Origin of the sequence: Gabonia massiliensis (genome assembly GCF_001403595.1) — a bacterium.
Taxonomy (GTDB): domain Bacteria; phylum Bacteroidota; class Bacteroidia; order Bacteroidales; family Coprobacteraceae; genus Coprobacter; species Coprobacter secundus.
This window is the reverse complement of sequence record NZ_LN877940.1, coordinates 1,396,810-1,454,480: the sequence shown is the minus strand read 5'-3', so window position 1 is coordinate 1,454,480 and position 57,671 is coordinate 1,396,810. Positions and strand designations below refer to the sequence as shown.

At 38.4% G+C, this 57,671-nt stretch carries 39 protein-coding genes, 1 tRNA gene and 1 pseudogene (1 of these 41 running past the window's edge); 12 read left to right on the top strand and 29 right to left on the bottom strand.

Annotated features, from left to right (window positions below; genetic code table 11):
• From BN2628_RS15530 to BN2628_RS15485, 10 genes are all read left to right on the top strand, one after another.
• Positions 1-76 carry the end of a T9SS type A sorting domain-containing protein gene (locus BN2628_RS15530; protein ID WP_055099705.1) on the top strand. Its footprint begins 1,499 nt before the window's first position, so the window shows 76 of its 1,575 coding nt (coding positions 1,500-1,575); the start codon falls outside the window, past its left edge; the stop codon is at positions 74-76.
• A gap of 106 nt (positions 77-182) precedes the next feature.
• Positions 183-1,760: a beta-N-acetylhexosaminidase gene (locus BN2628_RS15525; RefSeq protein WP_055099699.1), complete on the top strand. Its 1,578-nt coding sequence runs from the start codon at positions 183-185 to the stop codon at positions 1,758-1,760.
• Between the two features lie 30 nt (positions 1,761-1,790).
• Positions 1,791-3,122 carry a sugar MFS transporter gene (locus BN2628_RS15520; RefSeq protein ID WP_055099694.1) on the top strand — a complete coding sequence of 444 codons (1,332 nt, stop codon included), beginning with the start codon at positions 1,791-1,793 and terminating at the stop codon, positions 3,120-3,122.
• Positions 3,123-3,128: 6 nt separating this feature from the next.
• On the top strand, positions 3,129-4,319 hold the full coding sequence (gene nagA, locus BN2628_RS15515) for an N-acetylglucosamine-6-phosphate deacetylase (protein WP_055099685.1): 1,191 nt from the start codon (positions 3,129-3,131) through the stop codon (positions 4,317-4,319).
• Positions 4,316-5,095, top strand: coding sequence for a glucosamine-6-phosphate deaminase (locus BN2628_RS15510; protein ID WP_055099677.1), 780 nt, complete (start codon positions 4,316-4,318; stop codon positions 5,093-5,095). Before nagA ends, BN2628_RS15510 begins: the two co-directional genes overlap by 4 nt.
• Before the next feature lie 2 nt (positions 5,096-5,097).
• Positions 5,098-7,455 carry a glycoside hydrolase family 20 protein gene (locus tag BN2628_RS15505; RefSeq protein WP_074024208.1) on the top strand — a complete coding sequence of 786 codons (2,358 nt, stop codon included), beginning with the start codon at positions 5,098-5,100 and terminating at the stop codon, positions 7,453-7,455.
• 22 nt (positions 7,456-7,477) lie between these two features.
• Positions 7,478-8,530, top strand: coding sequence for a hypothetical protein (locus tag BN2628_RS15500; RefSeq protein ID WP_055099635.1), 1,053 nt, complete (start codon positions 7,478-7,480; stop codon positions 8,528-8,530).
• 5 nt (positions 8,531-8,535) lie between these two features.
• On the top strand, positions 8,536-9,711 hold the full coding sequence (locus BN2628_RS15495) for a hypothetical protein (RefSeq protein WP_055099612.1): 1,176 nt from the start codon (positions 8,536-8,538) through the stop codon (positions 9,709-9,711).
• Between the two features lie 315 nt (positions 9,712-10,026).
• Entirely contained in the window at positions 10,027-14,097 is a 4,071-nt protein-coding gene (locus tag BN2628_RS15490) for a hybrid sensor histidine kinase/response regulator transcription factor (RefSeq protein ID WP_257606515.1), read from the top strand.
• A 70-nt stretch (positions 14,098-14,167) separates the two neighbouring features.
• Entirely contained in the window at positions 14,168-15,274 is a 1,107-nt protein-coding gene (locus tag BN2628_RS15485; protein WP_044227226.1) for an SIR2 family protein, read from the top strand.
• Between the two features lie 153 nt (positions 15,275-15,427).
• Here the strand turns inward: BN2628_RS15485 and BN2628_RS15480 are convergent, their stop codons facing one another.
• Positions 15,428-15,928 carry an RNA polymerase sigma factor gene (locus BN2628_RS15480; protein ID WP_044227229.1) on the bottom strand — a complete coding sequence of 167 codons (501 nt, stop codon included), beginning with the start codon at positions 15,926-15,928 and terminating at the stop codon, positions 15,428-15,430.
• 299 nt (positions 15,929-16,227) lie between these two features.
• Here BN2628_RS15480 and BN2628_RS16920 point away from each other — a divergent pair, with 299 nt between their 5' ends.
• A complete protein-coding gene (locus tag BN2628_RS16920; RefSeq protein WP_082430199.1) occupies positions 16,228-16,461 on the top strand; it encodes a GNAT family N-acetyltransferase in 234 nt (77 codons plus the stop codon).
• 24 nt (positions 16,462-16,485) lie between these two features.
• Here BN2628_RS16920 and BN2628_RS15475 read toward each other — a convergent pair whose 3' ends face one another.
• From BN2628_RS15475 to pckA, 15 genes and pseudogenes are all read right to left on the bottom strand, one after another.
• Complete coding sequence (locus BN2628_RS15475; protein WP_055099576.1) at positions 16,486-18,951, bottom strand: DUF262 domain-containing protein; 2,466 nt, start codon at positions 18,949-18,951, stop codon at positions 16,486-16,488.
• A 3-nt stretch (positions 18,952-18,954) separates the two neighbouring features.
• Entirely contained in the window at positions 18,955-20,820 is a 1,866-nt protein-coding gene (locus BN2628_RS15470) for a DUF262 domain-containing protein (RefSeq protein ID WP_055099566.1), read from the bottom strand.
• Positions 20,821-20,841: 21 nt separating this feature from the next.
• Positions 20,842-21,393, bottom strand: a complete 552-nt coding sequence (locus BN2628_RS15465) for a 3'-5' exonuclease (protein WP_021930068.1) — start codon at positions 21,391-21,393, stop codon at positions 20,842-20,844.
• 11 nt (positions 21,394-21,404) lie between these two features.
• The gene (locus BN2628_RS15460) at positions 21,405-22,262 is read right to left on the bottom strand and encodes a helix-turn-helix transcriptional regulator (RefSeq protein WP_317614745.1); all 858 of its coding nucleotides are present in this window, start codon (positions 22,260-22,262) and stop codon (positions 21,405-21,407) included.
• A gap of 226 nt (positions 22,263-22,488) precedes the next feature.
• Positions 22,489-23,025, bottom strand: a complete 537-nt coding sequence (locus BN2628_RS15455; RefSeq protein WP_154668485.1) for a hypothetical protein — start codon at positions 23,023-23,025, stop codon at positions 22,489-22,491.
• A gap of 285 nt (positions 23,026-23,310) precedes the next feature.
• Positions 23,311-23,383 (bottom strand) — tRNA-Lys (locus BN2628_RS15450).
• A 489-nt stretch (positions 23,384-23,872) separates the two neighbouring features.
• Positions 23,873-24,190, bottom strand: a complete 318-nt coding sequence (locus BN2628_RS17670; protein ID WP_257606539.1) for a helix-turn-helix domain-containing protein — start codon at positions 24,188-24,190, stop codon at positions 23,873-23,875.
• Positions 24,191-24,199: 9 nt separating this feature from the next.
• A pseudogene (gene recQ / locus BN2628_RS15445) lies at positions 24,200-26,011 on the bottom strand (DNA helicase RecQ); the annotation flags it as partial.
• Positions 26,008-27,336: a UDP-glucose dehydrogenase family protein gene (locus tag BN2628_RS15440; protein ID WP_021930073.1), complete on the bottom strand. Its 1,329-nt coding sequence runs from the start codon at positions 27,334-27,336 to the stop codon at positions 26,008-26,010. The gene BN2628_RS15440 and the pseudogene recQ, both read right to left, overlap by 4 nt.
• A gap of 30 nt (positions 27,337-27,366) precedes the next feature.
• On the bottom strand, positions 27,367-28,770 hold the full coding sequence (locus BN2628_RS15435) for an undecaprenyl-phosphate glucose phosphotransferase (protein ID WP_021930074.1): 1,404 nt from the start codon (positions 28,768-28,770) through the stop codon (positions 27,367-27,369).
• Positions 28,771-28,979: 209 nt separating this feature from the next.
• Entirely contained in the window at positions 28,980-30,800 is a 1,821-nt protein-coding gene (locus BN2628_RS15430; RefSeq protein ID WP_055099550.1) for a DUF349 domain-containing protein, read from the bottom strand.
• A gap of 220 nt (positions 30,801-31,020) precedes the next feature.
• A complete protein-coding gene (gene cas6, locus BN2628_RS15425) occupies positions 31,021-31,794 on the bottom strand; it encodes a CRISPR-associated endoribonuclease Cas6 (protein ID WP_055099545.1) in 774 nt (257 codons plus the stop codon).
• Between the two features lie 177 nt (positions 31,795-31,971).
• Positions 31,972-33,204, bottom strand: a complete 1,233-nt coding sequence (locus tag BN2628_RS15420; RefSeq protein ID WP_257606538.1) for a M16 family metallopeptidase — start codon at positions 33,202-33,204, stop codon at positions 31,972-31,974.
• The gene (locus tag BN2628_RS15415; protein ID WP_257606514.1) at positions 33,204-33,983 is read right to left on the bottom strand and encodes a peptidylprolyl isomerase; all 780 of its coding nucleotides are present in this window, start codon (positions 33,981-33,983) and stop codon (positions 33,204-33,206) included. Before BN2628_RS15415 ends, BN2628_RS15420 begins: the two co-directional genes overlap by 1 nt.
• A 353-nt stretch (positions 33,984-34,336) precedes the next feature.
• On the bottom strand, positions 34,337-35,935 hold the full coding sequence (gene pckA, locus BN2628_RS15410) for a phosphoenolpyruvate carboxykinase (ATP) (RefSeq protein WP_055099532.1): 1,599 nt from the start codon (positions 35,933-35,935) through the stop codon (positions 34,337-34,339).
• Positions 35,936-36,406: 471 nt separating this feature from the next.
• On the opposite strand from pckA, the gene BN2628_RS15405 reads away from it, so the two are divergent.
• Positions 36,407-37,705 carry an alpha-L-fucosidase gene (locus BN2628_RS15405; RefSeq protein WP_055099526.1) on the top strand — a complete coding sequence of 433 codons (1,299 nt, stop codon included), beginning with the start codon at positions 36,407-36,409 and terminating at the stop codon, positions 37,703-37,705.
• A gap of 126 nt (positions 37,706-37,831) precedes the next feature.
• Here the strand turns inward: BN2628_RS15405 and BN2628_RS15400 are convergent, their stop codons facing one another.
• The 13 genes from BN2628_RS15400 to BN2628_RS15340 all read right to left on the bottom strand — a co-directional run bounded on the left by BN2628_RS15400 (position 37,832) and on the right by BN2628_RS15340 (position 57,587).
• Positions 37,832-39,049: a sialidase family protein gene (locus tag BN2628_RS15400; RefSeq protein WP_055099520.1), complete on the bottom strand. Its 1,218-nt coding sequence runs from the start codon at positions 39,047-39,049 to the stop codon at positions 37,832-37,834.
• A 50-nt stretch (positions 39,050-39,099) separates the two neighbouring features.
• Positions 39,100-40,794, bottom strand: a complete 1,695-nt coding sequence (locus tag BN2628_RS15395) for a sialidase family protein (protein ID WP_055099513.1) — start codon at positions 40,792-40,794, stop codon at positions 39,100-39,102.
• Positions 40,795-41,122: 328 nt separating this feature from the next.
• Positions 41,123-42,670 carry a PKD domain-containing protein gene (locus BN2628_RS15390; RefSeq protein WP_055100478.1) on the bottom strand — a complete coding sequence of 516 codons (1,548 nt, stop codon included), beginning with the start codon at positions 42,668-42,670 and terminating at the stop codon, positions 41,123-41,125.
• Between the two features lie 37 nt (positions 42,671-42,707).
• Entirely contained in the window at positions 42,708-43,829 is a 1,122-nt protein-coding gene (locus BN2628_RS15385; RefSeq protein ID WP_055100472.1) for a sialidase family protein, read from the bottom strand.
• Between the two features lie 11 nt (positions 43,830-43,840).
• Complete coding sequence (locus BN2628_RS15380) at positions 43,841-45,295, bottom strand: RagB/SusD family nutrient uptake outer membrane protein (RefSeq protein WP_055099507.1); 1,455 nt, start codon at positions 45,293-45,295, stop codon at positions 43,841-43,843.
• Between the two features lie 20 nt (positions 45,296-45,315).
• The gene (locus tag BN2628_RS15375; protein ID WP_257606513.1) at positions 45,316-48,558 is read right to left on the bottom strand and encodes a SusC/RagA family TonB-linked outer membrane protein; all 3,243 of its coding nucleotides are present in this window, start codon (positions 48,556-48,558) and stop codon (positions 45,316-45,318) included.
• A 102-nt stretch (positions 48,559-48,660) separates the two neighbouring features.
• A complete protein-coding gene (locus BN2628_RS15370) occupies positions 48,661-50,088 on the bottom strand; it encodes a sialate O-acetylesterase (RefSeq protein ID WP_055099493.1) in 1,428 nt (475 codons plus the stop codon).
• Between the two features lie 26 nt (positions 50,089-50,114).
• Complete coding sequence (locus tag BN2628_RS15365; protein WP_055100468.1) at positions 50,115-51,350, bottom strand: MFS transporter; 1,236 nt, start codon at positions 51,348-51,350, stop codon at positions 50,115-50,117.
• 5 nt (positions 51,351-51,355) lie between these two features.
• Positions 51,356-52,999, bottom strand: a complete 1,644-nt coding sequence (locus BN2628_RS15360) for a sialidase family protein (protein WP_055099485.1) — start codon at positions 52,997-52,999, stop codon at positions 51,356-51,358.
• A 201-nt stretch (positions 53,000-53,200) separates the two neighbouring features.
• Entirely contained in the window at positions 53,201-54,112 is a 912-nt protein-coding gene (locus BN2628_RS15355; RefSeq protein ID WP_055099478.1) for a dihydrodipicolinate synthase family protein, read from the bottom strand.
• Positions 54,113-54,176: 64 nt separating this feature from the next.
• Positions 54,177-54,920, bottom strand: coding sequence for a FadR/GntR family transcriptional regulator (locus BN2628_RS15350; protein WP_055099473.1), 744 nt, complete (start codon positions 54,918-54,920; stop codon positions 54,177-54,179).
• Between the two features lie 415 nt (positions 54,921-55,335).
• Positions 55,336-56,277 (bottom strand): dihydrodipicolinate synthase family protein, encoded by a 942-nt coding sequence (locus BN2628_RS15345; protein ID WP_055099467.1) that lies wholly within the window; start codon positions 56,275-56,277, stop codon positions 55,336-55,338.
• A gap of 230 nt (positions 56,278-56,507) precedes the next feature.
• Complete coding sequence (locus BN2628_RS15340; RefSeq protein ID WP_055099409.1) at positions 56,508-57,587, bottom strand: hypothetical protein; 1,080 nt, start codon at positions 57,585-57,587, stop codon at positions 56,508-56,510.
• Positions 57,588-57,671 lie beyond the last annotated feature (84 nt).

The following is a 57,671-nucleotide window of genomic DNA, read 5'->3' as shown; positions in this document are numbered from 1 at the left end:
CGATACAGCCGGAATGTATATTGTTTCTCTGCAAAACGCCAATGGCAAATCGGTACACAAAATAATCATACCATAATGAAGCCCGACAAGTACACCTCTTGAAACAAGAGGTGTACTGCTCCAATCCCAAAAAGAAAAAAACAGTATAAATACAATTACTATAATCTTTTGATACCATCGACATGAGCCGAATATTATATACCTTCATCACATTGCTTTTCACTCTCGAAACAATAGCCGAAATCTCTGTTATTCCGGCTCCGCTTTCGATAAAAGAAACACAAAACGAATATCGTTCAGGAACTAAAATAGAAATCTGCTACAACCCGTTACTGAAAAACGAAGCTGAATATCTGCAATCGATATTCACAAAAGAAGGACTGCAATGCGCTTTGGCCACCGGTATCAAAACAAAAAACAGTATCGTTTTAGATCTCTCATCCAAAATAAAAGGAAAAGAAGCCTATTCGCTGGAGACTTCTTCCCAAACCATACATATTTCAGCCTCATCACCTACCGGGATTTTTTACGGAATACAAACTCTTCGGCAACTCATCCGTATCGACAACAAACAAATAGTTGTACCGGGGGTATCGATACAAGATAGACCGTCTTTTCCCTGGCGTGCTTTCATGCTTGACGAATGCCGACACTTCAAAGGAAAAGAATGTGTAAAACAACTGTTAGACGAAATGGCCTTTCTGAAAATGAATACTTTTCATTGGCATCTGACCGATGACCAAGGCTGGCGCATAGAAATAAAAAAATATCCGCTCCTGACCCAAATCGGAGCATTCAGAGACTCCACTCAACTCGAAAACTCCCGTAGTAATAAATATCTGCAAAAACCTCATGGCGGATTTTATACTCAAGAAGAGATTAAAGAAATCATCCGTTATGCCGACCGGCTGCATATACGTATCATCCCGGAAATAGAAATGCCGGGGCATGCCGGAGCAGCTATCGCCTCATATTCCTGGCTCGGTTGTACAGACAAGCCAATACCCGTTCCCTGTAAATTCGGAGTAAACTACGACATTCTGGATGTTACTAATCCCGAAGTTTACTCCTTCATCGAAGGCGTATTGGATGAGGTTATCAACCTGTTCCCTTCACCTATCATTCACATTGGCGGTGACGAAGTTAAATATGACCATTGGAAAGCATCCTCGGCCATCACGCAATATATGGAAAAAAACAAAATCAAAAATCCGGCTGAACTTCAAATTGACTTCACCAACAAGATATCTCGTATGCTTAGCCAAAAAGGTAAACGAATGATTGGCTGGAACGATATAACCGGAGACAAAATTCACAATTTTCAAGCAGAAGACGAAACCGGAAGCAGTGCACAACTGGCACCGGGAACCATCGTTCAATTCTGGAAAGGAGACAGTACCCTTATAAGAAAAACATTAGAAAAAGGATTCGATATCGTAAATTCTTACCATATCTACACCTATCTCGACTATACTTACAAGAAAACCCCGCTTGAAAAAGCATATTCCTTCTCTCCCATTCCGGAAAATATTCCGGCCGAACTCAAAAAACACATACTCGGTTTAGGTTGCCAAATGTGGACCGAATGGCTACCCACCTGTGAAAGCGCACAAAAAATGATATTTCCTCGAATTGCAGCACATGCCGAAACTGGATGGACAGCTCCGGAAAGCAAAAACTTCACCCGATTCTCCAATGCATTGCAAGGACTCCTGAAACACTGGGACAAAGTCGGAATAAAATACGGAGATTTCAAATAAACCTGTACTGATAACCTCACAAACATTAGCATGACAACACAGAACGAAACACACGCCCCCATAATGAACAAGAAAAACTTTATCATCTCCATAGCCATTATGGGAGGATTATTTTTCACATTTGGCTTCGTATCTTGGGTAAATGCCATACTCATTCCATATTTCCGTATCTCATGTGAACTGACACACTTCCAATCTTATCTGGTGACTTTTGCTTTTTACATTGCATACTTTGTGATGGCTATTCCGGCATCTATACTGCTCAATAAATTCGGATTCAAAAAAGGAATGATGTATGGGCTCTGGGCCATGGCTTTAGGAGCCTTACTATTTGTCCCTGCAGCTTCTACACGTACATACGGCCTGTTCCTTACCGGTCTTTTTACTCTCGGCACCGGACTGGCCATTCTACAAACGGCAGCTAATCCCTATGTAACAATCATAGGCCCCATCGAAAGTGCTGCCCGACGTATCAGCATCATGGGGCTTTGTAACAAATTTGCCGGAATCATATCTCCACTTATCTTTGCAGCACTGGTCTTACGTACCACCGACAACGAGCTATTTGCCCAACTGAATCAAAATCTGATTGTCGGCCCCGAACGGGAAGCGATATTGGACGAACTCATCCGAAGAGTCATGCTCCCATACACCGGGCTGGCTATCCTGCTATTCCTTTTCGGAATAGGAATCTATCGTTCGCCTCTGCCCGAAATCAATACCCGGCAAGTAAATAACGAAGAAGACAGTACTGTAACCGAAAAAAACAGCATCTTGCAATATCCGCATCTTATTTTAGGAGCATTGGCCATATTCCTGCATGTCGGGACTCAAGTTATTGCCATAGATACAATTATCGGTTATGCCGAAAGTATGGGCATAGGGCTTGTCGAAGCCAAAGTATTCCCTTCCTATACTCTTACTTGCACCCTAATCGGGTACTTCTTGGGTGTACTATTCATTCCCAAAGTTATATCCCAGACCAGGGCCCTAATTCTATGCACGACATTAGGGCTTATATTTTCTTTAGGTGTAATATTCGCTTCAGGCGACATCACCTTATTCGGACATCGAACCGACCTGTCCATCTGGTTTCTCGTACTGATGGGATTGCCCAATGCTCTGATTTATGCAGGTATCTGGCCATTGGCCATCAACGGGTTAGGGCGCTTTACCAACTTAGGGTCCTCCTTACTCGTAATGGGACTTTGTGGAAATGCATTCTTACCTATGATATACGGCATACTGGCCGACCATTACGATGTACGCACCGGATATTGGGTACTCATCCCCTGTTTCCTCTATCTCATCTTCTTTGCAATATGGGGACATAAAATCAAAAACTGGAAAAGCATAAAATAAAACAATATGAAACGCATCAAGATATTTAACGGTAATATCATCACTCCGTACCGAACCATTACCGATGGTACGATAATTATCGAAAACGGTATTATACAAGAAGTTAGCGAATCTCCTGTCGAAATAACTGATGCCGAAACAATAGATGCCAATGGCGCATGGATAGCACCCGGATTCATCGACTTGCATACTCATGGAGCCGGTAACTACGATTTCATGGATGGTACGGTAGAAGCATACCTCCAAGCTGCCCGCATGCATGCCACCCACGGTACTACTCTGCTTTTTCCCACAACCCTCACCAGCACCAAAGAACTGCTGTTCGAATCTTTCGATATTTACCGGAAGGCAAAGGTACTCAATCGGGAAGGTGCAGCATTCGGAGGCCTCCATTTGGAAGGCCCCTATTTCGCCATGAGCCAGAGAGGAGCACAAGACTCGCGCTATATACTTTCTCCCGACCCGAAAGATTATATGGAAATTCTCGAACGCTCAACCGATATTGTACGTTGGAGTGCCGCCCCGGAACTGCCGGGAGCTCTTCCATTTGCCAATGAACTATCTCGACGGCACATACTGCCTTCCATTGCCCATACCGACGCCATATACGAAGAAGTTTTAAAAGCCTTTGAATACGGATTTACACACATAACCCACTTTTATTCATGTATGCCCGGCATTACTCGGAGAAATGCTTTCCGTTATGCCGGAGTCATCGAAGCAGGATATTTGATAGAAGGCATGACGGTAGAAATTATTGCCGACGGAATACACGTCCCGGAAAGCCTTCTCAAACTCGTATACAAAATAAAGGGTCCGGATAATATAGCCCTGATTACCGACTCGATGCGGGCAGCCGGGATGCCAGAAGGAAAAAGCATATTAGGAAGCCTGTCGGATGGACAGGAAGTAATTGTCGAAGACGGAGTAGCTAAATTGCCTGACAGGACAGCCTTTGCCGGAAGTGTAGCGACAACCGACCGTCTGGTACACACCGTGACTACCCTCGCCGGAATACCTTTGACCGAAGCTGTACGCATGGCTTCATCAACCCCGGCACGTATAGCCGGAATACAGGAGCGGAAGGGCAGTCTCATCCCGGGAAAAGATGCCGACATCGTCATATTCGATGATTGCATAGATATAAAAATGACTATCATAAACGGAAACATAATATATAAAAAACAAGATATATGAATACCGAATTAAAAAAAGATAATCTGAACGTAAAAATATACGACACACGTAAGCAGATGGGTGAAAAAGCGGCAGAAGAAGCTGCGGCATACCTCAAAAGTCTACTTTCCAAACAAGAACAGGTAAATATCATATTTGCAGCAGCACCTTCTCAGAATGAGTTCTTGGAATCCTTATCCGTCACCCCGGGCATAGAGTGGAACCGGATAAATGCCCTTCACATGGACGAGTACATCGGACTTGATAAAGATGCACCACAAGGATTCGGTAATTTCCTGAAAGGAAGAATTTTCGACAAAGTTCCTTTCAAATCGGTACACTATCTCAACGGGCAAGACCCCGACCCGATACATGCTTGTCAAGTATATGAAAAAGTATTGTCCGAATTCCCGGTAGATATTGTCTTCATGGGCATTGGCGAAAATGGTCATATTGCTTTCAATGATCCTCATGTTGCCAACTTTAACGATACAAAAAGAGTAAAAATTGTCGACCTCGACGACAGATGTCGTCACCAACAAGTAAACGACGGCTGTTTCAAACATATCAACGAAGTGCCGACCCATGCACTTACACTTACTGTCCCAGCACTTTTAAAAGCTGCACGCATATTCTGTATAGTTCCGGCGCAGACCAAAGCCTGGGCCGTAAAAGAAACGTTAACAGGAAAAATTTCAGAACACTGTCCGGCTTCTGTACTTCGTACTCATCCCCATGCTACATTGTATGTAGACAATGACAGTGCAACCCTCTTCCTCCAATCTTCAAATCGATAATTATGAAAAAAATAAAACCGATACTTATCCTTTGTATGATACTGCTCACCGGTTTGCCTGTGAGTGCTCATACCTATTCTATCATCCCATATCCGAAATCGCTGATTCCTCAAGAAGGAAAATATATCTTTAAAAACGGGCAAAAAATTTCGTTCCCTACTGAAATATCAGAAGTGGCAAAAGAATTTATCTGCCGTATAAAAACCGTAACCGGTATAAATCTGGTCACAATATCGGAAAGCAAAAAAGCAGACATATCCTTCACCTTGCAAAAAAATATGGCAAATGAGGCTTATAAACTACACATAACCCCCACACATATTACCATTCAAGCATCTACTCCGGCAGGATTTTTCTATGCTATACAGAGCTTATACCAACTCATGCCTCCCGAAATAAGCGTTAACAAACGTACAGAGAGTGTAAATGTATGGAATGCTCCTTGCGTACAAATCGATGATGAACCGAGATTTGCTTATCGGGGCATGATGCTCGACGTAGCACGATATTTCATGCCCAAAGAATACGTATTGGAATTTATCGACCGACTGGCTGCCCAAAAAATCAACACATTCCACTTTCATCTGACCGAAGACCAAGGCTGGCGCATAGAAATAAAAAAATATCCGAAACTGACCTCTGTCGGAGCTACACGGCCTTACACGATGGTCGGATACAAAACATTCCATGCACCGATTATCCCCGATAATACAGTGCACCAAGGATATTATACACAAGATGACATTCGCGAAATTGTCGCTTATGCACAAAAACGCTTCGTCACCATTATTCCCGAAATAGAATTACCGGGACACAGTTCCGCTGCAGTTGCAGCTTATCCCGAACTGTCTTGTGGTATAAAAAACCGGTATGAAGTAGTAAAAACATTCGGTATATTCGACAATGTATTCTGCCCAAATGAAAAGACTTTCCGTTTCTTAGAAGATGTATTCTCCGAGGTGGCTGCACTCTTCCCTGGAACCTATATACACATTGGTGGAGACGAATGTCCCAAAACAGCATGGAAACAATGTTCTCATTGTCAAGGGCTGATGAAAAAATTAAATCTAAGGGATGAAAACCAGTTACAAAGCTACTTTATTCACGAAGTAGAAAAAATAGTCAACCGACAAGGTAAACAAATAATCGGTTGGGACGAAATACTTGATGGAGGATTGGCCCCCAATGCTACAGTAATGTCATGGCGAGGAGAAAAAGGTGGAATCGAAGCTGCAAAATCTGGGCATTCAGTAATCATGATGCCGAATGCCGACACCTACTTGAACTATTATCAGGAAGACCCGGAATACGCCCCCATAGGTTCAGGAAGTTTTCTACCGATAGAACAAGTATACAGCTATGAACCTATCCCGGCTCAAATGAACGATAGAGACAAAAAATATGTATTGGGAATGGAAGCCGCATTATGGACTCCATATATGAAAAATCCGGATGTGGTAGATTATTACATGTATCCCCGATTTTATGCCGTTGCCGAGGTTGCCTGGACTCCTGCAGAAGCAAAAAATTATACGGATTTCCTTGCCCGCATACGCAAACAATACGCCCGGCTCGATTTACAACAGGTAAAAGCTTGCCGCAACTATTTCGACGCTTACATCGACGGAGCATTCAACAAACGCACCCGAAAGTTCGAAGTACGTATTACCGGAATGATACCCGGTTCGGAAATAAGATACACGACTGACGGGCACATTCCGACTCTTGCATCAAACGTATACTCTAACCCGATAGTACTCCATAAAAATACGACCATTAAAGCTGCAATATTTACTCCTGACGGCAATATAACCGGAAAAATAACAGAGAAAAATTTTGTCGTAAATAAAGCCACCGGTAAAAGCTATATATGCAATGTACCCTACCGATTCAAACCGGACAATCCCGGAGCCAAAGATTACTCTAAATTCAATTTCTGCGGCCTCACCAACGGAATCAAAGGTTACCTCAACCATGTACATCCTTGGGTAGCCATACGCCCGACAACCATAACCGAAATCACTATCGACCTCGAAAAGCAGGAACAATTCAGCTCGATAAGATACTCCGTGCTCAACGGTTATGGCCAAGAAGCCGTAGCTCCACAAGAGACGTGGATAGAAATATCCGATGACAACAATAATTTCAAAGAAATAGCACACCGGAACTTTACATACCATATCGAAAACAAATGGCAAATATTCGAGCATAATTTTACATTCGCGCCCCAGAAAGCCCGTTATGTAAAAATAAAGCTTAAAAACGGGTATCTGCCACACAAGCTGGGAGGATTTCCTGTACCCGAAGAGAAGGAAGGTTCTCTCGGAATGATATTTATTGATGAAGTAGAAATAAACTGATAACTTTGTAAAAATCATATATATGAGAAACTCCATAAAATACGGACTGATAGCCTTGGTACTGAGTATCTCGTGTATCGGGCACGCAACGGAAAATCCGATAGAAAAAGCAGACCTGACTCCAGAACAAATACAGCGAGCCAAAACATTCAAACAAGTACTCGGAACAGACAAAGGATACCGGAGTGGCGCATATGTTTATACCAAACGAAGCATAGATGACTATATGAAAGAACCGGAAAAACTGGCTGCCCGACTGGCAGTACTGGGATTTACCGATGTATATTTAGGTTCGGAAAAAGCATTATCCGGAGAAGCTGACGACTACATGAAATGGCAGAAAACATTCATACGAGAAGCACACAAATACAATCTTAAAGTCCATGCTTTACGCTTGAGCAGCGCCAAACTGTATGTCAGTGATATGAAAATACTCGAAGACTGTAATTCGGTCATCAATTATAACTACTCCGTGAAAAAAAGTGACCGTTTCGATGGCGTATCGGCCGATCTCGAACCTCATATTCTGAAAAAAGGATTCATAGACTACCCCAAAGAACTGACCTTAGTCTGGGACTCCAAAAACAATTTCGGTAAGGGGAAAGACAATGACCTGTTACTAAAACGTACTGTAGAGGTGATGAAACTTGCCCAAAAGGAACTCAGGCCACTCCCCCTTAGCCAAGCATTAGGTTTCTTCTTCCAACCTCGTGTAAACAACGGATTGCTCGAACACGGAGGTGCCGATGAGTTTTTACAATATTGTGACCAGCTCATCGTCATGGCATATAACTATAAACCAAGCCGAGTATTCGAAATGGCCGAACCGATATTGAAATCAGCCGAAAAAAGCAAAAATCATCCCAAGAGCGTAAGCGTCTGTGTAAAAACCAGTCTCGGAACCGTAGGAGACGAAGGTCCTGTCACCTCATTCCAAACTCATGGATGGGACTATATGATAGAAGCTATAAAATATTTGGTAGAAAAAGGTAGTACGTATCCAGCATTTCGAGGAGTAGACATTTTTGAATTTCAGGGATTTGAAATGATGTGGAACAATAAGGTAAAACAATAATCCAAATGAAAAAAATACGATTTTACCTAAAAGCCTGTCTAAATTTTGCCCGGACATATAACCCATGTATCGGGACATTCAGACAGGTTCTTACTCTTCTACTACTTTCCGGTTGCTTGTTTAGTTGCGGAAATGACGACAAAATTTCTGACAGTCCGGCATTTATAGAAGTACCGGAAGAACCGACAGAACACGAAAAAGAATTGTCCGAAACCGCAGAAGCAACTTCCCTGATGCTCTCCAAAGCAATTCGGTTCAGAAGCCTGATACAAGAAAAAGAAACATATAGCAGCAGTGTATATGTCTACTCCAGAACAATATCCAAATATCAGGACAATCCGCAAAAATTAATTGCCCGCATCGCCTTATTAGGATTCACAGAAGTATATCTCTCTACCCCTCAAAAATCATTACAGGGAACCGACCCCAAAGGCTATCAATGGCTGAAAACATTTATTGCTGCTGCTCATCGATATGAAATAACCGTCTACGCATTGCGATTAAGCGACACTCGTCTATATGTCGATAGTAACCTGCTATATAACGAAACTGGCTGGGTAGACCAATATAACCGCTCAGTAGCTGCAAATGAAAAAATAGACGGCATATCAGCCGATTTAGAACCTCATGTATTGAAAAAAGATGGAGAATCGACCCCCATAGGGCTAGATATTTTTTGGGACAGTACATCGAACTATGGAATAGGAAAAGAAAATGACCAGCTCCTTGAACGGACCCTGAACCTGCTACATATTGCTCGGGAAGAAATAGCACCCTTACGACTCAACGAAGCCATTTCATTTCTATATCAACCTAAAATAAACGAAAAGAAACTGTCATTTGGAAGCACTCCGCAATTTTTACAGTATTGCCATTCGGTTATCGTCATGGCTTATTATTATAAGAAAGAGACTATTTGGAACCGAAGCAAACCCATACTTACAGCAGCCGGAAATACTTCAAACCAGAGTGTCAGTATATGTGTCAAAACAAGCCTCAACACCTATGGGGATAATGGAGATACCAATACTTCCCTACAACCACAAGGTTGGGATTATTTGCTCGAAACCATAAAATACATTTACGACAATGGTAAGTCTTATTCCTGTTTCCGAGGGATGGATTTCTTCGAATACGAAGGTTTGGAAACCATGTGGGAATGGATAAACGACAAAAATTGACATTTTACAAGACTCTTTAAATAGAAATAAGGCTCACTAAAAGCCCGTTACTTTTTTACTATAATTAAGAATTTATCGAATATGAAATGGATAACGGGTATTTAACGAATGACAACAGGATTACTTCCAAAAGACAATATACAAGCTTCCTCGGAAAAAACAATATCTCCTTTTTCCGAAAAGAGCCGGATATATGTAACGACAAAATACACGCCAAAACAAAAAATTTCTTCTATCCGGAAATTTAGACAACTGGTCCTTAAAGTATTTGGAGATAACAAATTAAATTATTTTATTTGCATATACCTTTTTTCTATGAAATATATGCTTATTCACCATTGTGGCTTATTGAAATACCTAATATTATTTTTTCTCTTTATTACAAACATCAGTTTCACTCAGGCCAATAAAGAAAATGTCCTGTTCGAATCATTAACCGTAAAAGACGGATTACCTCAAATGAGTGTCCTTGACATCACACAAGACACTCAGGGATACATCTGGATGGCAACACGCGATGGACTGGCTCGATACGATGGCTATTCGTTCGACATATTCAGAAATGACGAAAACGACACACTATCGATAAGTAACAATTATGTTGTCTCCGTACAGGAAGACAAAAACAAAAACTTATGGATAGGAACCTTATACGGACTGAATCGATACAATGCTAACACAGAAACATTTACTCGTTTTTACCATTCACCAATAAACGACAACACTCTCAGTTCTAACGAAATACGGAAAATATATATAGATGATGATAACAACGTATGGATAGGCACAACTAACGGACTGAATCTGTATTTACCGAAAGAAAACAAATTTCTTCGCTACTGTGTCAATCCCGGCATCGACCACAGGGTCAGCGCAATCTTACGTATAGGACAAACCATACTTACCGGAACAGATTCAGGACTCTATACCTTATCATTACAGACAAACAAAATAAAGCAATTATCTATCGGAAATTTCAAAGAACTATCCGTAAAAGCCCTTTATAAGGGAAAAAATGAAGATATATATATCGGTACATTTAACCAAGGGCTTCTTATAATCGATAAAAATTTCAAACTAAAGGAACAGCACCTCAACACTCCATTAAAAGATAACTCATTAAGCAACAATTCCATACGATGCATAACAGCGAACAAACACGGACAATTGCTAATCGGGACCTTCAATGGACTGAATATCTTTGACCCTGAAACCGGCAATTTCCGTTCATTTAAGCAGCAGGCCGATAATCTGAGCGGACTATCACACTTTTCCATCCACTCGGTCTGCTGCGACAGCGCCAATACAATCTGGATAGGAACTTGGGCGGGAGGAGTCAACTATTGTAACTTGGACAATAACAACATCTTCCAACTCCACTCTCCCGTATACAACGGCAAACGATTATTAGGTATCGTCGGCCCTTTAGTAAAAGATGCAAATGGAATATGGGTAGGTATGGAAGGAGGCGGACTGCTCTACTATGAAAACTCCACCGATAAATACGAACGCTACATTCCCGACAAAAGCAATGCATCCAACTTCAGGTCGAACATCGTAACAAGCCTGCATAAAAAAGGACACCTCTTATATGTAGGAACTAACAATGGTATCCTTTATCAGTTCGATACCCGTAACAGGCAATTTATACAAAAACAAGTATTACCCGGTACACCATCGATTGTCACTATACACAGCGACAGAAGCGGAAATATCTTATTAGGAGTACAAGATACTTATGGGCTGATAATCATATCTCCCGAAGGACATATACAAAACCGGTTCAAAGACAAGTCGGGAAATGACATAACATTCAACAATATTTGTTCCATCATCGACGACGGTCCAGACACCTTCTTGCTGGGAAGTAATACTCAAGGCATATATCAATACAACCTACAAAGCAAAGAATACGCATTTTATAACCTAAAAAATCCGGAATTAAAAGGTCTCGAAACCAAAGTAAACCAACTCTATCAAGATTCCCGAAAAATAACTTGGGTAGCCACTGCCCAACAAGGAATACTTTGCCTGGATAAAGACAAAAACATTATACAAACCATCTCGACCTCGGACGGTATGAAATCTAATACCATATGTGCCATCAATGCAGATAAAGACGGGAATATATGGGCATCGACTCTATCTTCTATCACTCAAATAGAAAAAGACAACTATAAAATAAAAAATTACGGAGGGTTCAAAACAAATGAATTTGCCTTGCGTTCATGTCTCTCAACCGACTCGATTATCTATTTCGGAGGAGATATGGGATTTATCGCTTTCGACCCATCCCAAATAGAAATAAACACGTTCGTTCCTCCAGTCGTTATAAAAGAAGTTCTTGTAAATAACACTAAAGTATCGTTGAGAGAGCTCGACTATCATCATCAAAAAATTGTTCTCCCTTACGATCGTTCAAATATAACATTTGAATATAGAGCCCTAAACTATATTCGCCCAGAACAAAACCAGTACGCTTATCGCATGGAAGGATTCGACAAGGACTGGATACAAGTAGGTAACCGCTTAATTGCTCATTATACCAATCTGCCGGCAGGAAAATATACATTTCACGTAAAAGCAGGGAACAATGACAATGTATGGAACGAAAAAGGCGTTATCCTCGATATAGAAATACTCCCTCCACCCTGGAAAACATGGTGGGCATATATCGCATATATTGCTATCTTTTTAGGACTTGTCGCTTCCTATCTGAGATATTTACAAATGCGTGTAAAACTTACCAACGATGTAAAAATAAAACAAATAGAACAAGAAAATTCAGAAAAGTTACATGCCGACCGCATCAATCTGTTTACCAACTTTTCTCATGAATTGCGTACCCCTTTAACGCTAATCATAGCCCCATTAGAAGATTTGTTGGGCCGAGCGGATACAACCGCTTCGGTAAAAAAATCATTAGGACTGATGCACAACAATGCCAAACGACTTCTATTTCTTGTAAACCAACTGATGGATTTTAGAAAAAAAGAAGCAGGCAAATTACAAATCAAAGTAGCCGAAGGGAATTTTTCCTTATTTGTAGAAGAGATAGTTATCGCTTTTCAAGAATTGGCAAACTCCAGACATATGACACTGGAATATTTCGGAAAAGAAGACAACGTATGCCTTTGGTACGACCGTTCGTTGATGGAAAAAGTGTTGTTCAACCTATTGTCCAATGCTTTCAAGAACACGCCCGACAAAGGCAAAATTGTGCTCAAAGTTCATCAATATCTCATAGATTCAGCCAAATGGATAGAAATAACCGTCTCAGACACCGGTTGTGGTATACCGATTGACAAACAAAATGCCATATTCGACCCATTTTACCAAGTAAACGAAACCGAAACTGCAACACCAGGAACTGGAATTGGACTCTATTTGACAAAAGCCATTGTCGAACTGCATAGAGGTAAAATAAAAGTAGAAAGCGTACCGGATAAAGGTACTACCTTCATCATCAATCTGCCGGTAGGCAAAGAATACTTTACTGCTGATGAAATCATAGAGAACTACAAAAGTAGCGAAGACATATCAAGATATATCAATACCTCCTATATACCCGAAATGGAAAGAAATATGGATGAGGCAGAAAGTATGAACAAACAAAATGGAAAACACACCGTCTATACTCTCCTTATTGCAGAAGACAATAAGGAAGTGAGAACATACGTAAAAAACAATTTGGCCAATGAATATAATATCATAGAAGCCGCAAACGGTGAAGACGCACTCACCAAAGCTATAAATCAACTTCCCGACTTAATCATCAGTGATATTATGATGCCTAAAATCGATGGTATACAACTTTGTAAAACACTGAAGGAAGACTTACGTACAGGACATATTCCCGTCATACTGCTTACTGCGCGTACCACAGTGCTGCAGATAGAAGAGGGATTAAAAATCGGAGCCGACGATTATATCACAAAACCCTTCAATATGACACATTTGAAGTTGCGCATTTCCAACATACTATGTTCCAGGGAAAAGTTGAAAAACATATACAGCAAAAGCTTCAACACACAAAATATAGGAGAACAAATTACTTCTGCCGATGACCGATTCTTACAAAAACTGTATAAAGTCATGGAAGAAAATATCTCTAATCCGGAATTGAACATAGACAAATTCTGTAAAGAAATAGGAATGAGTAAAACCAATCTTTATTACAAAATAAAGTCGCTCACAAACTTCTCCCCTACCGAATTTATCCGACATTCCCGCCTACAACTCGCTGCCCGTCTGCTCCGGGAAAAAGAAATTCCAATTTCCGAAATATCCACGATTACCGGATTCAATAGTCATTCCTATTTCAGTAACTGTTTCAAAGCTGTATACGGCTGCTCTCCCACCGAATACAGCGAAAAAAATTTATAGAAAAAGTAAATCAGATTTTAAATCTCACCACAAACATATTCCTCATCTTTACTACAAGAAAGAAAAAACAATGAAAAAACAAAACATATCATTTCTAATGGGTGCAGGATTCTCCATTCCGGCAGGAGCCCCATCTGCCAGCCAATTAGGAGAAAAGATAATAGAATTCGGAGAAAAAATTACAAAAAAGAAAATACACCGACATTCAATCACTTATGACCCGTTAGAATTTTTTCTAATGGCAGCTGTTGAATTTTACAATGCCAAAAACGAATTCAACTACGAAGAATTTTACGACTTCATATATGAACTTCCCGACGATAACAGTTTTATAGATTTTCTTTCCGACTATTTTGCAAAATACAAATTATTAGAAAAAGTAAATCACGAATATATTTTACAATATTTCTTAGATTTATTCGAATACTATCAATGGTGGATATTTCATTGTTTATACTCAAACGACAATGTAAACAATGCTGATAAATACTCAGGATTTTTCAATCTGATAAAATCCCATTCATCAGATAATTTATATTTACACACTTTAAATCACGATTTACTATTAGAAAACTTTTCATCCAAAGGGTTTCTTCCCCCCTTGGATGATGGCTTTTTTAATAATGACCGATATTCTTGTACTGATATGGAATGTAGAGAATGGATACCCTGTCCATATTTCGCCAACAAATATTCAAGTAATATACGCATATACAAACTACATGGTTCCTTAAATTATTTCAACACTTTTACAGAAAATGAAAACGGGGCTTATACTCCGAATAGCATAGTAAAAGCCCAAACACCATATAAAGATATTATATTTTTTGACAATATAAAACAGGATTCTCCTCCGACATTCAACCCAAACTTTTTAACCGGAAAGCAATATAAAGAAAGTAACTATTATAACAATATGTTATATACAGACCTCTTTCACCATTTTGACTCCAACTTAACAATATCAGATAAGCTCATTATCATCGGTTATAGCGGAAATGACGAAGGCATCAATCGGCATATCCTCACTTCCTTCGATTTGAGAAAACCATGTTACATCATCGATCCGTTCCCCGGAGAAAAAATTATAGCCCTTAAACAAAATTTTTCAAATGTGACATTAATAAAATGCAGCATTTCTGATTTCACTCCGGAGAATATCGGTTTACAAATATGATTGCCAATATCGGTATCCTTGTCAAAACTTTTAACCATAACAACGTTATAGGCATTGGCTACTATCCTAAAACCACAAAAGATAAAGAGCCAATGCCTTATAACTTTAATATATCCCTTTATATTAAGGGAATGTATATTCATAGTATTTTTATCACAAGTCTATAATCTCAGAAAACATACCTTTAAGTTTTTTTCTAAGGCTGTGAATACGACTTTTAACCGTGCCTTTTTTGAGACCCATAATTTCACCGATTTCATCATAATGTCTCCCTTCAATCAATAGCCCAATCAATAATCGCTCCTGCTCAGTTAATTGATTAATGATATTTATAACATAATAATAATCTTGATAAATTACAATTTCATCATGCTGCTCAAAAAGATATTGTTTTTCTGAATCTAAATATGTAATTCTATTTTCAATATCCTTTTTTGCCCTCCAGAGAGAAATAAAACGATTTTTTATAAAAGTAAACGATATTCTAAAAGGATATTGACGCGATTCGAATTTATCCCTATTGGCCAAAACCAAATAATTGACATCCTGAACAATATCCCAAGCTTCATCACGGTTGCGTGTCAAAGAAAAAGCGTAATTAAAAAGTGAAGGTTGGTATTTCTCCAATTCCTGTTCCAGATTAAAAATTTCCATTTGTTGTCATTTTTTGATAACAGATTAAACAAAAAGAAACCTCCATCCGTTTTGTGTTATATTTGAAAGAAAAGTAGCCATACAACTCTTTGTACGTGTTGGATGGAGATTTTGTTACCTCGCACAAAACCCACGTACACAAGATAATTATATGCATACCCTCCTTTCAATGCTAAAGTAATAATATAAATCGAATAACAAAAACATTTATTGATATTTTTTTACATAAAATTATTTTATTATATATTTATTTAAACTAAAATTTATCTATAAATAAGACAGATTAAATATAAAAAGACATAGAAGGAGCAAAAGAATATATTCAAAATAAATATATAATAAATTATACCTCAAATAAAGGATTCTATTATGCTATTTGTTTTAAGTGCACCAACACACCGATTGGCTATATTCATATCAGTAACAATGATAAGCACGATTTAGGGTATGGACTCAAAAAAGAATTTTGGCACAAATGCATCGTGACAGAAACCTTTCTAAAAATAATTAATATACTAAAACAAAAATTGTAGGAACCAGAGAGTTGGAACATGGGGTTAATCATATTTATTGCTTTGCAAATAACTCTCAATACACTCATTCATCGCCTGGACAAAATCATTCGCATCTTTCACCTTGTTTTCATCGATTACAAGTTTAAGATTTTGTTCACGTAGTTTTTCATTGTCATAAAGACGAAAATCCCCTTCATACATATAAATCTTATCCCAATGTTGCCATTGGAATAAATAACACACACCGTCTTTTTTATATTGAAACTTAATATCCCAACCATATAGCATTTTCTCAGGTTTCGTATCAATCTGAGAACCAATAACCAAAGTGATTGTTCCGTTATCTATTAACGTATTCAATATACTATCCCGGTGAGATTTAGTTAGAATCACCCCTTCTCTACTCGGATATAAACTAAGTCCGTCATATATCCATCTGACATAATTCCAATCTGTATTTTGCTTTTTTTGAGCCCATTCGATAACATTTGTATTCACTAATTTTTCAAAAGCAATTTGTCTATAATCATCTGTATCATCCAATTGTAATGATTCATTTACACCATCACCCATCAGTAAATGGTGGATAGATTCAGCATATAATAAAGAATTTGCAGCTGTACCTTTTTTCAATAATATGTTGTCTCGCCAAATTTGAGACGAAAAACCGAATATATATTTGTCATTACGCGTGTACGATTGTATTTGCGCCTCCCAATTTCGACAATACGACAAAATAATCCGATTTGCTTTTGCAGATTTTTTATATTCTTCAGTCAATCCGCCATTGGTAAATATCAAACGAGCATTTTTCCATTTTTCCTCAAAATCTATCCAATCAACATTATCTTCGTCATTCTTAAATAAAAACCGAATAGCCCCATGAAAAAAAGCGTAATTTTCCGCTTCCAATATGACCGCTTCCCAATTCCAATCGTGACAATTATCCCGGTTTTTCTCCTGCTCCGGCAATTCCGGATTATTGTGCCGAAAAAGAATCTGTTTTGCCTTTTCAACCTCTTCAGACAACTGTTCCGGTGACGCTTTAGATTCTATTCCAGAATTCTCATCCGCCAAAAATTCATATATATCTTCAATATGTCCGCTCAGTTCATCAATCAGTTTAATACGGGCAATCATGGCATCAATCGTATCAATTGTACTATTCCCGACCAAATTGCATACCACTCTCATCCATCTTTTAAAATGAACCTCATTAAACGAATCACATTGTTCAAAATATCGGCATATTCCGAAAAAAGCAACTCTTTGTGGTTGAGTAAGAGTAGATATTTTATATATATTCCCAGAATTATCCAGACTTAAATTACCTCTATTATCCTTTTTATACTTTGGAATAAAATCAAATTTGGAAAACCATTGGGGTAAATGCTTATTTATATTTTCATTTGTCGTAATTTTCTCAAATAACCTTTTCAAACGGAGAAGTATAGATACATTTCTCCTTTTCTTAGCTTGGGTCAAGATATCGGAATAAATACCAAATCCGGTATCGTATGACAATGCCGAGTCATCAGATTCGTTACCATATAGTTTCCATACTTCAGAGTCTTCTTTTTTTGCATTAGCATAAACTATAGCACAGTTCAAAAAATATCTATTGATAAATGCAAAGTATATTTCATCAATCTTGCCGTTTTTATGATTTTGCCAAAAAACATCCGTCCAAACCGTATCCATCTTTATCGGAACATCATCCAATTCCTCCCATTCTTCATTCTCCCTTATCCGCTCCTGTATATATCCTATCAAGTCGGCCTTGAAATTTTCAAAAGCAGTCAATTGTTTTCCTCGTGCATTCATCTTAATATACAAATCATCCGAAAGGGCAAAATCTTTAAGTGGCAAGTAATAAAATATAATGGGAGCATTTTCGGAAACCAGACAGTTCCAATATTTTCTTAGATTTTCTTTATCCGTATTTTTGAATAACTTCTCTATACTATCGATGATGTTTTTATCCTGTTTGTTCGTAACTTTTGTCCCACCCAACATGTTCAGTATCGATTGGATGGTCGGGTCTTGTTCCCATGACGAATAGAACCATGTACGGTTCGTGATGAAATCCACAATATGTTCCTCGTCTTTATATTCTTCAAAGTTTTTACATTGACACAAATTCTCACAAAACTCCCGCGATGAAATCCTCGTTTCGTAAGTAAATTTTTTTAATGTCCCACACACCTCTTCCAACAATCCGACTCTCAAAGCAATATACCAATGCAACAACCACAGAGTGGTCAGTCGCTGCTGACCGTCCAAAGGATGCAATTTGCCCCGCTCCTCCGAACCATAAACAAAATCAAGCTTCAGAACCTTTCCAGTGTCTGAAAGATGGTCGTCCAATGCGTGTTTTATATTTGAGAGGAAAACTTTCCTTAGATGTTCCTTCCCTATCCTTCCTTGTACATAATCACGCTGAATAATAGGAACTTCAATAGGATGATCCTGAATGAATTTCCAAAACGAAGTCGTATTTTTATCCATGGTCTATTCTTCTAATTTTTTTAAACATTCCCTTATATCTTCCAAATAAGCCTCTGCATCGAGCTTTGTCCAATAATTACTGTGATCGGCTGTCGGTGAATAATATTTCAAAAATACCTGTTTAGTACAGGGAGGTACAAACGATGAGCCCGCATCAAATTCCTCACCGATTATCAATTTACCACTTTTGGATAACTTAGGAATAGGAATCAGTTTCCCCTTATCCTTCCCGATAATTATACGACGTTTCCCTGAAAAAATGGAATTTTCATAACTTCTGTTCGTAGAAGAGTCTAACAAAGCATAATTCCATATCCTGTTTTTTTCCATTTGCGACCATTCTTCTTGTACCGGCAAGGTACTCTTTATTTCATTAAAAAAAATTTTTTGTTTTTCTGCATCTTGCATTCCAAAGTAGGTACTTATTTTCTCTTGTATATCATCATCTGCACTCAAATATACATTCAGTAACCATTCTTTCTGTGTTTCAATATCATCTTCAGGATTTTCGGTATTGGAATTGATATGTTCCACATCCCAATTTTCTAATTTATATAGGTGAAAAGGAAACTTATAAAATGCCTCGGCTTGATATTTGCCGTTATTTCGTTGGGTATAATTTTGATTTATTACCGTTTGTATATTGTGAAAAAGCAAAATGGGGCGACACTCCCGTTTATTCCTTCCGTCTTCCTCATATTGCTTGTCAAGAATTGGATTGGAAACTTTCTCTTTAATTTCACTTTTCAAATAAGACAAAAAAGCACCCTTGTCGTGTCGATTGCTCCATTCTTCTACAAGACTCGAAATAACATCTAACGAAATAATATCAGGCTTCCAGCTTATCAGATAACCCACATAATGATATAGCTCCAAATCATTATACCATTCTTTAAGAACCTGATAATACTTTTTCACACTCTTCCAGCATAATACAATGTCGGGATTTCCCGATTTGAAATATCCGTAGAAATACCGGAATGTTTTATACTCGTCCGTTCCAATAGCGTCTAACTTCTCTTTGTCAAGTTCTAATGAATTTTGTTTACAGATTAAGTCAAAAATAAAGTCGATACGGGTAGGACGGTCGTAGCCTTTTTCCTTCAGATTATGTAAGAAAAGCCAAAATTCATCATCTTGTAGAGCATATTCTATATTATCCCATTCACTTGCTATCCCCCGTTGCCGCAACTGTATGTACCCATCATCTCCCATATTGAAGTTGGACCGATTCAGGAATAAAGCCTTAATTAGTTCTGCATTGGTCAAAGATATCTTTCCTATATTCAGTCGAGTAAACACTTGTATCGGATCCTCATCAACAGATTCATACCAAATGAACTTTACTTTTGACAATAACTTTTCTTTAAAATCTCGCCGGTCCTGATAAGATCTATTCGATAGCCAATTCTGTATCGTATTTTTTGCCAGAACAATATAATGATAATCGATGTTTTTATGGCTTACTGATTCATCTATCTCCGCCAAAAAATTTGCACTGTCTTTACGGGTCTCATACATTAACGAATATAAGTCCTTTCCATTTAAGCATGACAAGATAATATAAATAGTTGTAAGTCTCTGCTGACCGTCTATTACTTCCCATTCGCCTTTGAGAAGTTGCTCTATTTCCTCAAGACTTTCAGTTTCATTCTTTATTTTGCTGAATATATCTTCCTTCCGTTTCTTTACTACCAACGGCTGTAAACAATAAAAGCCGCCATCGGCAGGTTCAAACTCATTCACATCATTTAATAAATCTGTTACTTGTTGTTCTACCCAACGATAGCCACGCTGATAACTCGGAATAAAGAACCTCATTCCCAAAAGTTCACCGATAGGTTTTAATCCGATTTTATTCTCTTTCATATTGTGATTCTAATATTTCAATTATAGTCTCCCATTACAATAATTCATTTCCTCCAACTCGCAATACCCCGCATCCCTGATTTCCCTCAAGAATAACCTTGCACACATTTCTGCATCATTGCCTGCACGATGATGCTGTCCACAAGGAATCTCAAACTGATTGCAAAGAAAATCCAACGTATTACAATCAAAATCATAAATGCGACGGGCTGCACGAAGCGAACAATAGTAAGTCACATCGGGCTTCTCCAGTCCATATAACTCTAAAGAATGGCGAATGCAACCCATATCGAAAGCCGCATTGTGAGAAACAAGCACCGGACAATCTTTCAAGTAATCGGATATCTCAGCCCAGACTTCCGGAAACTCAGGAGAATCTTTCGTATCTTTCGGACCAATCCCATGTAGCCTCATATTCCAATAGTTATAATAATTTCCTTGCGGCCGTACAAGCCACGAACAAGTCTTTGCTATCTTTCCCTCATATACTATACAGATGCCGGCTTCGCAAATAGAAGCACGTTTTCCGGTAGCCGTTTCAAAGTCTATGGCTATGAAGTTCAATCCTTGCATTTTTGTTCTCCCTATCCTCTTCCGTAATAATCCATCAGGTTTATTACGAAATTACGCATCATATCACGTACCGACTTCGGCTCTATCACTTCTATTTGATCGCCCTGAGCCAAAAGCAATTGATAAAAATCGAATGTCGGCTTTACATGATACTCGAAAAGCGTAGATTCATCATTGCTTTCCAATTCCTTTTGTGAAGAGTGTAAAGGCAATGTGCGCAGATAATCGGCAAAACCATTATAGGCTAAAATAACAACGCGCTCTATAGCTACATCCGAAGTAATTACACCACAACAACCTACAAAGTATTCGTCAACGTCGAAATCCTTGTTCAAATGAAAAGACTTATCAGTCTCCTCTATCTGGGTGATTCTATCAAGCGCATAGACCAGATAAACAACTTCCGGTTTGTTTCCCTTAGCCTTGTTTCGTTCTGAATAATAAGGACTGCGGGCTATTACATACCAACGTCGGTTTACCACTTTCAAGTAATAAGGCTCTATTTCGAAACTGTTTGGCTCCGGCTTTCCGAACCCTTGATGAGTAATATAAAGCACTTTGTTTCGCCTCATGGCATCGGTAATGGCGGTAAGCCACAAATGACCGGAAGGAATATCCTCAAAAATGATTTTTCCTTCCAGCTTCTTATCCGCCTGTATTTGATTCAAGGTAGCATAAGAGTCTATCAACCAATTACGCAATCTATCGCTTTCCAAACGTTCAGGTTCATCGATACAATACCGATAACCATGTTTCGTATCACAATTAATATGAATATCAAAAATATCCCTGATAGCTTTACGATGATTATGAAAAGTACGCAATGGCAACTCGTCACCGTCCCCATAACTCAATCCGCTTTTTGCCATAACTCATTAATTTCTTCATAAGTCAGACTGGTATAACGACGAATGACATCCACAAGCCAAACATACCGGCCAAAAAGATTAGCTGCCATATTTGTTTGATTTTGAAATAACAGTACAAATATAGAGATTGACTATGAAAAAAAATGGCATACCACAGAATTAAATGATACCATGATAGAAAATATCTTGTCGATTCCTCCCATAGTATCATTAACCAGATTGTTATTCAATCACCGGACACTATTTTATAAGTCATCTCATTCTTTCGTATTCCAACTAATTTATCCCAAAGCCTGGAATTCTGAAGCGTATCAGAGGGTATCTTATCCAAATATTTTTCAAGAAACTCAAAAGAATAAATATGTTGCATATCATTAGAATAAAATGCATCAAATACATCACCAGTATAACGATTAATCAATTCATTCCAACCCCATTGATCTACAAACTTATCAATAAGCTCAAAACATAAATCAAGACTACGATTCCCGGACAATTCAGACCAGTCCCAGTAGTCCTTAAACTTTTCTATATTAGATACATTCAATAATATTGGATTTGATGTAGAAGATATCTTGGTCCAATCAAGTCGGTGCTTGAACTTGTCCAGCATAATAGGTGTCCAAAGAATTTCTACATTGCCCGATACCTCTTCCCAATTCACCTTATCCCTATACTTTTCAAGTTGTTTGCTCAGTCCACTGAAAACTCCTCGATAATTCTTTCCATACGGCATCATCCAGAATTTTTTCCAAAAATTCATTCGATAATCTTTTTACCACCATTACCCTTACTATTTTATTTTTTCAAAAATTACCGACGTCGTAAAATCCACGAACGGCCCTCGTTCACAGAATACTCCAATTTAGCTGAATGTGTGGGACAGATACGGATTACTTCTTCCCCTCGAACAATCGTCGTTGACATAATTTCTAAATTAAATCGGTTTATAATTTATTTTATATCGCAAATGTACGAGAGCACCTATGCCAAAAATTGTAAATGTCTTTAAAAAATAAAAGGACTTCAAATGAAGTCCTCATTTCTGTGATCCGCCTGGGGCTCGAACCCAGGACCCCAACATTAAAAGTGTTGTGCTCTACCTGCTGAGCTAGCGAATCTCCTGTTATGTGTGCATCGATTTCTCAAATGCGTTGCAAAGGTAATACTTTATTTTATATCTGCAAACAATCAGAATACTTTTTTTAACCCAAATCCATAATGTATACTCTTTCAGTCTAACTATCAAAGACTTCTATTTCAAGAAAATTACTCAACAAAAAAAATCCATCTAAGATAGACCCAATCTTTAGCTTAAAAACTCTCGAAAAAGAACACCCCTTATAAAACTACCCCAAATGTTCCTCTTATCCCGCTGCTATATTTTTGCTTTTAGAAGCTATCATCTAAATTTTGCTCGGGTCAATTTTGAAAGTTTCTTTCGAGGATATTTTTTCGTTTTATGAGGAAGATAACAAGCTATCTGGCGTGTGAAAAAGAGGATAGAGACCGAAAGAAAACGCAAAAATGACCTGATAATATTTTTTTATTGGAAAAGTTAGACCAGTTCATAACAACATTAAAATTATATGTAAAATGAATTATCAGAATCACTCATTCTCCAATTCCAACACAGCAATAGCGAGCCGTATCTTTCCATAATCTATCTCTTCATTCAAAGCCTCATATATCGGTTTCAATTCTCCGGTATAATTTACATTTTTCAAAGCTCCGGCCACAGCCTCTATTTCATACACTGTCAGGAAACGATGCCATTCGGTAAACTTCTTTTCTTTAATAAGCCATGCAATATGGCTATACACTGTTACCGGTTTCAAATCCCTTGCCGATGCAATCTCCTCTATCGAATAATTCTGCATCAATAGCATTAAAGTTTCGGCATAAGTATCGCCTTTTTCTCTTTTCAAGCCCAGTTCTTTACGTAACAAACCAACAAACTCTTTCCCGTATTTACTTACCTTTGCCACTCCGATACCACTAATACGGGCAAAATCGAACAACGATACGGGTTTATGTATTACCAATTCTTGCAAAACTTTATCGGTAAAAATAATATATGCCGGTTTTCCCTCTTCTGCTGCCAACCGTGAACGCAACATACTAAGCGAATCAAATAATCTCTCATCCGGGCTACGCTCAACCATCGGAGTATCAACGGTTTTCTTCCCTTTCTTCTTATCTTTTCGTTCAGTTATCAATTCATTACTTACAAATGTCAACATGGCAATCTGCTCCCCTCTCAATACTTTCCACCCTGACGGGGTCACTTTTATACGATTGCCCTCATTATATAATAATTCGAAATATCCTAACTGCATCATCTGTAACAAATAACCTTGCCACTGACGAAACGAAAGGTCTTCCCCCGCTCCAAACGTTTTTATTCGGTCATATCCTTTCTCTAAAATTTCCGCTTTATGAGAACCCCTTAAAATATCAATCAATACTTGTACCGTAATCGACTCGCCAGTTCTTATACAAGCACTTAAAGCCTTTTGTACGAGGACAGAGCCGTCAAAACGTTGCGGTGGATTTTTACATATATCGCAATTGCCACAGTCCTTCTCAACTTCTTCTCCAAAATAATTTAAAAGTATGCGCCGCCTACATATCGGAGACTCTGCATACTCCTGCATTCGATGCAGCTTCTCCATATTCATCTGGCTCTGCCCGCTCTCCCGAGCAAACTTCGACAGCATCACCACATCACCCAACGAATAAAACAATAAAGTATCGCTTGGCATACCATCTCTCCCTGCACGCCCTATCTCTTGATAATAACACTCGATACTTTTAGGCATATTATAATGGATGACCCATCGTACATTGGATTTGTCAATACCCATACCGAATGCTATAGTAGCACATACTACTTGTACCTCATCATTTAAAAACGCAGCTTGCGCCTTCTCCCTTTGCTGAGCCGACAACCCGGCATGATATACCTCTGTCGTTATTCCCAATTGGGACAACTCTTGTGCCACCATTTCAGTATTACTTCTACTCAAACAATAGATAATACCGCTCTGTCGGGCATGTCTCTGTATAAACGAATATATTGCGGCCAGTTTCTGTTTCTTATTATATCCTCCTATGACATGTAAGCTCAAATTAGGACGGTCAAAAGAGGAAATGAATATGCGAGGAGAATCAAGTCCTAATTGCGTTATAATATCATTCCGAGTCAATTTATCAGCTGTAGCAGTAAGTGCCATCATAGGAACGGTCGGGAAACGTTCCTTTAAAACTGACAATTTATTATATTCCGGCCTGAAGTCATGCCCCCATTGAGATATACAGTGAGCCTCATCAATAGCAAATAATGATATATCCAACGACGGCAACAAATAATCCAACTCACTCAATAGCCGTTCTGGAGATATGTACAACAAACGTATATCTCCCTGCCGAGCCTTCATCTTTATTACCAGCTCCTCATCCTCACTTTGTATACTGTTTAATGCCGCTGCTTGAATACCATTCTCAAGCAAAGCATCCACCTGGTCCTTCATCAAAGCCAACAACGGAGATACAACAACGACAAGCCCTTGGTTTATCAATGCCGGAATCTGAAAACAAATAGACTTGCCTCCCCCCGTAGGCATCAAGACCAGACAATCATGTCCTTCCTGAACAGCCTCTATTATCTCGGCCTGATACGGACGGAAAGTATCATAGCCAAAATATTTCCGTAATGCCTCCTGTGCACTGATGCATTTATCTGTCATTTATCAAATCTTCGTCCTATACATTCGTAATCAAAACCCAGTGAACGCAATTCTTCCACATCATATATATTACGGCCATCGACAATATAAGGATGATTCATCACCTTTTTCACTACATTCCAGGCCGGCAGTCTAAACTGTTTCCACTCAGTCACCAAAAACAAGCCATCAGCATCTAGAACAGCATCATACATATCCTTTGCATAATACACACATTCGTCTCCCAATATCCGTCTCCCCTCATCCATAGCTATAGGGTCATATGCTCTGACCTTGCATCCCGCCTCTATCAACGAGCGTATAAGTACTACGGAAGGAGCATCGCGCATATCGTCAGTTTCAGGCTTGAAAGAAAGCCCCCATATAGCAACAGTCTTTCCCTTCAAGTCTCCATTATAATATAATGAAAACTTACGGAACAAAAGCCCTTTCTGATATGCATTCACTTTCTCAACAGACCGAAGTATCTCCATATCCACCCCATATTCTGACGCAGTCTTTATCAAAGCCTTTACATCTTTCGGAAAACAAGAGCCTCCATAACCGCATCCTGCATACAAAAACTTTTTCCCAATACGCATATCAGAGCCGATTCCCGCCCTGACCATATTGACATCAGCCCCTACCGCCTCACACAGATTAGCGATACTATTCATAAAACTAATACGTGTCGCCAGCATGGCATTAGCTGCATATTTTGTCATTTCTGCTGAAGGCACATCCATAAATATAACACGAAAGTTATTCAGCATAAACGGCTTATACAATTTAGACAACAGCTTCCGAGCCTTCTCAGACTCTACCCCTACGACTACTCGGTCTGGTCTCATAAAATCAATCACGGCATTTCCTTCTTTCAGAAATTCCGGGTTAGACGCGACATCGAAATCTATATTCAAACCTCTATCATCCAACTCTTTCTGAATTGTAGAACGTACCAAAGCAGCGGTTCCTACCGGTACAGTACTTTTAGTAACGACCAGAACATATTTTTTCATACTTCTTCCAATAGTACGAGCTACTTCGAGCACATACTTCAAATCGGCACTGCCATCCTCATCGGGAGGCGTACCCACCGCTATAAATATAATATCGACATCATCGATACAAGACTCCAAATCAGTAGTAAACGAAAGGCGCCCATCGTTATGATTTTTCCGTACCAACTCTTCAAGGCCGGGTTCATAAATAGGAATCACCCCATTCTCCAATTTTTCAACCTTACTTTTATCAACATCTACACAAATCACATTCAAACCCATCTCAGCAAAACAAGTACCCGTAACCAGTCCTACATATCCAGTACCGACAATAGCAATCTTCATATTTACTAATTTTTTAAGGTTTCGGCCTTATCAGAAGGCATTCTTTTCCCCTTTAATAGCATTAAATACTGTAAGAAAGATAATCTTTATATCTAACCAGAAGTTCCAATTTTCAATATACCAAACGTCATACTCCACCCGTTTTTCCATCTGCCACAACTCTTTTGTTTCTCCACGATAACCATTCACCTGAGCCCAACCTGTCAAGCCAGGCTTCACCATGTGGCGAACCATATAACGGTCTATCATTTTAGAATAATCCTCTGTATGCTTTATCATGTGAGGTCTGGGACCTACAACCGACATGTCTCCCAAAAATACATTGATAAACTGAGGTAGCTCGTCCAGACTCGTTCTCCTCAGGAAACGCCCAAGTTTTGTCACTCGCGAATCCCCTTTCGTTGCCTGTACCGAATCCGATTCTTTATTTACCTTCATAGTCCGAAATTTATAACAAGTAAATTCCTTCCCTTTAAAGCCGGTACGTTTCTGCTTGAAAAATACAGGACCGGGAGACGACACCTTCACAGCCAGGCTTATAGGCAAAAGCCATAAAGGAAACAATACCAACATTACCGACGAAAACAATAAATCAAAGAAGCGTTTCAATAACCGTAAAATAGGATGCTCTAGTGACTCTTCCCTGATAGACAATACCGGAACTCCTCCTAACATCTGATAATGCATACGTTTAAATACATATCGGTTTATCTCCGGTACGATATAAAAACGTACCATATTCTGCTCCGAAAATTTCATCAATCGCAAAATTTTTTCATCTTGAGACCCTGGCAGCGCACAGTATAATTCGTCAACATCATTTTCCAGAACAAATTTCTCTACCTCACTTACCGTACCCAAATAAGAAGGTATAGACCTCTTCAACTTCTCATTATCATCAAAAAATCCAAGGAAACGATACCCATATCCCTCGTCACTTTTCAATGCATTATAAAGCATTATTCCGGTCCGGCCGGCACCCACAATAACTACACGTCTAAAATTGTAACCTTTTCTTCGATAATATTTCAAGAACTTACGGCTTATAATCCACCAAAGACACAAAAGAGCAAAAAACAGGCCAAAATAACGCAACAGAGTTATAGGAAGAATATCATCTCCCACCTTTAAGAAGGTGAGCAAAGACAAAAATATCACAAAATAAACGGCCACAGATCTCAAAGCAACTACAAGTACCCAGTCGATATGTATCATCCGATTATTATGGATGTTACTAAAAATATAAGCTACTGGCAAATAAGATATGTTTAATAACAGCCAAATAATTTTGGAACAAAAATCTTGCGAACTATCTGGAAATATAAACCATATCAGAAAAAAAGCCATATTGATACACAAGAAATCGATTACCGTAATCAATATCCGTATCAAATATCCATACCCGCCACCATTATTGTTTCTTATCATTAGCATAAATCCGGTTCATTAAAAAATACAAGACTTCAGTAAACCCGTAGTCTAATAACGAATAAAGTGACTATAAATTTTCTTGTTCTTTTTCTTCCGAATAAAGAACAATCCGATTGTTTAAACTCCTCGATGGAAACTTCAATGCTTAAAGCAACGACAACTTAAAGCATCTTGATAAAGACGTCTAAGTTGCCGTTACTCAATTATATTTTTTACAAATTCTCGTCGATCAATTCGATTTTCTGAATAATCAACTGCATCTGATCTTTCAATTGCTGCATTTTACGCTCCATTTCCTTGAGCATGCTGTTACCGCTTTTCGATGAGATATTCAAAAAGCCCATGTTATTTTCATAGGTGTGCAATTCAGCCTTCAAACGTTCATAATTATGCACCAGTTTTTCCCGTTCTCGATAAAGCTTATTCTGAGCCTGATCCGAAGAAGCCAACTGCTGCACGGTAGAAGTATAAGACATTAATCGGTTCCTATTCTCCTGCATATTCAACCGAGTAAAATGCTTATCCAACACGGATTGATATTCCTTATATATTTTATCCTTCTCCTTAAAAGGAACAAAACCTATTTTATTCCATTCTGCCATCAGTTCCCGAACTCGAGCCGTCGCCTCTGCAGTTTCCATATTCTCATCGATGGCATTCAATTTTGCAATTATCTCTTTTTTCTGGTTGAGATTCTCCAATTCCACCTGTCTTTGAGACGAAGTCTGCTTTGCTTTCTGCTCAAAGAAATAGTCACAAGCCGAAATAAACCGTTTCCAAACTGCATCAGAATATTTTTTGGCTACCGGCCCTATAGTCTTCCACTCTTTCTGTATCGCAATAAGCGTATCAGTCGTAGATTTCCATTCCGTACTCTCCTTCAAGGCCTCGGCTTTTTCACAAAGAGCCTTTTTCTTTTCCAGATTCCGGGCCATTTCATCCTTTACAGCCTTAAAATACTCGGCTTTCTTTCTGAAGAATTCATCACAGCTTTTACGAAAACGTTCAAATAACTGATTATTTACTTTGCGGGAAGCAAAACCTATCGTTTTCCACTGCTCCTGCAAAGCAATAATTTCTTTCGTTTTTTCATCCCATGCATTGAATGACTTCAAGTCATCGGTATTGATAGATTCGATTTCAACACATAACGCGGTCTTCGCCTCTTCATTTTTCTGCTCGCCTTCTTTCAATGACTCAAAATGTTGTTGATGACGTTTATTTATTACACTTGAGGCAGCCTTAAAACGATTCCACAACTCATCCCTGAGTTCTTTGGCCACTGGACCGATTCCTTTCCACTCTTCATGTAATGCTTGCAACGATTTGAAAGCTCCGATAATATCCTCATTCTCAGATAAAGCTTCCGCAGCTTCACATAAAGCAATCTTCTGATCCAAATTTTTCTTAAAATCGTAATCTCTCAGCTCTTTATTGATTTTCAACAAATCGTAAAAACGCTCAACATACAATTGATAACTTTTCCACAAATCATTGACCGCAGAAGCCGGGATATTCGTTATCTCCTTAAACGACTGTTGCAACTGCTGAAAATCATTATAACGCTTATTTATATTGTCCGAATCCTCAGTAAGAGCCTTTATCTCATCCAGGATTTCTTTTTTACGTACTAAATTAACTTCTTTTATCCGTTCCTGTTCCTCAGCAAAAGCAGCCTTTTTTTCTTTAAATGTATTCAATAAAGATTTTAGTATCTCTTCCAATTCATCCGCCTCCGGAGTGAATACCTCATCTTCAACATCCTTATTTTCTTCAAATTGCTTACGGGCAGCTTCAATTTCCGCCTTACGCAATTTATAATAATTCTGTTTAAGAGAATCTATTTCATCTTTTACTTCATCAACAGGCCTTTGAACCAGCGATTTAATCTGATCTACAATTTCCTGTCGTGACAATTTCACTTCAGGCTTAACATCGGAAGTCTCTCCCGCAACAGACTGTTCCGGAGCAGTTACCGGTACTTCGGGCTCCAGATTTTCGGTAGCAGGAAGATTTTCTTGGGAATCCATCATATTTTTTTCTTTTAAAAAAAGCTATTCACTTTAATTTTAGAGACAAAATAAAAAAAATATTTTGGCAATTCATATAAAATTACCTACTTTTTTACTGAAAAAATAAAAATCTTATTAACAAATACATCTTCTACTCCATTATATACTCACACAGAATAGATTGCTAATAAATTTTTCAGCAAACTAAAAAATATTCTATATATTATATTTAAAAAATTTTCTATTTCAATACCTCTACACAACCAAAGCCCAAATTGATTTTTTCACCCAGTCCGGTATTATAAATAAGCCGATGCAATGTTGGATGCAACGTCAGACGAAATTTATACATATAACCGATAATTTTTGTCTCGTCTGGTGTAAATCGTTTAATAAAAATGCCTTTCCGCTTGGGTGGTGTTATCAGTTCAAAACCAAATTGCAAATTATGCGGGAACTCCTTCCGATAGAAATATTCGTATTTTTCAAGAATAGTATCGAGCAATATATCCTGATATTCCGGAGAATCAGGCCCTATATATTCTATACTTCTATTAGGACGGACGTTTGCAAAAACAATAGGAGACAACGACAGATAATCCATTGTTTGCTTATAATCGGGATCCTCTATCTCCATTATTTCATCCACAACAAACTCAACCTTAGAATGCCGGTCACCTATCAACAAATCTTGTCCTAAAAATATCTGCTCCACCAGTTCCCTAGTTCCTCGGACAGGAAGAAAAGACATCCACAACTGTACCCTACGAGCCAAAATACAAAGCCTGTCGACCTCAACCTTAATGCGAGGAATATAAAAATTGGAAATAGAAAAAAGCCTGTACCTTGAACTCAAATCCGATATAAATCCATTTTGCTGCAACCACTCAACATATAACCCCATATTATCGGTCAATTTTCGGTGTATACAAGACGATAATTCGTACTGATAACTCACTGGCAGCACATTTCCAAAACTCTCCGGTTTTACCGATAGTATTAATTTAAATCGCATATCCGCACATATTTGCAATAAAACTCAAAACTCTATTTATACTACTCTACACTTTTAATATATAGACTAAACTCACACTTAAAGCATATATCAATTCTATTTACACCACCAACTTACTACACAACTATAAACTCTCAAAAAAACGGAATGTGTTTTTCAGATTTATCTATAATAAACTTACTGCGCCCGGTAATACAAAGTAGAGCTATTCTCCTCTCTAAATACCTTTTGGGCCGCCCGACGCAGATCCTGAGGTGTAATATCCCAATATTTTTTTACCTCTTCGTTAATATCTTCCGCCCGCCCTATCAACTCATGATAGGCCAGATTCGTCGCTTTGTTCAAATAATTTATATTTGAAAACAAATGATTCGACTCAAACTTATTAACGACCTTTTCCAATTCTTGCTTTTCTATAGTTTCTGCCATTAAAGCCGATACTTCTCTTTTTATGGCTTCATCAGCATCTTCCATGGTTATACCTTTATTCAATCGACCTGTCACCACAAAAAGACCGGCATCGATATCTCCCGTTATACTCGCATCAATATCCGAAAACATTTTCCTCTCCATTACCAAGTGCCTATACAATCGTGACGACCGACCATTAGACAAAATATCAGATAACAAATCATACGAATGATATTCCTTATCAGTACGACGGCACATATGCCAAGCCTTTGTTATGGCATCTAATGGGACAGACCTGTAAACTTCCAGAAACCGGGATTCCTTTTGTTCCGGCTCCTCCGGCAAGTTTCGGACAGCAATATTCCTTCTGGGAATAGGTCCAAACCACTTTTCTGTCAATCGGACTGCATCTTCAAATGAAATATTCCCTGCAATGGACAATATTGCGTTATTAGGAGCATAATGCTTATAAAAAAACGTCTTAACGTCTTCTAACGTGGCATTTTCTATATGGCTGATTTCTTTTCCTATGGTAGGCCAACGATACGGATGCACTTTATACGCCATAGGGCGTAAAAGCATATAAGTATCGCCATAAGGTTGATTCAAATTTCTCTGTTTAAACTCTTCACAAACAACTTGCTTTTGTACGGACAAGCTCTTTTCAGAAAAATTAAGCTCCAACATTCTATCCGACTCCAGCCAGAATGCAGTTTCCACATTTTGCCGAGGAACTACACTATAATAATTAGTAATATCGTTACTTGTCCAAGCATTGTTTTCCCCTCCGGCTTTCTGCAAAGGAGTGTCAAAATCCAAAATATTGACCGACCCTCCAAACATCAAATGCTCGAACAAATGGGCAAATCCGGTTTGTGAAGGATCTTCATCTTTTGAGCCGACATCATATATGATATTTAAAGCCACCATTTGCGTACTATTATCAAAATGATGCAGCATCTTCAATCCATTCGGCAATAAATATCGACTTACCTCAATCACTTCTCTACAATTTTCAACGTCATTTTAATATCATCTTTGGGTCTGTCCGACCTATCAGTTGAGACCTTTTGTATTCTGTCTATCACATCAAGGCCATCAACAACTTCCCCAAAGACCGTATATTCCCCATCGAGGTGAGGCGCACCTCCTATCGTTGTATAAGCTTCACGCTGTTCTGCCGTCAACTGTACTGGTCCGCTTTCCTTCATCTCCAACTGGGTCTGAGCTATCAATTTTTCCTGTAACTCGTACAACCCCTCTTTATCCCGATTTTTACGCAACTGCATCACTTCCGCCCGATGCTCTCCCACCAAACGTTCGAATATTTTTTGCTCCTTTTGTTTCGTCATACGATTCTCCAAAGATGCAATCTGGCCCGGAGAAATAACCGTACCCGTTACAATATAAAATTGAGAACCAGACGACTCCTTCTTCGGGTTTACCTCATCCCCGGTACGAGCAGCAGCCAAAGCTCCTTTTTTATGAAAATGTACCGGATACACAATCTCTGCCGGTATCGTATACCCCATATCTCCAGTGCCCAGTTGCTTCCCGGCCGGAGCATTTTTCGATGTTGGATCCCCACCCTGTATCATAAAATTTTCTATAACCCTATGAAACAACGTTCCATTATAAGTCCCCTCTTTTACCAATTTCAAAAAATTGTCCCTATGACGGGGGGTATCATCGTATAATTTAAGTGTTATATCGCCAAATCGCGTCTCTATAACGACATACGTATCTTTCTCTTTATTTTGAGCTATACAACTTGTCATAAAAAATATCAGTATAATAAAAAAAACAGTATAATATGATTTTATCATTTATTCAAATATTCAAACAATAATTGTATATGCAAAGATAATAAATCATAAATGAAAATAGAACCCACAAATAGCTTATTTTCCCCTATCTCCATTCCAAAACCTAAATATCGGTTTCATGAAAATGACAATACTCGTCTTTACGGCAAAAGACTGACTGTATATATATTATTATCCTCTATTAACTACTTAATTACTCCGTTTACAATATTTTGGTTTAAAGATAATTATTTATCGTTGAACAAAAGCAAAAAGGCTGCATAATAACAAAATGCAACCTTTTTTCACACAAATATATTGAATTATCACTTATCCTTATCAGGTCCCACTACAATTAAAGCTTCCGATTCAGGACTCGTAGCATATCGTTTAAAGTTATCTGCATATTTCGAAGCAAGCTCTTTTGCCTTCTTTTCCCATTCCGCAACATCTTTATATGTATTTCTCGGATCCAATATGTTTTTATCTACTCCCGGCAACTCAGCAGGTATAGTCAAGTTAAGTATAGGCAGATAATGTGTCGGAGTCTTATCTATATCACCTGACAAAATCGCATCGATAATGGCCCGAGTTGCTTTAATAGATATACGTTTTCCCGTTCCGTTCCAGCCCGTATTCACCAGATACGCCTTACAGTGATGGTCTCTCATTTTCCGGGCCAGTACTGCGGCATACATCATCGGATGTACTGTAAGAAATGCTTCGCCAAAGGCCGGAGAAAATGAAGGAACAGGTTCCGTAATACCTCGTTCGGTTCCGGCCAGTTTAGACGTATAACCGCTAATAAAATGATACTGAGCCTGCCTCTCATCCAAAATAGCCACAGGAGGCAACACTCCGTAAGCATCTGCCGACAAATATATGACTTTTGAAGCATGCCCGGCACGAGATGGTTCTACAATATTATCGATATGATAAATAGGATAACTCACCCGTGTATTCTCAGTAATCGAAGCATCAGCAAAATCTATACTTCCGTCCTTACGTACCACAACATTCTCCAACAAAGCATCACGGCGTATGGCATCCCATATTTCAGGTTCATTTTCTTTACTCAAATTGATAACTTTGGCATAACATCCTCCTTCAAAATTAAAGACACCGTTATCATCCCAACCATGCTCGTCATCACCAATTAAAAGCCGTTTAGGGTCTGTCGACAAAGTTGTCTTCCCTGTTCCCGACAATCCGAAAAACAGTGCAACATCCCCATTAATACCTACATTGGCAGAACAATGCATCGATGCAATACCTTTCAATGGCAGATAATAGTTCATCATACTGAACATCCCCTTTTTCATCTCACCACCATACCAGGTTCCACCGATAATCTGCATCCTTTCAGTCAGATTGAATGCCACAAACACCTCAGAATTCAGTCCCTGCTCTTTCCACTTCGGATTAGTTACTTTCGAACCATTCATTACCACAAAATCAGGCTCTCCAAAATTCTCTAATTCCTCATCTGTAGGACGAATGAACATATTCTTTACAAAATGAGCTTGCCAAGCTACCTCCATAATAAAACGGACCTTCAACCTCGTATCCTCATTCGCGCCACAAAATGCATCGACTACATACAATCGGTCTTTATTCGAAAGTTCATTTATAACCAACTCTTTCAAATCATTCCATACTTCAGTAGTCATGGCATGATTAATCTTGCCGTCCCACCACACTGTACTTTCAGTCTTTGCATCCTTAACAATATACTTATCTTTAGGAGAGCGCCCCGTAAACTTTCCAGTTTTCACTGCCACCGCACCCGTATTGGTAACCACCGCCTCCTCAAAACCACTCAAAGACGAGTCTGTTTCATATTTGAACAAATCATCATATGACGGATTATAAACAACCTCCTTCACCCCACAAATGCCATAACGGCCTAAATCTACCTGTACCATATTGAAACATTAATTATACATTTTACCATACTATCTTAAAACACCCGACAAATACATTTGTTTATTATATCAATGGTAATAAAACTAAAAAGCGATATCCAAAAATCCGTTTAAATATCGCCCAAGCCGGTTTTAAAATTTCTTTTGAAGGATTTTTCCTGTTTTTATAAGGATAATACAAGCTATTTGGCAAATGAAAACAAATAAACGTCCTCAAAAAAAATACAATGTAACCAGACTTGAATCTCTACCTTATATTGGAAAATTAACCAAGTTTTAAGACATTTAATATAGAAAATGATATAAACAAGTTAGTAATTAAGCTACAAATAATGTACTTTTAGGACTTTATTTTCAATTTCATTTGGGAACAAACAAAAACGATTTTTCATATCACCATACAAATTCTAAAAAATTATCTTATTGTTTCGGAGTCAGCCATCAAAAAAATATTTTTATAAAATTTAAATCATGAAAAATAAAGTATTAACTCTACTTACAGCTTCACTGCTATTTACATCAACCGTAGCGCAGCAAGCCTACGAACCAACCCAAGATAATCTGAAAACCAGAAAAGAATTTCAAGATGACAAGTTTGGTATTTTTATTCACTACGGTATATACAGTATGCTGGGGGACGGAGAATGGGTTCTACATACATGGAATCTTAAACATAAAGAATATGCCAAACTTGCAGGAGGATTTTGTCCTTCAAAATTCAATGCCGCCGAGTGGGTTGCAGCCATCAAAGCCTCGGGAGCAAAATATATATGCTTCACAACACGTCATCATGACGGATTTTCAATGTTCGACAGCCAATACAGTAACTATAATATAGTGAAATCTACCCCTTTCAATCGGGATATTGTAAAAGAGCTGACAGACGAATGCCACAAACAAAATATTAAAGTTCATTTCTATTATTCCCACCTCGATTGGGGACGAGACGATTATCCATTAGGGAGAACCGGAGGAAATACAGGACGCAAATTACAGGAGAACTGGGACAGCTACTATCGTTTCATGAATAACCAATTGACCGAATTACTGACACATTACGGGCCGGTCAGAGCCATCTGGTTCGACGGTTGGTGGGATCAAGACCAAAAGCCCGGTTTTGATTGGCACCTGCCTCAACAATATGCAATGATACATAAACTCCAGCCTGCATGTCTCATTGGAAATAATCACCATCAACTTCCCTATTCCGGAGAGGATATCCAAATTTTTGAGAGAGACCTGCCGGGTGAAAATACTTTCGGTCTCTCTGGACAAGCAATCGGACATCTACCCCTCGAAACCTGCGAAACCATGAATACGTCATGGGGATATAAAATTACCGACAACAACTACAAGTCAACAGAGGCTCTTATCCGCCTTTTGGTAAAAGCCGCCGGAAAAGATGCCAACCTACTCCTAAACATAGGGCCACAACCTGACGGCTGCATACCGGACGCCTCGATAGAAAGACTAAAATATATAGGGGAATGGTTGAAAACAAACGGAGAAACAATCTATGGTACCCGTGGTGGGGTCGTACCGCCAAGAGATTGGGGTGTCACCACACAAAAAGATGACAAAATATACGTGCACATACTCGACTGGAAAGATAAAGGTCTCTTCTTACCGATAACGGACATAAAAATAAAAAAAGCTTGTTTGTTCAAAAACAAAAAAAATATTTCATTTTCACAAAACAAGCAAGGATTGTTTTTACAATTGCCGGAAGTTCCCACCGGTGTAGATTATATCGTAGAATTACAATGGTAAACTATAAATATCTCATAAATATCCTATTTTATTCTGCTATCTTAAGTAAAAATTGGAAAATATTTTCATCTATAAGATAGCAGAATAAAATAACAGATTTCTCAGATAATAAAGCTCTTAATACTTTTATTTCATTTCCGGTATCAAAGGTTTGTCCTTCTTATGTAACCTATCCTGCCCATTTGTAAGCCACTCCAAAGAAAACGAAACAATGGTTACCTGATGATTCAAATAATGATTATTTTTCAAAGCTCCACCTTCATAAAGACAATGTATCGTTCCATCCGGAGTTACGGCAATATCCGAATATCCAGAAACCCCGGAATCAATCACCTTCGATATCGGCCAGGTTTTACCTTCGTCATAACTCATACGCATCGTCAGATTTACCCGATGACGAGCATGGGCCGAACGGGGCGTATTTTTCTTCTTGTCTTTATAAGGGTCCTGCCTGCTGTCCGGATTACAAAACAATATACGATTTTTAGATTGATAAGGCACCATACTGTATCGGCACATGGATGCCTCGCAAATAGGTTCAAAAAATGCATCGGCAAAGTAAGGTTCAGACCATTTTGTTGCCCCATCTTCACTATAAGTCAATAATTTTCGATAATTAGGCGATTCATTTCTCGAATTAAACATAACTCGACCATCGGCCAACTGGATGCAACAGGTTTCATTCGGAATGACAGTCGTATCATTGTCCGGAACAGCAACTTCTCCCGCCTGCCACGTTTTCCCATGATCGTCACTATATACAGCTACAACAATAGACGGGCGATGCCGGGGACGCCCTGTAGATAACCAAAATGGAACTACCAATCGCCCATTCATCATTTGTATTCCATGTCCCGGTCCCGGAGCCAGCACATTCCAGTTATATATATCCCTAAATTTTTCAATTGCATAAGTAATATCCACCGGACTACTCCATGATTCTCCATCATCCACAGATTTAATATAGTAGCATCTGGCATAATCCGTTTGGTACAACATATGTATTTCTCCTGTTTTATAATCAACAATTGGCATCGGATTATCACAAAGCAGACTATCTCTATGTGCAATCACACTTATCGAAGACCAAGTTTTACCTCCATCCATACTACGTCTGCAAACGATATCTATCGGATCCCAATCTCCACCTTTACCTTTACGAGCAGAACAAAAAGCCAATAAAGTCCCTTTAGGTGACGCAACCAAAGAAGGAATCCTAAAAATATAATAGCCATCTTTATTTGCTTCAAACAATACCCTTCGACTACAATTATCAACTTGAGCAAAAGTTATATACCCCATCTGCAAAAATATACCTAAGGTAAAAAAAATAATTTTTTTCATACTTTTTCTCTAAAAATCAAACAATATTCACCCTTTACTTCTTTCTCCTATTAGGGAGATACCTTACCCAATATTTCATCCAGCGTTATTTGAATAAAAGCCAAATGAGTCTGACTACTCTCATAAAAAATTCCTATAGTATTTTCATCTATCGACGTTATGGTCGAATAACCGGCACTCCGATACTCATCATATAATATCCATCGGTCTTCAGGCCATGTTTTTCCATCATCAAAACTCACTTTCAATGTCATTTTAGTACGAGATTTCCGTGCACTGGGATTCGAAAACAGTAAAATACTCTTTTCCTGACCATCCTCTATATATTTATGCCGATGAAGGCTCGCCGAACAAGTCGGCTCAATCAATGCTTCACGAGACGTCGGATGCTCTTTCCATGTCTGTCCCATATCCGATGTCACACAAATCCTACGTCCATTAACAGATGGTTCTGCACCATGGACTTCAGACCCGACTTTATTACGGTCATCCCGCATATTAAGCATTAAAGAACCATCTTTCAGCTCCACAACCGTACACTCTGTAGTATTACCATAAGTCGCTTTCTCATCGTAAAAGGCCGGATTGCTCGCTGTCCACGTCTTTCCATTATCCTTACTCCATGTAATATTAGAAAACGGAGTACCTTTCTTATCCCTTCCTTGCGTCGGAAACACAAGAGTTCCGTCTGACATCGTAATTCCATGACCGGATGTCGGTGAATAAAGCCACCATTCCGGATGTTTGGTCTTCGTTGTTATATTCTGAGGTTTGCTCCAAGTAGCCCCATCATCCGTACTTTTTGCAATAAGAAACTGACATGTTTGTTTTACACCCAAACCCGGTTGCGAACCTTTTCGACTCCATTGATGCAACCATTTTGTGCTCTTTTCTGTAAGCCCATCAATCCATTTTCCTGTCTTTGCATCCAACAAACCATGCATCCACAAACCCGTAATATATATATCATCGCTATTTTCATCTACAAGTATACAAGGATCACTTACACCATTATATTTTTCAGGAAGTCCGCCCCATTCTCCCATATCCAGGACAATTTGCATAGGTTCCCATGTCTCACCTTTATCAAAACTGCGATGTAATGCAATATCAATATCTCCCTGTAAATCCCTTGGTGTCGTATTACGTGCATCAAAAACCGCAAGTAACGTTCCCTTCTTCGTTGTAGCAAGCGCCGGAATACGAGATGAGTGCACCCCATCCTGTCCTCCGTTACGGACAGAAACGCCCACACGCAACGGATTATCTTTGACCGATAAAACCTTAGCACTTCCTCTCGTTGTCTTCACACCTATACAATTCACATTAATTTTATGCTTCAAAGAAACCACATCCCTTAACTTTACAGCCACCCAAAGTGAAAGAGTATCCTCATCAACCTCTATTATATCCTTAAATAAAACCACTTCTGCTGCAGGAACAGGCTTACACACAAGCATCGATGTATCGAGACGTTCATCCCGACCACTCAAACCATAAATACTTACTGAAACAATATCGTTTATATCCGTCGTCCCAGATAAGCTTATTTTTATATTCTCAATCGTGTAAGGCTCCTTATTCGTTCGGATAAAATTCAGTCTTATTGTCGAACTCTGTGCTTTTTTCGTTAATACAGGTATCGTCGGTTTTACCACCTCAACTCTAACATCATCATTAACTTGTCGGGCACAAGAAATAAGAACAAAAACTAAAAGAAAAACAAAATTGAACTTATTACACATAATAATACCATAAATTAAAATCTTAAAGACTATAGCTTTTAGATATCCGCATTTTCTTCTAATTATCTTAACCTAATATTTTTAAAGAGACAATAATTATCATCAAATAAAAAGGACGTGTCTCAATTGAAGACCCTGATTAAATTTTGTTTGGTTCAACTTTGGAAATTTCTTTTGAAAATATTTTTCTGCTTTTATAAATCGCAAACTATATTTAACGAATGAAAAACAGTCCGAAAAAACACAAAATAAACCTGACCGAATTACTTCTATTGGAAATTTTAAACAGCCTCTTCAATTAAGACACGCTCTTTCTCCATAACTATTATTACTTCATACTGTCATAAAGAGCCTTCGCCTCTTCTGCCGTAAAAGCTCTATTATATACAACATAGTCATCGATACAACCGTCCATGAAACTCTCATAAGCTCTGGCGCCATCCGTTACCCGATACATACCTCCAATAAAATAAGGAGACGGGTCTATCGGTTTAAGAGGCTTGTTCAAAGCTTCTGCGACCTTTACTCCATCAAGATATACATAAGTACTTCCGGAATTATGCACACATACATAATGATGCCATTCACCATCAGACATAGATTTGGTTTTATAATCTGTCCAGTTTCCTGCTTGTCCGGTATATTCTATAATATAGCGGAAATAAGGACTGGACTTTTGGAATCTGAACCAAGTTTGTCTATTCTCTTTATCTTCCCTTGCATTCGGTCCTGCACCTTGTTGGAATACCCCCATATTAGTAGCCGTCGTATTAGATGTTTTTACCCAAAATGATGTTGTTACAGGTGAAGCCTGGAAATCAAGTTTCGGACTATCCGGAACAGACAAAAATGCATAATTTTTACCATCTTTACTTGTAAATTCTGCTGAATAGAAACCCTCTTTTCTTGCTGGAGCCTTAAAATTGACATCCATATTTTCACCCATTTTCAAGACTTCTGAATTCAAAGTATTTGGTCCCAAATCCTTTCCATCACCATCAAATGGATAAAATAGAACCAAATCCTGAGCCGGCAATACAATCACATACCCGGTTTCTTCTTTTGTTGAAGTATTCAATTCATTCGATGCAACCAAAGTTACTTTATACTTACCCGCAGTCTTGTACGTCACTATCGGATTCTGATCCCCAGAAGTAGAAGGTGTTCCTCCCTCAAATGTCCAATTCCACTGAGTTGGCCTGCCCAACGTTTTATCTCCAAACGTAACCGTTCCTCCTTCTATAATCATACGCCCTTGTGCCTCAAAATCTGCGGCAACCGAATTCTTATCGATAATGGTCAGATAGTTTTCTTTCGTCTTCGATGCCGACGTTTCCGGATTGGAAACTGTTAGTTTCACCGAATAGATGCCCGGAGCAAAAGTCAGTTTAGGATTTTGCTCTGTAGATGTCATCGGAGTTCCTGATTGAGGAGTAAATACCCATTCCCAAGTCTGAGGGAAACCCACAGACAAATCAGAAAAACTTATCTCTTCATCACTCAAAGCCTGTACTTTATCTGCTTTAAAATCTACTAATATCTCATCCGGATATAGTACAGTAATATATTCAGTAACCTCTCTTACCGAACTTTCAGGACCCCTGCCCACCTTCAATTTTACCGAATATTTGCCCGGTTGATTAAATACGACTTCCGGACTAAATAAATTCGACTTAGCCGGTTCCCCACCTTCGAATTCCCAATCCCAACGTACCGGACTACCAGCTGACTTATCCATAAAATAAACAGTTTCACCGGCAGCTACAGTTTGCTTATTGGACGAAAACTCTGCACGTAGCGGCTCCTGCTCGTCCTCTTTACAAGAGTATAACACTCCCATAATCAATACGAATAAAAAATATAATGCCTTTTTCATAATTTCAATATTACTACCATTCATACCTTGATAATATTTATTTCAGTTGAGACAAATCCACATTCTGAAAAGCAATACCTCCAATATTCTTATAACCATACTCATAGAGTACTCCTATGGTGCCATCTGGATAACAAGCAATATCCGAATATCCTCCATAATCATCACCGGTATAAGAAAACTTTTTAGTCCAGGTCTGTCCATCATCTTCACTTAGTTTCAATGTATTATTACGCCTACTTGTTTGATGGTCTGGATTTGAAAAAAGTAACATGCCTTTCCCGTTCGTTCCCAAACCATAATACAAAATCGAGCCTTCACACATCGGGTCATTCAAAGTCGTATACATACATTTGCTCCATGTAATGCCTCCATCATTACTTGTTGATACAATTCTGAATTTTTGGTTATCAGCTAATTTTGGATCAGCACATCGCATATTCAACATCAAATCTCCATTACTCAACTCAGTTACCGTACTCTCATTTGTATTATACATATCCACAATCCCACCAAGAGCCCAAGTTTTACCGTTATCATCCGAATAGATTACGTGAGAACGACCTTCGGCATTATCAGTCGTATTATGATTACATGGTACGATAATACGCCCCTTATTAGGTTCAAATTGCTTCACAATTCCATGACATGGACCAGTAGCATACCACCTGTATTTTGCCGGAACAACAGACTGCGTAATATCCTGTTCTGGAGCCCAAGTCAGACCTTCATCATCTGAATAAGTTACAAAAACAGACACAACACCCACTGCACCAGGATTCCAACATGATACCAAAATGACCCGATTAATCGAGGGAATATATATCGGTACCTGGTTACGACAACGATTTTCGCCATCATCTTTAACTGTAATCAACGATCCCCAAGTTTTTCCCTTGTCAGTTGAACGTTTCAATACGATATCGATATCCCCATCATCTTGCACTCCGTCACGACGTCCCTCTGCAAATGCCAATATCGTCCCGCTATTAGTTATCACCATCGTAGGAATACGAAAATAAGCATACCCTTCACTATTTATCGAATACGGTTTGCTTTCCGGCACAGGTAAAGATGCTATACTCGGCTCTTCCTCGCCACATGCCGACAAGAAGAACAATAAACATGAGAATACGGATATAAAATTTAATTTCTTCATTTTCATATTTTTTAATAACCTTTTGTTTGCTCTAAATTTGGATTTAAGTCTATCATTTTTCTTAAAATAGGGAAATATAAAGGTGTACTCTTGCCCTTCAAATTCGGAACATACGAATAAATATCTATTGTTCCTGCTGCATGGGCACGCATCAAATCTGGCCAACGTTTCAGCTCAAAGCACAATTCTCGTCCTCTTTCATTTAAAATCTCTTTCTGAACAGAAAGCTGGTCTGTCGGGCCGGAATAAGCGCCAATACCTGCCCGCATACGAGTAGGCAACATTTCATCAATAGCCTTTTGTACATTTTCTCCACCTAAATAGCAAAGTAATTCAGCTTTCAAAAGCTTTACTCCTCCCAAACGATATACAACAATATCATTATCATAATAGCGGTCAGATTCATATTTTGTACCTTTGAACTTATTTTGTGATGTAAATACTACCTTTCCTGTTTTATCTACAGCTTCTATATAAGCAGTATCTCGGTTATCTTTAGGATCGAACAAGGCTTTCAAAGCTGCCGAAGGTGCATATACATGACGAGCTATGGTAGAATTGGAATAGGGAATCTCCTCTTTATTGACAATATTATCGGTCAATAAACCGGCAGCAGCCGACATAGAAAGAGTGGACATATACATATTATCAAATTCATCTTTCAATACATAAATAGAAAATATTATTTCACTATTTTTTCTCTTTGTCACATCAAATATATCAGGATATTTTTCCATCATGGTTACTCCGCATTTCTCAACCTCCTCAAGAGCCGAAATAGCATCTACCAAATCTTGTCTATTCCCACTTTTTAATACCGTATATTTCCATGCCAATGCTTCAGCCTTTAAGCACAGTGCCGCAGGCTTTGATATTTTATTTTTGTCAATAATATTTGATTCAGGAAACAAGTCTATTGCCGACTGTATATCAGATAATATCCGAGACATGACTTCTAAAGCTGAACTACGATAAGGACGAGAATTTTTATCGTATTTCTCCGTCGGTTCCAAAACCAAAGGAACATCACCCCACATTTGTATCAACGCCAAATAAGCTTTTGCCCTGAATGTATATGCCTGAGCCAAAATCCTGTTTTTCTCAGCTTCTACATTGAACTTGATGTCAGGAGTATATTTCAAAAGCATATTACAATGATGTATATTCTCATAAAAAGCCCTCCAGTCATATGCATATTCTTCATTCAGTTCGTGCAGATGTGCTCTGCTCACTCCTCCGATTACCCCCGACTCCATCGCATCTCCCCGGTCTTCTCCATACAATGTCGTACTGGTCAAGCCTCTATAATCAGAATACAACCCATTCAAATACCCTTTTGCATCAGCTTCATCTTTCCAGTAATTTGCATTCGTTATTTCCGATATCGGATCTATCTCCAATACCGACTCGCAACTGCAAAAAGTGCAAACAGCTGCAATAGAAAATATAATTAATTTTGTTTTCATTGTTTTTCCACTTTTAGTTATTACAATGTAAATCTTACAGAAAATAAAAACTGGCGAGGACGAGAATATTTACCGGCATCTGCTCCTATGACTTCCGGTGTAAGACCATCATAAGCTGTCAAGTAACCCAAATTATACACTGCCGCTGTTATATCCAAAGTCTCTATCTTTGCGGCTTTTAACCATTTTGTTTGCAAAGCATACGACAAAGACAATTCCCGGAATGCCCAATAGTCACCTTTCTTTATATACAATGTATTTACACTACCGCCGCTAAAACCGATAGTAGAAGAATTAGGGCGCCCATGATTACGTTTCCCATTATCCCAGTCCGACTCTACATCGTAACGAGGTATCGATGCGATATCTCCGGGCTGATGCCACATCTTACTGCTGGCAACATCATGTATAGTAGCATAATTATGTCTCGAGTTGGCATTTGCCTGAGCACGAAACTGATTATCTATCACATTACCTAAAGAAAAATCAGTCATAAACTTCAATGTCAGATTCTTGTACCTAAAAGTGTTATTGAATGCACCCATCTTATCCGGATGAAGATAACCGACAAATACCATATCTTTCGAATTGATAATACCGTTCCCATCAACATCACGCCAAATAGCATCTCCTGCACATTTCCCTTTTCCTAACCATACAGAAGACACACCCTCATCATAAGGTGCATTAGCAGCCTCTTCGTCGGTAGAATATACTCCATCCAGCTGATATGCAAAACGTGCTCCGAAACGTTCCCCCTCAGCAAAACCTCCAGCCTCTACATATTTCCCTAATTTCGGATCAAATATAATACCTCCTCCGGTACGATTCTTATCTGCTCCATTTTCAGGAAGCTTGCCAATTGTTGTTCTCCAGAATGTAAAATTAAAACCAATATCCCACCGGAAATCTTTTGTCTGAACAGGAGTAGCATCAATTGCAAACTCTATACCTTTAGTAATTATCGACCCAAAATTCGACTTGATAGAAGCAAAGCCGGTCTCCGACCACAAATTTTCATTCAACAAACGATTCGTCGTTTTCTTATGATAAATATCAACCAATAAATTTATCTTATTATTCAACAAACCGACATCAAATCCCAAATCTGCAGAAGTCGTCTCTTCCCATAACAAATCTCTATTCATCAACACAGTATTCAATATACCAGCTTCCCCTGCATAATTTTTTCCCGCGTCATACGAACCTTCTGTATTTTCAAGTGCCAGATTATCATTCCCGGTTTTACCCCAACTCAATCTTAATTTAAGATTATTCACAACATTTCTTATCGGTTCGAAAAAATGCTCTCGATGAATATTCCATCCGGCAGAAACTCCAGGAAAAGCTGCAAATTTATGATTAGCCGCAAAATGTGAAGAACCATCATACCGTAAACTAGCCGAAAACAAATATTTCATATCATAATTATAATTGACACGACCAAAATAACTGTTCATCCTTTTCTCTGAAAAAACGGAGCTTACTTTGGCCGACTCCGGAGCGATACCGTTCAACGTCTCAATATAATCCGACGTACCTCCATACCCCGAACCTGACATATCAAAAGATGTATTATAAATATAGTTGCCACCCAACATAACATCAAGATTATGCTTTTCTTTAATCGTTTTCGTATAATTCAAGATAGCATCGAATTGATAATGTTGGTCCTGATCATGATTAGCCGATGCCGGCCGATTTTTTACAACTTCATTATATCGTTCGAAAGCATGGTCTTTACCCTCAGTATTAGTAAAAGCAAACATAGGAGTAAAATGTAATCCGGGGATAATTTCCCAATCCAGTTCAGCCATCAAATTGGTACGATTGACCTGATTTTCTTTCTCCTGATAATACGTTTCATGTAAACGGGTACGAAACGAACTGGTCAACTCTCCCGGAGCAGGTGTGCCATCCTCATAATATTGACGAATAACAGGTGGCATTTTAGAAGCACGCGCCATAACGTTTGTCTCGTTTATACCCGAAGTTTTTCTCATAGAGTAACTCAATGAACTTCTTACCGTCAAATTTTTACGAATCTTATAAGATGCATTAGACAACATACTCCAACGATTATAATCACTGCCGACAACAATACCATCCTGATCGAGATAACCGAAACTCAAATAATATGTCCCTTTTTCATTACCACCGCTAAAATCAATATTAAAATCATGACCCAATCCCGTCTGGAACAAATTATCTTGAAAATCCGTATTTTTGAATAGAAGCATTTTACCTGGAGTTGCCGGATCTTCCATTGTTTCCCATCCCTGGTTCATCAACAAATCCTCAACATATGCCTGTCCATAGTTGGCAATATAATCATCTAAAAATGCCGTTGTACTCAGACCGTCCCGTTTATTAGCCGTACTCATAGCAAAAGTTCCGCTAAGATATTTAGCAGGATCACTTGCATGGAGAGCAGCCGTACGAGTAGCAGTAAGATATTCTCGTGCATCAGACAAAGGCATTCGCGCCGGTTGATGATCGACCGATAACCCATAGCTAAAAGATATTTTCCCTTTTCCGGCTTTTCCCTGTTTGGTAGTAATGATAACGATACCATTAGATGCTTTTGAGCCATAAATAGCTGTAGAAGCAGCATCTTTCAATACTTGGATCGTTTCTATATCATTATAATTTACATCCTTCATCGGACGTATCACCCCATCTATAATAAACATCGGTGCATCACTCTCCGGAGCTGTTGTCGTTCCTCCACGTAATATAATCTGCGGGTCGGCTCCCGGTTGCCCGGAATTGACCCTGATTTCCATTCCCGGAACTTTACCCTGTAACATCGACATAGGATTACCAGATGGAGATATAGCCATATCTTTAGCTTCAACTTTTGTAATAGAACTGGTCAATGCTGCTCTGGACTGCTTACCATAACCGATTACAACCACGTCTGACAAAGCAACATCACTATTCTTCATGGTAACAACTAAATTCTTACGGCCATCAATTGATACTTCCTGCTTATCCATACCGACAAACGAGAATATCAATACTCCGTCGGACGGTGCACTAACAGAAAACTTTCCATTAATATCGGTCATAGAACCTTGCGTAGTCCCTTTCACTTGAACCGAAACCCCAATTAACGGTTCTTTAGCATCATCTAACACAGTTCCATTTACCGTCACCTCCTTCTGATTAGCATCCATTGTTTCTGGTGCTGCCGAAACAACCGGAATGCATAAAAAAAAGAATGTAAATAAGACAACCGACATGCAGAATATCTTATTCATTTTTAAAGATGCATTTAACATAGATTTTAAATTAAAGTTAGTTAATAGATTCAAAAATATTCATAATGTAATTTTTATTGATAATTTTATATTTATATATTTCTATTCACTTTTAAATGGTGACGCCGGTAAACCAAAATTCGAAAACAAATTCAATGGCATATAATTTCTAAATCCATATCGTACGGCAACTGGTTCCGGAACTTGTTCCGAAGTCAATACAATTTTAGTTTTATTATCAAAAAATGCAGCTTTAGCCGGATAAAAAATACCATCCTTTCCTGCTACCTCAAAACCAGTTATTTCTTGATCATAAGTAGTCATCCCCATCTCTGAATATCTGAAATCAACTATCAGTTTTTCTCCATTTACTGTAAACGACTTATATAAAGGTCCGCTAAACGGAATACCCTTTTTCTGATAAGTCTTTGCCAAAGCCCAAAGAGCCAACCGTTTCCCCACCAAACTTTTTGCCGATGGGTGTACGCAAGTACGATTACCGACATCCGAAGTAACAACCATCCCACTATTAGGAATCAAATCCATACATTCCAATTGCACCTGACGTATCTCCGCAGCTTCCGTTTTATCGGCATTTTTTCTACCATAATCATACGGAGCTATCTGTACATAGTAAAAAGGAAATTCTCCTTGCTTCCATTCTTTTCGCCAAGATGCTACCATTGCCGGAAACAATCTTTTATAAACGTCCGGATTATTCAAATTACTTTCCCCTTGATACCAAATCGCTCCCTTTATCGCAAAATTTTTAATAGGATTTATCATAGCATTATACAAAAGTGTAGGCTCATCCTTTGGCCTCTTAATTTCTCTCATATCCTTTTTCAATACATCCAAAGAAATTTCTGGAAACTGTTTTTCATATACTTCTTTATTAACCCATGACTCGATTTTCGAACCACCCCAGCTTGAACAAATTACTCCTACCGGAACTTTCAATACTTTCTGTAAATAACTGGCAAAGAAATATGCCGTAGCACTGAAATCTGCGACAGATTGAGGATCTGAAACCATCCATGATGTCGAGATGCAATCATCAAGAGGAGTTTGGCTACTATTTATCTTCAAAGTAATCATGCGTATATTATCATCAGGAGAAGCATTCGCTATAACATCACAAGAGCTGTCCACCGGTTGTCCCCGAAAACCTTTTACCGGCATCTCCATATTCGACTGTCCAGAGCACAGCCAAACTTCACCAATAAGTATATTGGAAAGAACCTCCGGTATTTCACCGTCAGAAATCGAAATCGTATAAGGACCTCCGGCTTTTGGAGTATTTACCTGCAATATCCATTTGCCATCGGATGATACAAGGGCTGAGTACTCTTTATCATCCCAAGAAGTTCTTACTTTCACTTTTTTCGATGCCGAAGCATATCCCCATAAATTGACCTTCGCATTCTGCTGCAATACCATATTACTACCCAATACCGACGGTAATTGTATCTTTGCATTTGATGGATACACCAAAATCAATAATATAATTATCCAAAATATTTTTTTCATAAGTCTTATACATTACATTAAATACTTTACTCTTTCATATCTATAGTTTTAGGTCTCAGGCAAGTAAGTAAAATTACCAGCATAGCTAATACCAAAACTGCCAATAAAGCAAAATCTCGTCCCAGATATCCGGCATCGGTAGATTCTCCCAAAATACAGGTAATCGCAGCCCCGGCAAATACACCACACATATTCATGATTCCATATGCCGTTGCCCTGTAACGCGATGAAACAAACTGGCATAAAATCGGCATATTATTCGCATCAAAGAAACCAAAACCTATACCGAACAGTACCGTACCGAAAACAACGGCAAGTAAGGAATGCCCATAACCGATAAATAAAAGAGAAGGTATAATCATCAGTAATCCAGTTGCTCCGGTATACACCCGGCCACGAATATCTTTCTGTACCCAACGATCTGATATATATCCACCTAATAATACACCGACCAAAGAAGAAAAAGCAATAGAAATTGTTGCCATAGGACCGGCTATCGACATATCGATAGACAAACTTTCTGAAAAAAGTGTGGGTAGCCAATTTTTTGCAGCCCAACCAGGAATCCCAGGAACACAGAAATAAAACAATATTATCCAAAATGATACATTAGCAAGCAACATGGCCAGGCTTTTCAACACCGGTACACGTCTGGCCGTATCTTTCACACCCAAGATTGTACCCGGCTCTTTATCTTTCAGAAAAAAAGCCAACACAATGCTATAAGCTACCCCTACAATACCAAACCAATGAAACGTTGCATGCCAGGAATACAATATTGCAAATGTCGCTCCAAAGCCTCCGATAGCTTGACCAAAATATAAACCGGTCATATGTATGCCTACGGCTAACGACCTCGTTCTATTCTGATGATAATCTGCTATCAAAGATAAAGCTGCGGGTAAATATAAAGCCTCACTTACCCCCATAACCCCACGTAATACATATAATTGATTAAACGTTGTCGCATAGCCCATGAAATAAGTTACTCCCGACCACACTCCCAAACTACCCACTATCACCCACTTACGACTCAGGCGATCACCTATTATGCCTGATACAGGGCTCATAATACCATATATCCATAAAAATACAGCCATAAGACGTCCAAAATTTGCCGCTGATTCAAGCTCATGAATATCTCCCATCATTGGAACACGCATAGTCGACAACATTTGACGATCCATATAATTCAATAGACCAACCAGCCATAGAAGCCCCACAACAATCCAAGGATATATATTTGAATTTCGATTTAACATCTCGTTCATTTCTTATTTTTTAATATTTCACTCAACTTTATTTGTATAAATGCAAGAGCAGCCTGGCTACTTTCGTATAATATACCTATTGTGCCCTCATCTACTGAAGTTATGCTCGAATATCCGGCACTACGGTATTGGTCAAACATAATCCAATTCTCCTCGGGCCATGTCATACCATTATCAAAACTCGCTTTAAGAGTCAGTTTATCCCTGGTCTTATAATCATTGGGATTGACAAATAACAACACGCTTTTTTTCTCTCCATTCATCACAAAATCATGCCGATGTAGACTTCCCATACATGTAGGTTCTATCAAAGCCTTTCGTGAAGTTGGGTGCTCTATCCACGTTTTTCCACAATCCGAAGTAGTGCAAATACGGCGACCATTTACCCTTTTATTTCCTCGATTCCTATTATCCCGCATATTTAGCATAATATCTCCATTATCAAGCTGTACAGCATTACATTCAGTTACATTATAGTAAGCCGGCTCACTCGCAATCCAATTTCTTCCTCCATCCCGACTATAAGTGATATTTGAAAAAGCATTTCCTTTTTCATCTCTCCCTTGCGTTGGAAATACAAGGGTACCATCTTTCAGAGTAATTCCATGCCCTGGAGCTGGAGCAAACAACCACCATTCCGGACGTTTCGTTTTCGAGGTAATATTATCAGGAAATCCCCACGTCAACCCATCATCAGAACTTTTTGTAATCAGAAACTGACATGTTTCCTTTATTCCCAATCCAGGTTGAGAACCTTTCTTCCGCCATTGATGTATCCAATATGTACTCTCCTGAGTCAAACCCTCAATCCATCTTCCATTATCATCCAAAGCACCATACATCCATAACCCCGCAACATATATATCTTCTGATTTTTCATCAACCAATATGCAAGCATCACTCACCCCATTATATTTCTGAGGCAAACCACCCCACTCCCCCATATCCAGCACCACCTGCATCGGATACCACGTTTTACCTTTGTCCGTACTTCTATGTAGAGCAATATCTATATTGCCTTGCAAATCACGAGAAGAATCGTAACGCGCATCAAATATAGCAAGCAGTGTACCCTTTGAAGTTGTAACCAAACCAGGTATACGAGATGAAAACACCCCATCCTGACCTTGCTGTCTTACAGCAACCCCTACACGCAAAGGATATACTTTTTGTACTGGTATTTTCAAGTTTCCGACTGATGTATTTATTCTTCTACAATTCAGTTGAATACAGTGTTCCAACGATATACTGTCTTTTAAAGTTACTGCTATCCAGAAAGACACAGTATCTTTATCTACTTTTATTTTTTCTTTAAAAGAAAACTGCTTCTCCAAAGGCTCTGCTTTTCCCAATAAAATTTTCTCATCAAGCAATCCCTCATTATTTACACCGTACATTCCTATACAAACAATATCCGAAAAATCCGTAGACCCTTTTAAATCCAAATCAACGCAATTTACTTCGTAAGAAAATGTACTTGTCCTAACCAGACTTATTTTAATAACCGGATTTATCTTCTTTTTCACCAAAACGGGAATAACAGGATTCTCCACATTTACAATAACTCCTTCAGCCAAAGAAACACAGGGAAAAATTATAATCGCAATAAATATAGTGATGACTTTTACAAATAGGTTCATGGTATATATCAATGTAAGAAATTAATATATCTTTATTCCTCAAAAAAACTCCGAAATATTTTAAGGTTATATTTTTCAAAAGGAAAAAAGTAGGACTTTACCTTTTTTCTAAGTACCTTTGTATTGCATTTAATTAGATTTGAGGGGATAGACAGAAGTGATCACCCCCATGCTTCACATTCTGTCATCTCCCCTCTTTTTCTAAAGTTTTGGAAATCCTATTTCATGCAAATCGGCTTTTAATCGTTCAAATTCTTTTTCTCCGAATGGAGTAATAGGCAACCGACAATCACCACATCCAATACCGATAGCGTTCATTATAGCCTTTCCACCTCGAACACCTCCTCCATATCTGATAATGACCTCAACTACCTTTATCGATTTCATTTGTAATCTGCGAGCAGTTTCTATATCATTTCTCGACATAGAATCAAAAATCCCTTTGTAAACCTCAGGCATATAATTATAAGTACTGCCTACACCAGCTACAGCCCCCATTGCTAACCCTGAAATCAAAATTTCATCAAATCCATGCAATACTTCAAACTCATGGTTATTCAGGTCGATACAAGTACCCATCTCCATCAAATTATTATGAGTAAACTTAGTTCCTGCTAAATTGGGTATAACTTTTTTACCTTCTATCAAGAATTTATCTACAGGCAAATTTACTCCTGTAATAGAAGGCATATTATAATAATAAAATGGTAATTCTGACGCGGCGGCAGCTACTGGCACAAAAAAATTGACCAAATCCGCTACAGTGACCGGTTTAAAAAAGGATGGTGCAATCGATGCAATAGCATCTGCCCCTATATTCATTGCATGATGAGCCAATTCAATCGCATATTTCTGACAATTGGTCCCTACATGTGCAATCACCCTAAACCTTTTATCGGCAACCTTCACCCACTTCTCCAATACAGCTTTCCGTTCCTCTATTGTCAAAGAAGAAAACTCACCTGTAGTACCACACACAAAAACCCCATTTATCGGTGTGGAGGCGATCCATTCAGCATACTTGTCTATCACATCCAAATTTATCTCCCCTGTCTGATACATAGGAGTAAAAACGGCTGCGACCATACCCTGTAATCTCTCAAATTTTACCATAGTTGCATTCAAATTAGATTCAAAAATATTCTTATTCTGTTATTTCAAAAGTTGAATTTTTTATTCATATCATTTCTAATTTTTTTCTGTCACTCTCTCTATTTCTACCCCGCTTACTCATAAATATCTTATACACTTCAAAATGTCTTTCTATAGCATCCCGATAACCATTCTCATCTCCAGATTTTATAAAACCCAGCAAATCTGCATGTGTTGCAATACGGTTATTTCGGCTCAGTTCTATATTTATGGGTTTCAAATAATCTTTAAATTTCTCTTTTACAAACATCAGGACAGGGTGTATTATTTCCTGAAATTCTGTTATAGTTTTATTTCCCGTTATCTCATATAATTTTGTATGGAATGAAGATTCACTTATCAGCGTATATTCGTTATTTTCAAATACCGTACCTATACGCACAATATCCTCCAAATCTTTAATATCCTTAGGCGTTATATTTCGAAAAATATCACTCGATATTCCTATTTCAAGTGCGATACGAAACCCCAAGATATCCAAGATAGAATCTTCTCCCAATATACGAGGGTCTATCACTCGTTTCATCCCCCCAAGAATAGATGGCTCCGTCAATATCATTCCTTTACGGGGACGGGTATAAATGAGCCCCATCATTTTTAAACGACTCAATGCTTCACGAACAACACTTCTGGCTACACCTAACGCGGAAGCCAAATTGTTTTCATTGGGAATATGATCTCCGCACTTCAAATCGTTTTCTTTAAAATAAGTTAGCAAACGATCTTCTACCTGATCGACTAATGTTGTTTGATTTATCTCTATTTTCATCGGTGTATGTCGAATTATCTTGTGTCTTTTCTTGTTTATTCTTTCAAAAATTCTCAGTCTATTGGTATTAGAACAATATTTATATGTTCAATCTGATTTGTCTGACAAATAATACAAATGCAATATTAAGACAAAAAAATATATAATACAAACTTTTAGATAAAAAAATATATTTTTATGCTGGAAAACATAAAATACACTTCCATAAGTACATCCTTTCATACTATACCTACAAAAAACGCAATTTTTTTTCTGAAATATACTTACAGATATACACACCAACTATTTCTAAGTAACACTTAAAAACAAAATCATGTATTACCAACCTATAACAAGGAAAACCCCGGAAAGCATATACAAATCGAGATTATAAATAACTGATTATACTATAAAGGCTTTTCAATAAGAAACTACTCTATTTTATTCCAAAAAATTCAGGAATAATACGACGGCCCTCTCTTCTCACTTTTTCTACATATTCCTCTGGAATAGACCGGTAAGGCCACCTTAACTTTGCTCCCACATCAGCCCAATCGCCCACCAAGGCCATAAATCTGTCACAAGCATGATTAGGATAATGCTCTTTTACAATAAAGGGCTCTACTTGTGCTGTCATAAAAGTTTGTATTCGCCGTTCCAAATCGATGGCTGCATCCTTGTCTTGTTCGATAGAATCAGCCCATTTTTGTGCCGCAAAAGGATTAAGGCAAGCAACATTAGAATACGCACCGTGAGCTCCTGACAATATTCCTGTTGCCAAATGGTGACCAGGTATGAACACAGATAATCCCTTGACCTTTTTCCGTACGCACTCATACCATTCAACAGAACAGTTCCGGTCAAAAACTTTTACTCCAATCAAAGACGGTATTTCCTTTTTAAGAATCATCCATTCTTCTGGAGTTAGTTTCACTTTTGCATGTGGAGGATTATATAAAACCAAAGGAATACCATTAGCTTCCTCTTCCATTCGTTTAAGAAATATAATAGCTTCCTGCACACTAACAGGGAACCAATCAGGCAAGATAACTTGTACCGCTCCAGGACGCAAATCACGAATAAGTCTTAATCTCTCCAATGAAATAAGAGGACTCATATGGCTGACTCCAATCTGATAAGGTATCATCACCGACTCACATTTCTCAGACAACAAATTACTCACTTTTATAAATTCCTCTTCTGTCTGAGCATAAAATTCCCCTGCTGTCCCATTAGAATATATACCATCCGAGCCTGCCGATATAAGTACATCTATCTCATCAGACAATCGTTTATAATCAATATTGCCAAACTTATCAGTCGCCAATAATAATGTAGCCCAATTCCCCCTTAAAGAAGCGTGTGTCAATGCTTTCATTGTAACTTATTTTTATTTGAATCGATAATATAGTATCTATATAAAAACTACTATTACAGCAATTCTATATATAGAATCCGGATATTTAAATAAGGGGGTGAAAATTCAGATAATAAATCGTTCTATTTTATAAAGCAATATTATAATAAAATATTATATATCAAAAATTAATTCAAATGTTATATAACATATTACCTAAGTAAAGTAGACCAATATTCTCGTAACAATATTTATTCATCTTTAATAATTACCCGTAAAATATGCGGAGTACGTATGCCCGGTTTTACCTCTCCACTGACGATATACTGCACATCTCCATCCGAGACCATACTTGTTGTCACTCCTATCGGATAAGGACTCTCTCCTATCTCTTCTATCGTATTTTTTCGCAAATCATACTTCAGAACTTTTCGGGAAAATCCCGGATGTGAAACACTTCCGGGTATGATACTTTCCACTCCGCCATAAAACAAGATATTATCTTCTTTATACGAAATCCCATTGCCGGCCATCACCGGAAAAGTGCCCTCCAATACACTCCAATTTTGAGTCTCCGGGTCATAACAATATCCCTCAGTATGCACTTCCAAACCTTTGCCTTCACCGAAACTGCGACCACCGAATAGATAGAGCTTTTCGTCATGTGGTACGCAAACACTATAGGCGAGTGTGGGCCCCGGCCAGCTCGGTAAAGCTTTCCAACCGTCGGATGGACGGGACATGTCCATTACAAAAAAGTGATGGCTAGATTGTTCTGGGCTCATACTTTCCTGTCCACCTGTCAAATAGATTTTCCCTTTTATCTGCCCCCCAGATAAATTCGATAATGGAACCGGCAACGAGGGATAATAGTCTTTGTTTATCTTTAACTTGCCTCCTCGCTCTGTGATTAGGAATACGTCTTTATAACAACTGTCGGCATTGTTTCCTCCGATGCAAAGTACTCCATCTTTTACCTGAAGGGAAAGACCGTAAGCCAAGGGCTTTTCTAAAAAGTCTTCGTAGACTTCCCATCGTCCCGTTACCTTGTCATAGCTGTAAAGGGTACTCCACCAGACTTTATGCCCACCATCCCATGGGTATTGTTCTGGGAAATTGGCCCCACCTGCTATAACCAATCGGTTACCGACAAGGCCACAGTAAGCTCCGGCCAGACCCTTGTTGGGAAACATCCCCGAGCTAGGGGGTAAAATCAACTCGTTATTCCAGTATAGCTCTATATTACCTCTGTCGTCTTTTCTTGAACAACTGTAATACAACATCGGTAATACTACTAATATCCAAAATCCATATTTCTTATTCAACACCATTTTTATGATTTAGTTAACACAAAAAGCTATATTTATGCAAATAACTCTTTTCAGTCCTTAAAGTTACAATAATAAAAAACAAAA

Coding starts and splice junctions, on each gene's coding strand:
- pckA (WP_055099532.1), bottom strand. CDS start 35,935: ATGGTACAGGTAGATTTAGGCCGTTATGGCATTTGTGGGGTGAAGGAG.
- BN2628_RS15505 (WP_074024208.1), top strand. CDS start 5,098: ATGAAAAAAATAAAACCGATACTTATCCTTTGTATGATACTGCTCACC.
- BN2628_RS15360 (WP_055099485.1), bottom strand. CDS start 52,999: ATGAACCTATTTGTAAAAGTCATCACTATATTTATTGCGATTATAATT.
- BN2628_RS15490 (WP_257606515.1), top strand. CDS start 10,027: ATGAAATATATGCTTATTCACCATTGTGGCTTATTGAAATACCTAATA.
- BN2628_RS15460 (WP_317614745.1), bottom strand. CDS start 22,262: ATGGCAAAAAGCGGATTGAGTTATGGGGACGGTGACGAGTTGCCATTG.
- BN2628_RS15340 (WP_055099409.1), bottom strand. CDS start 57,587: ATGGTGTTGAATAAGAAATATGGATTTTGGATATTAGTAGTATTACCG.
- BN2628_RS15480 (WP_044227229.1), bottom strand. CDS start 15,928: ATGGAAATTTTTAATCTGGAACAGGAATTGGAGAAATACCAACCTTCA.
- nagA (WP_055099685.1), top strand. CDS start 3,129: ATGAAACGCATCAAGATATTTAACGGTAATATCATCACTCCGTACCGA.
- BN2628_RS15510 (WP_055099677.1), top strand. CDS start 4,316: ATGAATACCGAATTAAAAAAAGATAATCTGAACGTAAAAATATACGAC.
- BN2628_RS15470 (WP_055099566.1), bottom strand. CDS start 20,820: ATGAAAGAGAATAAAATCGGATTAAAACCTATCGGTGAACTTTTGGGA.
- BN2628_RS15405 (WP_055099526.1), top strand. CDS start 36,407: ATGAAAAATAAAGTATTAACTCTACTTACAGCTTCACTGCTATTTACA.
- cas6 (WP_055099545.1), bottom strand. CDS start 31,794: ATGCGATTTAAATTAATACTATCGGTAAAACCGGAGAGTTTTGGAAAT.
- BN2628_RS15355 (WP_055099478.1), bottom strand. CDS start 54,112: ATGGTAAAATTTGAGAGATTACAGGGTATGGTCGCAGCCGTTTTTACT.
- BN2628_RS15455 (WP_154668485.1), bottom strand. CDS start 23,025: ATGAATTTTTGGAAAAAATTCTGGATGATGCCGTATGGAAAGAATTAT.
- BN2628_RS15495 (WP_055099612.1), top strand. CDS start 8,536: ATGAAAAAAATACGATTTTACCTAAAAGCCTGTCTAAATTTTGCCCGG.
- BN2628_RS15485 (WP_044227226.1), top strand. CDS start 14,168: ATGAAAAAACAAAACATATCATTTCTAATGGGTGCAGGATTCTCCATT.
- BN2628_RS15385 (WP_055100472.1), bottom strand. CDS start 43,829: ATGAAGAAATTAAATTTTATATCCGTATTCTCATGTTTATTGTTCTTC.
- BN2628_RS15375 (WP_257606513.1), bottom strand. CDS start 48,558: ATGAATAAGATATTCTGCATGTCGGTTGTCTTATTTACATTCTTTTTT.
- BN2628_RS15380 (WP_055099507.1), bottom strand. CDS start 45,295: ATGAAAACAAAATTAATTATATTTTCTATTGCAGCTGTTTGCACTTTT.
- BN2628_RS15520 (WP_055099694.1), top strand. CDS start 1,791: ATGACAACACAGAACGAAACACACGCCCCCATAATGAACAAGAAAAAC.
- BN2628_RS15435 (WP_021930074.1), bottom strand. CDS start 28,770: ATGCTAATGATAAGAAACAATAATGGTGGCGGGTATGGATATTTGATA.
- BN2628_RS15525 (WP_055099699.1), top strand. CDS start 183: ATGAGCCGAATATTATATACCTTCATCACATTGCTTTTCACTCTCGAA.
- BN2628_RS15395 (WP_055099513.1), bottom strand. CDS start 40,794: ATGTGTAATAAGTTCAATTTTGTTTTTCTTTTAGTTTTTGTTCTTATT.
- BN2628_RS15365 (WP_055100468.1), bottom strand. CDS start 51,350: ATGTTAAATCGAAATTCAAATATATATCCTTGGATTGTTGTGGGGCTT.
- BN2628_RS15370 (WP_055099493.1), bottom strand. CDS start 50,088: ATGAAAAAAATATTTTGGATAATTATATTATTGATTTTGGTGTATCCA.
- BN2628_RS15430 (WP_055099550.1), bottom strand. CDS start 30,800: ATGATGGATTCCCAAGAAAATCTTCCTGCTACCGAAAATCTGGAGCCC.
- BN2628_RS15345 (WP_055099467.1), bottom strand. CDS start 56,277: ATGAAAGCATTGACACACGCTTCTTTAAGGGGGAATTGGGCTACATTA.
- BN2628_RS15415 (WP_257606514.1), bottom strand. CDS start 33,983: ATGACAAGTTGTATAGCTCAAAATAAAGAGAAAGATACGTATGTCGTT.
- BN2628_RS15400 (WP_055099520.1), bottom strand. CDS start 39,049: ATGAAAAAAATTATTTTTTTTACCTTAGGTATATTTTTGCAGATGGGG.
- BN2628_RS15475 (WP_055099576.1), bottom strand. CDS start 18,951: ATGGATAAAAATACGACTTCGTTTTGGAAATTCATTCAGGATCATCCT.
- BN2628_RS15500 (WP_055099635.1), top strand. CDS start 7,478: ATGAGAAACTCCATAAAATACGGACTGATAGCCTTGGTACTGAGTATC.
- BN2628_RS15350 (WP_055099473.1), bottom strand. CDS start 54,920: ATGAAAATAGAGATAAATCAAACAACATTAGTCGATCAGGTAGAAGAT.
- BN2628_RS15390 (WP_055100478.1), bottom strand. CDS start 42,670: ATGAAAAAGGCATTATATTTTTTATTCGTATTGATTATGGGAGTGTTA.
- BN2628_RS15465 (WP_021930068.1), bottom strand. CDS start 21,393: ATGCAAGGATTGAACTTCATAGCCATAGACTTTGAAACGGCTACCGGA.
- BN2628_RS15440 (WP_021930073.1), bottom strand. CDS start 27,336: ATGAAGATTGCTATTGTCGGTACTGGATATGTAGGACTGGTTACGGGT.